General features: G+C 60.8%; 42 protein-coding genes and 2 pseudogenes. 20 read left to right on the top strand and 24 right to left on the bottom strand.

Annotated elements, in window-relative coordinates:
• Positions 1–64: 64 nt before the first annotated feature.
• A complete protein-coding gene (locus IVB36_RS14235; protein ID WP_247391927.1) occupies positions 65–586 on the bottom strand; it encodes a hypothetical protein in 522 nt (173 codons plus the stop codon).
• A 381-nt stretch (positions 587–967) separates the two neighbouring features.
• Positions 968–1,070, bottom strand: a pseudogene (locus tag IVB36_RS14230) (Ku protein); the annotation flags it as partial.
• Between the two features lie 34 nt (positions 1,071–1,104).
• Between IVB36_RS14230 and IVB36_RS14225 the strand changes: the two are divergent.
• A pseudogene (locus IVB36_RS14225) lies at positions 1,105–1,270 on the top strand (IS21 family transposase); the annotation flags it as partial.
• 132 nt (positions 1,271–1,402) lie between these two features.
• Here IVB36_RS14225 and IVB36_RS14220 read toward each other — a convergent pair.
• Positions 1,403–3,802: a membrane-bound PQQ-dependent dehydrogenase, glucose/quinate/shikimate family gene (locus IVB36_RS14220; RefSeq protein WP_247391925.1), complete on the bottom strand. Its 2,400-nt coding sequence runs from the start codon at positions 3,800–3,802 to the stop codon at positions 1,403–1,405.
• Between the two features lie 210 nt (positions 3,803–4,012).
• On the opposite strand from IVB36_RS14220, the gene IVB36_RS14215 reads away from it, so the two are divergent.
• Positions 4,013–4,930, top strand: a complete 918-nt coding sequence (locus tag IVB36_RS14215) for a YihY/virulence factor BrkB family protein (protein ID WP_247391923.1) — start codon at positions 4,013–4,015, stop codon at positions 4,928–4,930.
• Here IVB36_RS14215 and IVB36_RS14210 read toward each other — a convergent pair.
• From IVB36_RS14210 to IVB36_RS14195, 4 genes are all read right to left on the bottom strand, one after another.
• A complete protein-coding gene (locus IVB36_RS14210) occupies positions 4,893–6,275 on the bottom strand; it encodes a DUF2254 domain-containing protein (RefSeq protein ID WP_247391921.1) in 1,383 nt (460 codons plus the stop codon). The genes IVB36_RS14215 and IVB36_RS14210 overlap by 38 nt on opposite strands.
• An 84-nt stretch (positions 6,276–6,359) precedes the next feature.
• Positions 6,360–7,112, bottom strand: coding sequence for a PRC-barrel domain-containing protein (locus tag IVB36_RS14205; protein WP_247391919.1), 753 nt, complete (start codon positions 7,110–7,112; stop codon positions 6,360–6,362).
• Between the two features lie 74 nt (positions 7,113–7,186).
• Positions 7,187–7,489 (bottom strand): BA14K family protein, encoded by a 303-nt coding sequence (locus IVB36_RS14200; protein ID WP_247391929.1) that lies wholly within the window; start codon positions 7,487–7,489, stop codon positions 7,187–7,189.
• A gap of 759 nt (positions 7,490–8,248) precedes the next feature.
• Complete coding sequence (locus IVB36_RS14195) at positions 8,249–8,623, bottom strand: hypothetical protein (RefSeq protein WP_247391917.1); 375 nt, start codon at positions 8,621–8,623, stop codon at positions 8,249–8,251.
• A gap of 305 nt (positions 8,624–8,928) precedes the next feature.
• On the opposite strand from IVB36_RS14195, the gene IVB36_RS14190 reads away from it, so the two are divergent.
• Entirely contained in the window at positions 8,929–9,102 is a 174-nt protein-coding gene (locus tag IVB36_RS14190) for a DUF1328 domain-containing protein (protein ID WP_247391914.1), read from the top strand.
• Positions 9,103–9,278: 176 nt separating this feature from the next.
• Here the strand turns inward: IVB36_RS14190 and IVB36_RS14185 are convergent, their stop codons facing one another.
• From IVB36_RS14185 to IVB36_RS14170, 4 genes are all read right to left on the bottom strand, one after another.
• The gene (locus IVB36_RS14185) at positions 9,279–9,437 is read right to left on the bottom strand and encodes a hypothetical protein (protein ID WP_247391912.1); all 159 of its coding nucleotides are present in this window, start codon (positions 9,435–9,437) and stop codon (positions 9,279–9,281) included.
• Between the two features lie 11 nt (positions 9,438–9,448).
• On the bottom strand, positions 9,449–9,721 hold the full coding sequence (locus tag IVB36_RS14180; RefSeq protein WP_247391910.1) for a hypothetical protein: 273 nt from the start codon (positions 9,719–9,721) through the stop codon (positions 9,449–9,451).
• Positions 9,715–10,392 carry a hypothetical protein gene (locus tag IVB36_RS14175; protein WP_247391908.1) on the bottom strand — a complete coding sequence of 226 codons (678 nt, stop codon included), beginning with the start codon at positions 10,390–10,392 and terminating at the stop codon, positions 9,715–9,717. Before IVB36_RS14175 ends, IVB36_RS14180 begins: the two co-directional genes overlap by 7 nt.
• 248 nt (positions 10,393–10,640) lie before the next feature.
• Positions 10,641–11,453, bottom strand: a complete 813-nt coding sequence (locus IVB36_RS14170; protein ID WP_247391906.1) for a Crp/Fnr family transcriptional regulator — start codon at positions 11,451–11,453, stop codon at positions 10,641–10,643.
• A 366-nt stretch (positions 11,454–11,819) separates the two neighbouring features.
• Between IVB36_RS14170 and IVB36_RS14165 the strand changes: the two genes are divergently transcribed.
• Positions 11,820–12,533, top strand: coding sequence for a PRC-barrel domain-containing protein (locus IVB36_RS14165; RefSeq protein ID WP_247391904.1), 714 nt, complete (start codon positions 11,820–11,822; stop codon positions 12,531–12,533).
• Positions 12,534–12,733: 200 nt separating this feature from the next.
• On the opposite strand, the gene IVB36_RS14160 is transcribed toward IVB36_RS14165, so the two are convergent.
• The 13 genes from IVB36_RS14160 to IVB36_RS14100 form a co-directional block, all read right to left on the bottom strand.
• Positions 12,734–12,976, bottom strand: a complete 243-nt coding sequence (locus tag IVB36_RS14160) for a cytochrome C oxidase subunit IV family protein (RefSeq protein WP_247327365.1) — start codon at positions 12,974–12,976, stop codon at positions 12,734–12,736.
• 53 nt (positions 12,977–13,029) lie between these two features.
• Positions 13,030–13,674 carry a cytochrome c oxidase subunit 3 family protein gene (locus IVB36_RS14155; RefSeq protein ID WP_247391902.1) on the bottom strand — a complete coding sequence of 215 codons (645 nt, stop codon included), beginning with the start codon at positions 13,672–13,674 and terminating at the stop codon, positions 13,030–13,032.
• Positions 13,671–15,344, bottom strand: a complete 1,674-nt coding sequence (locus IVB36_RS14150) for a cytochrome c oxidase subunit I (protein WP_247391900.1) — start codon at positions 15,342–15,344, stop codon at positions 13,671–13,673. Before IVB36_RS14150 ends, IVB36_RS14155 begins: the two co-directional genes overlap by 4 nt.
• Complete coding sequence (gene coxB, locus IVB36_RS14145) at positions 15,337–16,278, bottom strand: cytochrome c oxidase subunit II (protein ID WP_247391898.1); 942 nt, start codon at positions 16,276–16,278, stop codon at positions 15,337–15,339. The genes IVB36_RS14150 and coxB overlap by 8 nt, the downstream gene beginning before the upstream one ends.
• Positions 16,275–17,027, bottom strand: coding sequence for an SCO family protein (locus IVB36_RS14140; protein ID WP_247391896.1), 753 nt, complete (start codon positions 17,025–17,027; stop codon positions 16,275–16,277). The genes coxB and IVB36_RS14140 overlap by 4 nt, the downstream gene beginning before the upstream one ends.
• Positions 17,028–17,044: 17 nt before the next feature.
• Positions 17,045–17,455 carry a hypothetical protein gene (locus tag IVB36_RS14135; RefSeq protein WP_247391894.1) on the bottom strand — a complete coding sequence of 137 codons (411 nt, stop codon included), beginning with the start codon at positions 17,453–17,455 and terminating at the stop codon, positions 17,045–17,047.
• Positions 17,445–18,329, bottom strand: coding sequence for a hypothetical protein (locus IVB36_RS14130; protein WP_247391892.1), 885 nt, complete (start codon positions 18,327–18,329; stop codon positions 17,445–17,447). Before IVB36_RS14130 ends, IVB36_RS14135 begins: the two co-directional genes overlap by 11 nt.
• Positions 18,330–18,511: 182 nt before the next feature.
• A complete protein-coding gene (locus IVB36_RS14125) occupies positions 18,512–19,042 on the bottom strand; it encodes a cytochrome c (protein ID WP_247391890.1) in 531 nt (176 codons plus the stop codon).
• Positions 19,039–19,557, bottom strand: a complete 519-nt coding sequence (locus tag IVB36_RS14120; protein ID WP_247391888.1) for a DUF3341 domain-containing protein — start codon at positions 19,555–19,557, stop codon at positions 19,039–19,041. Before IVB36_RS14120 ends, IVB36_RS14125 begins: the two co-directional genes overlap by 4 nt.
• The gene (nrfD, locus tag IVB36_RS14115) at positions 19,554–20,921 is read right to left on the bottom strand and encodes an NrfD/PsrC family molybdoenzyme membrane anchor subunit (RefSeq protein ID WP_247391886.1); all 1,368 of its coding nucleotides are present in this window, start codon (positions 20,919–20,921) and stop codon (positions 19,554–19,556) included. Before nrfD ends, IVB36_RS14120 begins: the two co-directional genes overlap by 4 nt.
• Entirely contained in the window at positions 20,918–23,773 is a 2,856-nt protein-coding gene (locus IVB36_RS14110) for a 4Fe-4S dicluster domain-containing protein (RefSeq protein WP_247391885.1), read from the bottom strand. Before IVB36_RS14110 ends, nrfD begins: the two co-directional genes overlap by 4 nt.
• Positions 23,761–24,414 carry a cytochrome c3 family protein gene (locus tag IVB36_RS14105; protein ID WP_247391882.1) on the bottom strand — a complete coding sequence of 218 codons (654 nt, stop codon included), beginning with the start codon at positions 24,412–24,414 and terminating at the stop codon, positions 23,761–23,763. The genes IVB36_RS14110 and IVB36_RS14105 overlap by 13 nt, the downstream gene beginning before the upstream one ends.
• 26 nt (positions 24,415–24,440) lie before the next feature.
• On the bottom strand, positions 24,441–26,735 hold the full coding sequence (locus IVB36_RS14100; RefSeq protein ID WP_247391878.1) for an FdhF/YdeP family oxidoreductase: 2,295 nt from the start codon (positions 26,733–26,735) through the stop codon (positions 24,441–24,443).
• Between the two features lie 317 nt (positions 26,736–27,052).
• Between IVB36_RS14100 and fdhD the strand changes: the two genes are divergently transcribed.
• The 16 genes from fdhD to IVB36_RS14020 all read left to right on the top strand — a co-directional run.
• Positions 27,053–27,910: a formate dehydrogenase accessory sulfurtransferase FdhD gene (gene fdhD, locus IVB36_RS14095; protein WP_247391875.1), complete on the top strand. Its 858-nt coding sequence runs from the start codon at positions 27,053–27,055 to the stop codon at positions 27,908–27,910.
• Positions 27,911–28,054: 144 nt separating this feature from the next.
• Positions 28,055–28,420, top strand: a complete 366-nt coding sequence (locus IVB36_RS14090; RefSeq protein WP_247391873.1) for a hypothetical protein — start codon at positions 28,055–28,057, stop codon at positions 28,418–28,420.
• A gap of 198 nt (positions 28,421–28,618) precedes the next feature.
• Positions 28,619–30,394, top strand: coding sequence for a thiamine pyrophosphate-requiring protein (locus IVB36_RS14085; protein WP_247391870.1), 1,776 nt, complete (start codon positions 28,619–28,621; stop codon positions 30,392–30,394).
• Positions 30,391–31,488 (top strand): enolase C-terminal domain-like protein, encoded by a 1,098-nt coding sequence (locus IVB36_RS14080; protein WP_247391868.1) that lies wholly within the window; start codon positions 30,391–30,393, stop codon positions 31,486–31,488. Before IVB36_RS14085 ends, IVB36_RS14080 begins: the two co-directional genes overlap by 4 nt.
• Positions 31,489–31,615: 127 nt before the next feature.
• Entirely contained in the window at positions 31,616–32,425 is an 810-nt protein-coding gene (locus IVB36_RS14075) for a hypothetical protein (RefSeq protein WP_247391865.1), read from the top strand.
• Entirely contained in the window at positions 32,418–33,086 is a 669-nt protein-coding gene (locus tag IVB36_RS14070; RefSeq protein ID WP_247391862.1) for a gluconate 2-dehydrogenase subunit 3 family protein, read from the top strand. Before IVB36_RS14075 ends, IVB36_RS14070 begins: the two co-directional genes overlap by 8 nt.
• Positions 33,076–34,731, top strand: a complete 1,656-nt coding sequence (locus tag IVB36_RS14065) for a GMC family oxidoreductase (RefSeq protein WP_247391859.1) — start codon at positions 33,076–33,078, stop codon at positions 34,729–34,731. Before IVB36_RS14070 ends, IVB36_RS14065 begins: the two co-directional genes overlap by 11 nt.
• 10 nt (positions 34,732–34,741) lie before the next feature.
• The gene (locus IVB36_RS14060) at positions 34,742–35,182 is read left to right on the top strand and encodes a PPC domain-containing DNA-binding protein (RefSeq protein ID WP_247391856.1); all 441 of its coding nucleotides are present in this window, start codon (positions 34,742–34,744) and stop codon (positions 35,180–35,182) included.
• Positions 35,179–35,565 carry a sensory rhodopsin transducer gene (locus IVB36_RS14055; protein WP_247391854.1) on the top strand — a complete coding sequence of 129 codons (387 nt, stop codon included), beginning with the start codon at positions 35,179–35,181 and terminating at the stop codon, positions 35,563–35,565. Before IVB36_RS14060 ends, IVB36_RS14055 begins: the two co-directional genes overlap by 4 nt.
• 12 nt (positions 35,566–35,577) lie before the next feature.
• Entirely contained in the window at positions 35,578–36,633 is a 1,056-nt protein-coding gene (locus tag IVB36_RS14050) for an SDR family oxidoreductase (RefSeq protein ID WP_247391849.1), read from the top strand.
• Positions 36,634–36,642: 9 nt separating this feature from the next.
• Entirely contained in the window at positions 36,643–38,424 is a 1,782-nt protein-coding gene (locus IVB36_RS14045) for a glycoside hydrolase family 15 protein (RefSeq protein WP_247391846.1), read from the top strand.
• A 97-nt stretch (positions 38,425–38,521) separates the two neighbouring features.
• Complete coding sequence (locus IVB36_RS14040; RefSeq protein ID WP_247391842.1) at positions 38,522–39,298, top strand: Crp/Fnr family transcriptional regulator; 777 nt, start codon at positions 38,522–38,524, stop codon at positions 39,296–39,298.
• 125 nt (positions 39,299–39,423) lie between these two features.
• Positions 39,424–40,146 carry a DUF4396 domain-containing protein gene (locus tag IVB36_RS14035; protein WP_247391787.1) on the top strand — a complete coding sequence of 241 codons (723 nt, stop codon included), beginning with the start codon at positions 39,424–39,426 and terminating at the stop codon, positions 40,144–40,146.
• A 141-nt stretch (positions 40,147–40,287) separates the two neighbouring features.
• Positions 40,288–41,277, top strand: a complete 990-nt coding sequence (locus IVB36_RS14030; protein ID WP_247391784.1) for a mechanosensitive ion channel domain-containing protein — start codon at positions 40,288–40,290, stop codon at positions 41,275–41,277.
• A 142-nt stretch (positions 41,278–41,419) separates the two neighbouring features.
• Positions 41,420–42,178, top strand: a complete 759-nt coding sequence (locus tag IVB36_RS14025; protein ID WP_247391781.1) for a ZIP family zinc transporter — start codon at positions 41,420–41,422, stop codon at positions 42,176–42,178.
• Between the two features lie 227 nt (positions 42,179–42,405).
• On the top strand, positions 42,406–42,845 hold a 440-nt coding region (locus tag IVB36_RS14020; RefSeq protein ID WP_247391779.1), incomplete at its 3' end, for a transposase.

Raw genomic sequence — 42,845 nt, 5'->3', positions numbered from 1 at the left:
TCTGGCTCCGGAGACCACGAAGGTCTTCATCGTTATGGGAGTCTCCCCGATCGAGAAGCTGTGGCTAGAGGAGATGCGCAGACTTTTCCAGCCGCTGACGACAGGGCTGGAGATCACTTATTCCAATGAACTGTCGCTGGAGCAGCTGAATGTCCAAGCCCCAAACCGAGGGCGAGGATGCCGCCCGTCGACGTTTGGGATCGCTGGCGCGCCGGCGAAGGGCTGCCCCAGGGTTGGACACCTCCCTCATGATCTCCGCAACCTTGTCGGTGGGGGCAGACCTTTCGCCGAGCTTATAGCCCGCGCGTGCGGGCAGCCGCGCTACCAGAGCCGGCGGATAGGTTTTGGCCAGCTCGGCGAGCGACATGTAATTTTCGGCCGAGCGGAGCTTGATGCCCAACTCCGCGTCGCAAAACGCAGCGAATTGCCCGTGGGGCATCCTCTCCTTGATCTGCGTAAGATTTTCCCCAATTTCGATGAGCTGATGGGTGGTGCGGCGGATCAGCGCGCGCACACGCTTGGCCCTCGTCTGAAGAAAAGCGACCTCAGACGGTGAAAACGCGCCGTAGTTGAAAGTGTTGCTCATGGCACACACCCCTCGTTGCGCCTCCTGCATCGCGGCAAAGCCGCGACAACGCTGCAGATGTAGGCTGTTGAGATGAGGTACGACGCGCCAGAACAGGTCGGCAGCAACACCGCTTGGCAAAGCGGAGGCTCAAGGAAATCTTGCAGGCTGAATTCTCATTTTGCAAGTACTAAAGGAGAACGACGCTTTCAAATCCGAAACTGTTTCGCATTTCACGACCTTGTGGCCGATCTCATCTAACCTTTTGCCTAAAGAGCTGAATTCTACATCACGAGACGCCGGACTGCTTGGTGCAGAGTGACCCGAGGGAAGAAGCTTATTTGATAGCGCTTGGCCGGCCCTGCCATACTGCTGGCCCCAAGGCGACGGGTGGATCAGCTATTGCGGATCGATAACAGCCTTCTCGACGAACTCGTCGATCTCGATGGTCCGCGTGGACACAAGGGCGATCTTCCTCAAGTTCCTCTTTGCTCACCTCGATGAACGACAATGTCCCCGTTCGGGCCTTCGTCGCCAGTGTCCGGCGCAGGCTTGCCGGCGCCGACCATGGCAATCGGCAGATGGTCGACATCCCCAACGCGGTGCTGAGGGACGGTATGCCGGCAGCAGAAGCCGCCTGTGCCGAAGCGCTTGTTCACGGCGTCCCATTCCGCCGATGTCGTGCTCAACGTCCTGGCCCAGAAAGTGAACCCGCTCCACCGGCCAATATGCGAAGGAGTTAGATCGTCAGGCGCTATTTCATTGTGGTGCAGGCGAGTTGATGAGACCTTCTCGGATCGGCGAGTTGAAAGGGGCACCGTGGCGTCTCGATGACATTTATTTTGGCAAAGCGTATGCCACCAAGGAATCACCGATCGGCGTCTCCATGAAATGATGACCGCCTGCCGTGATGACGAGGTACTGGCGGCCGTCGGCCTCGTAGGTGATCGGGGTGGCTTGGCCGCCGGCCGGAAGCACGTCGTCCCACACGGTTTTTCCGGTCTTGATATCGATGGCACGTATCAGATTGTCGGTCGTCGCTGCGATGAAGATAAGCCCGCCGGCGGTCACGACCGCGCCGCCATTGTTAGGCGTACCGATCGTGATCGGCAGCATCGACGGGATGCCGAACGGGCCATTCGTCCGGGCTTCACCTAACGGGCGATCCCACAGCGTCCTGCCGGTCTTCAGATCGATGGCGCGAATTCCGCCGTACGGCGGCTGCTTGCACAACAATCCGGTGCCGGGCAGCCGCCAGCCGGCATTGACGTTGATCGCATATGGGGAACCGAGCTGCGGATCGCCGGCGCCTTCCTGCCCGCCGATTTCGCCGCGCGCCTGGTCCCGCGGCGCCCAACCAAGACGATTGGCCTCGTCGCGCGGCACCAGCCGATTATAGTTCGGCATGTCGTTGTAATTGGCAACGATGATGTCGCGTACGGGATCGATGGCGATGCCGCCCCAATCGGAGCCGCCATTATAGCCTGGATATTCAATCCAGTGCGGGCTGGCCGTGGGTGGCGTGAAGATACCCTTGTAGCTCGCCTGACGAAACTGGATACGGCAGATCATCTGGTCGATGGGCGACATGCCCCACATGTCCTGCTCGGTGAGATCGGCCTTTCGCAGGGTGTGGTAAAGCGAGAATGGCTGGGTTTTGGCGCGCTGCGCAGGCTCCACGCCGCCTTGCGGCACCGGCCGCTCTTCGACGCCGACGAGCGGCTTGCCCGTGCGGCGGTCGAGCACGAAAATGTCGCCACGCTTGCTCGGCAGCACCAGCGCCGGCACCGGCTCGCCTTTGTCCGTCGGGAAGTCGACCAGCGTCGCTTGAGAGCCGAGATCGTAGTCCCAGACGTCATTGTGCACGGTCTGGAAATGCCAGGCGGGCTTGCCGGTCGTAACATCTAGCGCGACCAGCGATGTCGCGAACTCTTTCTCGCGGTCCGAGCGGCTGCTGCTCCAGTAGTCCACGGCCGAAACCCCAAGCGGCAGATAGACGAGCCCCAGTTCCTCGTCGCCGGAGGCGGTCGTCCACATGTTGGGCGTGCCCCTGGTAAAGGTTTGTCCAACCGGCGGCGGCGCACTTGCATCCGGCTTGACCATGTCCCATGCCCAACGCAACGCGCCCGTTTGCGCGTCGTATCCCTGAATCACACCCGAGGGCGCGTCCCGCTTTTGTCCGTCGAGCACTTCGTGCCCGATGACGATGACGCCGCGAACGATCGTCGGCGCCGAAGTAATCGCGAACATGCCGGGATCGTGCCGGCCGATCCCCGTCGCGGTGTCGACCTGACCGTCATATCCGAATGCCTCGCAGCGCGTGCCGGTCTTCGCATCGATTGCGATCAGGCGAGCGTCAAGCGTGCCTTCGATGATGCGGCTGGCACAGGCCGCCCCCTGACCGGCATTGGACAGTTCGTAATATGCAAGGCCTCTGCAAGCCGCGGTGTACGGAATGAACTCGTCCGGGACGCGCGGGTCAAATCGCCAGATCTGCTTGCCGGTCTTCGCGTCGACCGCGATAACGATGTTCTTGGGCGTGCAAACGTAGAGCTTATCCCCCACCTTGAGCGGGGTGTTCTCTGCGCCGTATGTGCCCTTTGTGTTCTTGGTAGGCAAGTCGCCGGTATGAAAAGTCCAGACCTTGGTGAGCTTGGCGACGTTCGTCGAGTTGATCTCGTCGAGCGGCGAATAGCGGCGCGCACTGTAGCTGCCGCCATAGGCAGGCCAATCTGAGCCTGCCTTGAGAGACGAAGGCTCGGTCATTGCGACGGTCGGAGACGGCATTACGCGAGGAGCGGCGCTTGCCGGCCGAAAAGCTCCGGTCAGCAACACAGTTGTGGCCACCAGCAGTACAAGCCCGGCAGCGATTGTAGCCGCAGCTTCATACTGGTGGCGAATGGGGCGAAGCTTCGGCGTGAGCGCCAGGACGGCGATCAGCAAAATGGCCGGCCCGACAGTCCGAGGCACCAGCGCCCAACCGTTGGCGCCAACTTCCCAGAACGCCCAGGCGAGGGTGAGCAGGAAGAGCAGAAGGTAAAGCCATGCGCCTTCAACGCGCCGGCGGGCCAACAGGAGACCCGAGACGATCAGGACGATTCCGCTGGGCAGATAATAGAAGGAGCCTCCCAACCAAAGCAGCCAAGCACCGCCGGCCCCGAGCACGAGGCCGATCAGAACCATGACTCCGCCAAGGGTGAATGCCGCCCAATCTGCCGCGCGATACGTCTGAGCCATACCAGTTACTCGTCATAGATTGATGCTTTGCTCCAGATCCAAGAGTGCGTCCGCCGCTTTGGTTCCCACATTTGCAGGTACGCTTCCGGACCACCGAGCGCCCTTGGCTCGGCAAGCGGTGAGCTCAAGAGACCCTCGGCAGCCCGTAAAGATGGGCAATTCGTCTCTCGATCATTGGCATGGGAACGTCAGCTGCAATCGAGGGTTTTCGTGTCCTCTCATGAAGACTGGCTAGAGATCAACGTGGCTGGAAATGCAAACTGCAAAGTTGAGAGGGTAAGCACCGGCAGCTTCGGACCTCTTCGCAGGTTCATCTCCGTCGCAATCGCTGTTTGGGCCAAGCTGAGCGACCACAATATTTCGATCTTGTCTGCCGCCGTCGCGTTCTATTCCTTTCTCTCGATTTTCCCCGCTATTGCCGCGCTGGTGTCACTCTACGGACTAGTCGCCGACACAAATGACATCGTGAGACAGTTGAATGCGCTCCACGGCATCCTGCCGGGTGAGGCGACCGCGCTCGTTTCAGAACGCTTGAAAGTGCTGGAGCAGGGCACGCATCCGCCCTTCGGCGTCGGGCTGATGGTCAGTGTAGGGATATCGATGTGGAGTGCGCGGTACGCGACCGGGACGCTCATGACCGCCTTAAACGTCACTTACGCGGTCTCCGAGGAGCGTGGGCTCGTTCTCTTTAACGCTGTGGCTCTGTCGTTGACCGTGGCGTTGATCGTCCTCGCCGGCGGCGCCGTGATCCTGATTGCCGTGATTCCCCTCCTGCTCAGCTACCTGCCAATTCCGACCGGCTGGCAGGCTGCGGCAATCTTGATACGGTGGCCGCTGCTCGTGTGCATGATCATCGCGATTGTCGCTTTGCTCTATCGCTATGCACCCAACAGGTCCGAGCCGAGATGGGACCTTGCGTCGGCCGGCGGTCTCCTCGCAACAACCGGTTTGATTGCGGGTTCATACGCATTCTCAACATATGTGAATACGTTCGCCGCCTATCAAAAGACCTACGGATCGCTCGGCGCAGTTGCCGTGTTGATGACATGGCTCTGGGTCGCGGCCTATTCCATCCTGGCGGGCGCCGAACTCAACGCTGAGATCGGAAGGCGGCTGTCTCAGCGATAGCGTTTGGCGGATCATTGGCGCCCGGCAGAGGCAAAAGCTGTTCGGTGAATCGACCCATTGGACCTGCCCGGACCATCAGAGCAAATAGCTGATGCCGGCGTTCGACATCCTCTCTGTCGCTGCGAGCGGCAATCAGGCGACGAGCGTCCGCAAGGACGAGATCCGCGTGGTGGGCGAGCGCCGAGAGCCGGGTGGCATCGCGCTCGCAGCTTGCGACCTGAGTCATCACCTCAATCATCCGAATCGATATTGCAGGTTGGGCGCCTGCGCTTTGGCGGATCATATGGAACATTGTCCCGAGCAATTGATCGTATTGCACATGCGGCACCACCAAAACCGGCCGACTTCCTCTGATCGACACTCCTGATGGCAGATGCAGGGGCACAAGATCGCACAGCGCCGCGCCCAGTCGATCCAGGACGGAGAGGGCGGTGTGTGGATCGTTGATGCCGGGCGAAAGCGCCCTCACCGCGACTTCAACGAGTTGTCGAACGGCGAAGCGCAGATCGGAAGAAATGCTGCTTGTTGCGCCCAGCGCCGTCGCATTCCGGATAGCCGCTTCGGCACCGTCGACGGGAGGATTAACTAGAGCGACGGTCGCCCCCGGAAAAACATAGTCGCCGGGGCCGATCAACAGCCGAATGGTGGCTCTATGCTTGGCCGCCCAGGTGGCCAGGCCCTCTTCGTCCAGATGCTGCAGATAACCGCGCCGCGAGTCCTTCAGGGGCAGGGAGCCGATCCAGTACTCACCCGGCGGAGGCTTCGGCTGCGGATCCTGGACGGTTAGCTGGCGCATAGCGCTGCGGAGGTCTTCACTGACGAGTTCGACGACAGTTTCAACGTTGATCCGGCCGGCGACGTGCCCGACGAAGTAGACGAGCATCGCCACGCAAGCCAATGCGAGCAGAATTCCAAGGCTCAATGATAGATGAGGGACGAAGCCGCCTTCCGGCTCTGTCCGGATGCTTCTCAGCACGACGAGAGCGTAACAGAAAGTGCCGAGCAGCATCCCTAGCGTGAACTGATTGCCACGATCGCGCGTGAAATTACGCAGCAGCCGAGGCCCCATCTGACCCGCAGCGAGAGACAACGCGGCAATGGTAATAGAGAACACGGTTCCCGCGACGCCGATCGTCGCGCCGGCTACGGTGCCGAGCAGGGTGCGAGCTCCGGTCGCGCCGCCGTCGTACAACCAGCCCCGTAGATTTGATAGCGAGATCGCGTCGCTTTGGTCAACATGAACGAGAGTGAAGGCACCGATTAGACTGGAAAGCACGATGAGTATAGGGACGAGCCAGAATGTCTCGCCAAGGTCGGCCAGCAGTTTTTCAGCGCGGGCGAGCATATTTGAGCCGCATGACCGAATCGAACCTGGAGCCAACAACCGGGCGGCTGGAGCGGTTCCGCCGAACCGCTCCACCCCAGAAGATTATCCGTTGCTGGGGTACTTGAATTCAGGCGCCGACTTCAACTGGTCGGCCGTCGTGTCCATGGTCGCGGTCCACTTGTTGACCGCATGATCAAACTTCAGATTGATTGCCCAAGGCCGCACCGCAACGTAGTGGTCGCCAATGCCAAGGAACCCTCCGACCGAGAGGATATAGCCGTCGATGCCGTTCTCGTTTAGCGCAACGTCCTTGATCGTGCCAATGTCCTGTTTGGTGTTGTTGTACACCTGCAGACCCATCAACTGCGAGCTCAGGCCGTCCTTCGGCGGCACCGAAGTGAAGGCTCCGCCGGGGCGATCCGAAGTTGCGTTAGCGCTGTTGGTGGACGAGTTTGTATTCGAAGAAGATTTCTGCGCGTTAGCGCCGATCGTTTTCACCTCGGCGAAAGTATTTGGACCAACGAACATTGTCACCGGACTTCCTGACCGATCTCTGGCCTCCACCAGGAACGACTCCGGCCGTACCTTGACGTCGGTGAAACCTGCCTGCTGCAGGTCGCTGACCATCTGCTGCCGAACGCTCGCTTGACCAGCGTCGGACTGGACCGCGTCGCCCTTGTTGCCCCCCTTGTTTGCCATGCTGTTTTCCGTGCGTTGGTCGGCCGACTGATTGCGGCTCGAGCTCTGCACGGCGCTATGGTCCCCAGGACCGGTAGCTTGCGGAGAACTTTGTGCCATCGCAAGCGATGATGCGCCGACGAGAGCTGCCGCCGCCAAGAATGAGGTCGCTTTCATGTATGGATCTCCTTGCTCGAGTTCAAAAGTTGATGGCGTTCGTAATGGCCGGCCCCGGCAGAACGCCGTGTTGCTCAGGGACATGGATGCCGTATGCCGTCGTAACCCATGTAAGTCCCGGAGCTCGGGTCGTACGACTTGTATCGCTGGGAGCAGTAGGCGTTGTTCTCGGCAGCTTGCGCCCGGCTGTTGGCGACGGCGCTTCCAATCGCCGCACCTGCCACGAAGCCGCCTAACGCTGGACCCCAGCCGCCGCTATAGCGGTGCCTGTAGCCGTCGCGCCAGTTATGACGATGCCAAGCATGGTGACGGTCATGCCTCCATTGAACTTCCACCAGGCTCGGGTCGTTTTTGGCTATCCCGCTCGCAGCCAACATGGGTGCGGCTTGCGCAGTAGTTCCGACCGGGATCGCGAGCGCCAATACGGCCACGGCGACGTGCCATCCGCTTGTTTTCATAAACTCATCTCCTCGTTTTCATTTGCCTGAAGGAAATGCGCGAGCTGCTCTGCCGTTGCAGAGACAGTTGGTACATAAGTGTACCCCGGCCGGGAGCACCTGTTTACTGCAGCAGGAGTAACGCTGCGGTCAAAGTACTACTGGCCCCGTGCGGCAGCGGACCAAGTTATGCGTCTACGATTCGGGTCCAGGTTGATCACCGCGGCATCACTGATAGGATAAGCGAAAATCTCGCAGGGGCTTGCTGCTACGTCATTGGAGTCCCAATGCGAATAGCCATAATCGAAGACGAATACTTCATCGCCGACGATCTCGCGACCGAGATCCGGCGCAAGCGGTCATGAAACAATTGGCCCATTTGCCGAGCTAAGCCCTGCTTTCCATGCAGCGGGTAGCGCAGCTATCGACGCCGCGCTTCTCGACGTCGACCTGCACGGGCGGGCGTCCTTCGAATTCGCAGATCTCCTTTTGAAAAGAAGCATCCCGTTTCTGATTTACACGGGATACAGCTGCGAAGTCATACCCGGCCGATTTGCCCCGTACGTGGTTGAAAAGCCGATTCCAGCTCGCGATGTGGTTGATAGACTATGTCGCCATGTGCTTGTGCACGGCTCGCTAGGACCGGTACGTCGTCCGTGATTGCCCAGACATCAGCCGATAGGGTTGGGTGCAGCAACGCTACGGCGAGACTTGCTTCATGAGTTCAGCTGAAAAGGACTTGAGGCGCGCTCGCTTCTGATCCACGGACAAAGCTGCGTTTTGTCGCACCAGAGGGCAGTAGAGGGTTAATACAAAATTGGTGATCTGTGCTGCCGACGCATTCGGATGAGCCATGCGCACGCTGCTGACGATGCCGCGTGTTGCACGATCGCCGCGCGCTGCAAGCATAGCTTCGAAGGTCTCCGTTTGTGCTCTTGTTTCCTTGATCGCGGCGTCGGTATCGCTCGGATGGTAAACGGGGCATTCGAGTGCGGAAGCTGGGGTTGGGTGGCCGAGCAGGAGTGCGGTGGCGAGGGCCAGCCAGGGAAGAACGCAATCAGAACGAAACTGCATCTGGGACTGCCTCGCTCGTTGAAGTTAAGAAGATAATACGCATTCACTTGTCAAAAAAGACGTCGAGACCCCGATGACTGTCCAGTCGCGGACAAACATTTCAGTTCGCTTGGCTTCTGACGCAGCGCGTACGCAGGCGTGCCGACTTTCTGTCGGACATGAAACGTTCTGATCGGAACGCCGAATGCCTGGAACGATTGTCGGCAGAACGATTGTCGCTAGGCAAGTCCGAGAGCACCTTCGAACTGGGTGGGATTGCAGACTTGTGCGTACCTCACCTGTAGATAAGGCCGCAGGAGCTTGGCATGCTGAAGTGGGCATTGATCTTCTTTGTGATATCGATCGTAGCCGGATTGCTCGGATTCAGCGGAATCGCTGCCGGTGCGTCCACTATCGCCAAGTGGCTATTTTTCGCAGCTGTTGCGATTTTTCTGGTGCTCGTGCTCCTCGCCTTTTTCGCGGGGGAGGTGATTTTTTAGGCTGATCGACGGGCGCTCGGCGCGGCCGGTAACCGCGAGGGTCTGCTCCGAAAGGGGGCCCACTTCGGTCTTGGAGAGACGGCGGGGCGATGGCCGGCGGTGCCTCCGATCTGCCAAGACGCAACTACTTTGGAGCCTGAACGGTTGCCACTGTTGAAGCCGCCTGGCGTTTCATTTCAAGAAAAGAAGTATGCTAGGGCCAACACGACGTAAACTCCAATGAGCATTACGCCCTCGAACCAGGTCGTCTCGGCGTCTCTCGTGATGGCATTCACGATGAACGCGGTGCCGGCGATTGAAAAGAGGTCGACGGGATTCCGGAAGACAAGGGTCATCGGCTTCCCGATCACCCATGAGAAAATGACGAGAAGCGGGGCAACAACAGCGCAATCTGAATGGCGGATCCGATGCAGAGCGTCATCACAAGTCCCATCCTGTCGCGCCGAGCGAACCAAACGGCCGCAAAGATGTCCGAGCTGGTGCCCACAAGAGCGAGCACGACGACGCCAAGAAAGAGTGGTGTCACACCCGTTGATTTGGCCGCTTCGGTCAGAGCGCCCGAGACAAATTCGCTCTGAAGGGCCGCCGCGCCGGTGCATGCCAATAACACGATCAACATGTGGTTGTAGACCACGCCGATCTAGCTGAAGCCTCCTCATTGGTCGCGAAGACATTCCGGTGAGTGATGAGGGTGAAGACAAGATTCCCGGAGTAGAGAACTAGCAGCACCATGGACACAGCCAGGATAAGCAATTCGTCGGAGGCATTCACGTGATTGACATGACGGATGTTGCGACCCGCGTAGTCGAACACTGCGGGCAGAATGAGAGCGATCACCGACAGGACGAGCATGCTCGACAACAACCCAGCGCGCGCTTGGGTGAAGCTCTGGCGGTCGCGATTGAACCCGCCGGCAACGATGGCCAGACCCAGCCCCAACAAGCAGGTCGCCGCTATGGACCCGGTGATCTGGGCGTGAACCACCTCGACATGGCCGCGCGCGAGAACAAATAGCGCAAGAATGAGTTCGGCCAAGCTTCCAAGACTGACGGTCAGGAGACCGCCTATGGCAGGACCGGTGTGGGAGGATAGCTGGTCGGTTGCTACGCGAATCCATTCAGCGAGTACAGCTATTGCGAGAACGCCGGATCCGAATATCCAGATCGGAGAAAGGTGAAAAACGTACTCGCCCATCGGGGTGAGCAGAACCAAGACCAGCGGCGCAACGCGCGCGATGGTACCGTACTGCCCAAAGATAGTCGTTGCTCTGGAGACGTTGGACTTCGGCAAGCTGGCGACTCACTCCTGGCGATCCCGCAAGGCTCCTACCGTCGATTTTAGCGGACAGATCGGGCCATTCCGCCGCCGACGGAGCGTGGCTTCTGCACCCAAAGCGCCTCGCATTCGATTCCCGGGCAGCTTGCGACGATTAACGGGGTGGGACACTTAGGGTTCGCTGCGCCGGCCTGAACTCGGTACGCGACCGGGCAAGGGAAGCGCATTGCGATGCCCAAGCCCTCATTCTCTTGAGCCATCATTCACCAATTGCTTGTGTATCGGGCATTGGCTGCACCAAGGGAGTTCTCATGCGCAGATAAAATCACGCGATAGCAGCTGCAGGACGATTGCTCGAGCTGCGACTGATCCAGAATCTCGACTTGAGCGCGGCCTTGCTTGATGATGCCTCGCGCTTCCATTTCGCCCATTGTCGACGTGATACCTGCGCGGCGAACTCCAAGGGCCTGTGCAATGCATCGATGCGTGAGCGGGATTTCGCGGGAGAACAACTTATCCTCTGCAACGAGAAGCCACCGAGCCAATCGTTGCTGCAAGCTGTGACGCGAGTTACATGCAGCCAACTGCGAGCTTTGGATCAGGGTGGCCTGCACGTACCGTAGCAACAGCTTCTGGATCTCGACATCCCCCCTCAGCAGCTCGAGCAAAGCATCGACCCCGATGCGCAAGGCTCTCCCGGCAACCTGAACCATGCAACGGTGAGGGGAAACGCGCATGCCAAGGATCAGGGGGATGCCGATGAAGTCCTTCGCTCCAACAGTCTGTATCTCGACGGGGAGGCAGTCTCCAGCCCTAGCGGTCAGCGAGGCCGCGCCATGTTCCACAAAATAGGCATACTGCAGTGGTTGATTGCGCTCCTGCAGCATTTGCCTTGGTCTCAGTGTTACCTCCTCGCAGAGCTCGACTAGCCGGCGGCGTGATGATTGTGGGAGGTGGCGGATCAGATCGTTGTTTGCGGGGTGCGCGTGCGGCGTTTGATCGCGCTCTCGTGACCGTTGCAGAGATGGCGTCGCACTGTGCGTCCGCACGACGTGTTCGGGTTCGTTGCTGAGCATTTCGCGTCTCCTTGGAAACGGTTATTCACCAAGATGTGGGGCGCGCGCGGGCCTCCTCACAGTCGGGCTTAGGTGAAGACCCGTCAGGAGAAGCCTGACCAGCTCCTCAAGGCCTGGATCGTGAGCTGCCTCTGATGCGCGAGCAACGAACGAAGTGCATCGGCCGAGGCATGTAATAGCGTTTGCCAGGATGTGCACGCGTGGATCTGCGGTGCGTTTTCCAAGGGCCAGGTATCCGATTGATCGCTGCACCTTTTCGTTGGCACGGCAGCGGACCATTCGCTTGATGGCCGGCCAGAACTTCGAGCTTCGGAAATGATTATACGAGCAATGATATTGTTGGCACGTGGATCGCAGGAGCGTTGAATGGACGCAAAGAGCAGGATCACCCTTGCAATTGTCGTAGGTACAATCTCGACCTCCGTTCTGTTGGGTCCCTCATGGGCAGAGGCGGCGACGCAGACTGCCACCGAACAGTCGGCGCAGTCCGAGCAGTTCGTCAACACGGTCTATAATGGCTACCGTGCTTCGCGACTGCTTGGGAGCGCGGTGTTCTCGTTGAAAGGTGAGTATTTGGGAGCCGTCCGGAACGTGACCTTGGCAGACGACGGGCAGATTGATTCTTTGCTCGTCGAAGGCTTCAGAACGAAGGATGAGCCGGAGTTCATCTCCCGAATTCCTTTCAACCGGGTGCTGCGCCCGCTTCACGAAGGAGCTATCGTGGCCGACTTTTCCGATTTGAGGTCGCGAGAATACGGCCTCTTTGTTGACCCTGATCAGGCCCAAGCAGAGCCGCACGAATTCTCGGTCTCCAAGGTCATCGGAGATTATGCGCGGCTGCAGGCAGGCCAAGGCTATGGCTATGTCTCCGACCTCGTTTTCGACAGCGGCGGAAAGCTCGCGGCGGTTGTGATATCCCGCGAGGCGTCCGTTGGCGGGGGCACCTATGCCTTCCCTTACCCGGGCCAAACGGGGCGATGGAGCCCGAACCTAAGCTATTATGGTCTGCCTTACGTCACAGCAGAGCAAGCAAACAAAGCCGGTCTGCGGCTCGATATGAAGGAGTTTCAGAACTCGTGAGCCACCAACGTCCGCCTGATGGTCCCCGGCGGTGTGCCTCACGGAGAGGCGCATGGCTTCACGAGCGAACTGGTGCAGTCACCTTTTTGAGCGCAGCGAAAGTTCTCCTCTCCCAAGCTTGCGTTCGAAGGTGGCTGCATCAGAGCGCTTCAATGCGTGCGGGGTAGCAGAAGGTATCCAAAAGTGAGGGCTCCCGTGCGTTAGATGCGTACGAGAACATCAGCGAAGGTCAATGCGAACATCGCGATCACGAAAACAAGCCCCGAGATCGCCGCGATCCGGATCAGCGGCTTCGCTGAGGCGAGTTGCATGAAGAGCAAGACGACGAGGGTCGATTTCACCCCCGCAATGATGATGCCGCTGGCTGTTGTCATTCGGCCCATGGGAACATAGGCGACGACGAGGCTGAGCAAGAGGAGTGCGAGGAGCGCTGCCCAGATCAAGAGGTTCCTCGCCCATAGGCGGCGCACAATACCGCCTGATTCACCTTGCCTGTTCATGATGCACGCCCCGGCAAATAGATCAGCGGATAGAGGAAGATCCACACGATATCGACCAGATGCCAGTAGAGGGCTGTGACCTCGATCTCGGGATTGTCTTTCGCCGGGAGTTGGTGCCGGAGCAGCACCCAGAACAAGCGGCTCACGAGAGCAATCCCGATGGAAAGGTGGATCGCGTGGACGCCCGTGACCAGCCAATAAAATCCATAAAACAGCTGCGCTCCTGGCAGAGACAACGCAAACCCGGCTCCCGGTACGAGCTGCTTATCGATGTCCTCCTTGTACTCGAAGCCCTTGATGACGATGAACGCGAGCCCGAGCAACGCGGTCAGCATGAGGCACACGAGGACGAGCCGTCGCAGTCGCGCAGACGTTTCGGACGCTTGCGAAGCCATGGCCATGGTGAGGCTGCTCGTCAACAGCACGGCGGTATTGATCGTGCCGTACCAGATATTTGTCTCCCTCCCGGCTGCAGCGAACGCCTCTGGATGCTCGATTCGACAAACCGTGTAAGTCAGCATCAGCGCCCCGAAGAACAGCGTCTCGCTGGCGAGGAAAACCCATATGCCGAACTTGCCTGCCTCGCGCTGCCGGCCGAAATCCAACCAGGGTTCTCTCAGCAGTGCGCTTTCGTCGCTCATCGCGTTTCTCTTGCGTTTTGCATTTCGGGGGGATCGGTTCCAGCCGACATGCCTTCGGCGTGGTAGTCATACGGCGCGCGATCTACTCGGGGCTTCCTGTCAAAATTCTTCGGGGGAGGCGGAGAACCCGTGGTCCACTCCAGCCCTGTCGCGCCCCAAGGGTTCTTCGCGGCCTTTCCGCCGTAGAACAGGGACCAGGTGAGATATCCCAGAGGCAACAAGTAGGCGATGGCGAGGACCGCCGCTCCCGCAGACGACATGACATTGTAGATCTGAAACTCCGCCGGATAGGTATGGTAGCGGCGCGGCATGCCGAGGTACCCGGCGAAGAATTGCGGCAGGAATGTCATGTTGAAGCCGGCATACATGAGGATGGCCGCGAACTTCGCCCAGCTCTCCGGATAGAGCTTGCCTGTGACCTTGGGCCACCAGAAGTGGAGCCCGGCAAAGAAGGCGGACACCGATCCGCCCACCATGATGTAGTGGAAGTGCGCGACGACGAAGTAGGTGTCGGTGACATGGATGTCCACCGGGATCGAGGCGAGGAACAGCCCGGAGAGCCCGCCGGTCGTAAACAGACCGACGAAGCCAAGCGCATACAGCATCGGCGATTCGAAGCTGATCTGACCGCGATACAGCGAAGCGGTCCAGTTGAAAACCTTGATTGCCGACGGCACGGCGATGATGAAGGAGAGGAAGGAGAACACGAGGCTGGCCAGGGCTGACTGTCCGGAGACAAACATGTGGTGGCCCCAGACGAAGAATCCGACGCCCGCAATCGCAAGCATGGCATAGACCATGAAGTCGTATCCGAAAATTCGCCGCCTCGCGAAGCATGGGATTATTTCGGACACGACGCCCATCGCCGGCAGGACCATGATGTAAACCGCCGGATGCGAGTAGAACCAGAACAGGTGCTGGAACAGGATCGGATCGCCGCCGCGAGCCGGATCGAAGATCGGCAAGCCCAGCACGCGCTCCGCGATCACGAGCAGGAGCGAGATGGCGAGCACCGGGGTGGCAAGCACCATGATCAGCGACGTCGCGTAGATCGCCCAGACGAACAGCGGCAGCCGGAACCAGGTCATGCCGGGAGCACGAAGCATGTGGGTGGTCGCGATGAAGTTCACTCCCGTGGCGATGCTGGCAAAGCCGACAACGAACACGCCCGCGGCCGCAGCGAAGACGTGGCTGTTGGAGAACATCGACGAATAAGGCGTATAGAACGTCCAGCCGGTGTCGACGCCTCCGGCGACGAGGGCATAAACGGTGAAAGCCCCGGCCGCGACGGTCAAATACCAGCTGAAAAGATTGAGGCGCGGAAACGCGACATCGGGCGCGCCGATCATCAGCGGCAGCAGGAAATTGCCGAACGTATTCGGGATCGACGGCACCAGGAAGAACCAGACCATGATGATCCCGTGGAACGAGAACAGCTTGTTGTAAGTGTCCGACGTCAACAGCCATCCGTTCGGCTGGAACAGCTCGAGCCGAACGGCGGTGATTGCGGCTCCTCCCAGAAAAAAGAAGAACGTGATGGTGATCGCGTAAAGGATTGCAATGCGCTTGTGGTCGGTCGTGGCAAGCCAGGACGAGATCGTCGAGCCGTGGCGGAGATAATCGGGGCGTGGCGGAAGCGGCAGCTCCCCGGCGAGCAGGGCGTCAGTCATTTTGCTGCTCCTCCCTGAGCGAGCGGATGTAGGCGGTCAGGCTCTGGATCTCTCCGTCGTCGAGCAGCCCTTTGAAGCTCGGCATGATGGGCTCAAAGCCGGCCACGACGTCGCGGTTCGGCTGCAGGATCGAATCGCGGATGTAGGCATCGTCCGCGGAAACGGTGCGTCCATCCGCCAGCTGCACCGCGCGGCCGTAGAGACCCGTCAGGCGCGGCGCGTGGACGTTCGAGGAGACGGCGTGGCAGCCCGAACATCCCCGCGACACGAACAGCCTGGCGCCCTCATGGGCAAGATCGTCGCCCTCCGGCTGCTGGACCAGCCATTTGGCATAGTCATCCTGTCGCATGACCACGATCTTGCCGCGCATCATGGAATGGTTCGTGCCGCAATACTCAGCGCAGAGCAGTGGAAAGGTGCCGGTTTTGCTGGCTTGAAACCAGATGTCAGTGTCGCGGCCAGGCAGCACGTCCTTCTTGACCCGAAACGCGGGGACGAAGAAGGAATGGATCACGTCCTGCGAGCTCATCAGGAGATGGACGGGCTTATCCAGCGGCACGTGAAGGGCATTGATCTCACGCGCGCCGTTCGGATGTTGCGTCTTCCACATCCACTGCTTGGCGATGACGTGGATTTCAAGTGCGCCCGTGGGCGCGGCAAGGCTGCTGAGGTCAGCGGAAGATGCCCACCAGAATAGGAAGGCGAACATCAGCAACGTCGCGACCGTCCAACCGATTTCGAACTCACGGCTGAGAATCTCAGGCATCGGGCCGCGCTTGGCGGGAGATCCGCGCCGATATCGAACGGCAAACAGCAGGATGAGCCCGAAGACGAGGACCACGGTCGCCCCGGAAAGGAAGAGCAGAAGATAGAAGATGTGATCAACCGTGACGGCGTGTGTGCTCGCTTCCGGCAGCCTGAATAACGAATTCATGCCGAGGCTCCCCGACGCCTGCTGCGGACCAGCATCAGCCCGACGAGGGCGGCCATGACGGCAACCGTGGATGCTCCGAAAATCTGCAGGACCGTTGTGATCCTGCGGGTGTAGATTCCGTGTACCGCGTCAAATCCATAGCAGAGCAGCGCGATGCGTCCGGAGAGTCCACCGATCCGCCCGTCACTGGCATCCAACAGAGCGAGGCGAAGGTCACCGGGCTGCAGCGCGAGGCTGGACAGCGCGCGGACGACCCGTCCGTCGGGCGCGAGCGTGACGAAGGCTGCCGGATGCGCAATCGCGTTATGCTTGTCGTCGGTTTCGGTATGGTATCCGATTGCACCGAGCAGCGCGGCAACAGTCTCCTGCGATCCTGTCAGGACCGATGTTCCCGTGCCCCCGATCTGTCCCTGGGTAAAGCGGCGGGCGTCGTCAATGGTGTCGCGCGGATCGATGCCGAGAACGACGAGGCTGTAGTCGCGTCCTGCGATAAACCCGGTCTGCTGCAGCGCCGAGCTTGCGATCGTCAGCGCAGGCCCGCAAATCTGCTTGCAGGTGAAGTCCGCTGGAAGGAGCAGGGTCGGACGTCCGTCGATGGCATCGCCAAGGGTGACGGTGTAACCGCCGACGGCCCTAAACTGCAGGGATAACGGAACGCGGGCGCCCTGAGGAGGATCGAACCCGACGCGCCCGATCTGCTCCTCGGTCAAACCGGCATGCGCGAGCCCCGGCCAGAGCGCAAGGGCCATGATGAAGATGGACCGCCTCATGGATTGCCTCCACTCGCACCTGGCGGAGGTGCGGGTGCGGGTGCGGGTCGAAGGGCGTCGTAGGCGTGCCGGCCCCGTCCTGCGACCAGCTGCATCGCCTGATCGATCGGGATGTGGGCGATGTTGTGGTCGCGATCGACCCAGGCATAAGTGGTGAGCCTCGCTCGCTGGGCGGCCTCGAACCGGGTCAGGTCGTCCTCCGGCGAGGTCTGGAGCTCGGGCGAGGGAAACCGGCTTTCTGCGCGGGGCGTGAATGCGCCCGGCGCCTCGCTATTCAGGAACAGCAGAATTCCCGCAATCGCGGCGCCCACGAAGAGCAAGAAGCTGCCGACGATGGCGAGAACGGCGCGGTTGTCTATGCCGGCCGTTTCTGGCAGCGCGCGGCTGCCCATCTCCTCATTCGGCATGGCGCACCTCTGCGAATGGGGTGCCCTGCCCAAAGAGTACCGAAGCAACGGTCAAGGTGAGGAGGGCGCCGAGAGCGGTGAGTGCAACATGAACTTGCGCGGAAAATGCCGGCACCAGGAGCCAAGCGAAGTGCATGACAGTGCCGAGGAACAGCAACAAGCCGACGATGCGCAAGCCTGCAGGGCTGCGGCGCACGTCCTCCAACAGCAACATCGCAAACGGAAGCACGGCTCCGGTGACGAATGCCACGAGCAGAATGTTGGTCCATACGTCCGTGCTGCGCCTCAGGAACCACTCGGCCTTGTGAGGTAGATCGCCGTACCAGGCCACCACATATGTCATGTATTCGAGGTAGACGACGCCCAGCAGCGTTGCGATCAAAAGGCTGCCGATATCGCTCAGCGCTTTGCCATCGACGTTCGACGTTGCAAGCACGGCGACAACGGCCAGCGCGGCGAGCAGCTGCTGTATTGCAATCATGAAGGCGAAGGCGGTGGAAACGTAATGCGGTTCGACGGAGAGGAACCAATCGACCGCAACCATGCTGATGGTAAGCCCGAAGAACGCAAGTCCGAGCGCGGCCAGTAGCCGTCCACCTCGTTTAAGACCGAAAGTCACTCCGAGCACGGACCATCCGATCAATGCGATCACGGCACGCAGGACAAACCACGGCTGGCTGAGGTACCAGCGCGCAATGTCGGGCTTGATCTGGCTGGCATCCGCGGCCCAGGGGTAGATGTCAGTCAGTCCGGCGAGAACGGGGATGAAGGCGATGGCGACGAGGGGCACCATAAGTGCGAGGGGTCGCAGCACCGGTCCGGCCGCAAAGCCCCAGCGGCCGCCGGTCAAGCGATGAATCAGCAGCAGCGTCATGCTGCCGATGGGGGCGCAGCTCCAGATCGCAAATCCAAAGAGCCAGCCCTGGAGCAGGCTCGGATAGGGGCCGAGTCTCCCGGCCGCGAGCACGAGGCCAGAGGCGAGCAAGATCACCACGAGGCCCGCTGCAATTCGCGGCGTCCAAATTGCTCTGAGGGCAGGGCGGCGGAGCACGGCGGTCACGGCAGCTTGCTCCTCAGCTCCGGGACGTCGGCGACGTCGGCGTGTTGCGACTGCTGCAGCGCGCGGATATAGGCGATGATCGCCCAGCGGTCGCGCGGCTCGACGCGCGCAGCGTAGGAATACATCACGCCGTAGCCATGAGTGATCACGTCGAAGAAGTGTTGAGCATCGGCCGAGCGGAGGCGCGCGGAATGGTAGGACGGGGGTGCGGGAAAGCCACGCTGCACGATCATGCCGTCGCCGTGGCCGGAGAACCCGTGACACGGGGAGCAATAGATATCGTAGCGCTCGCGGCCGCGGGCCAGCAGCGCCATGTCGACCGCGGGCGGCTTGGTGATCTGCTGCAAACGGTCGAGATCGCCCTGTGCAACGACCCCTTCCGGTAAGGTCTGGGCTTCGGTGCCATCCTTGAACAGCGCAGCCTTCGAGAACGTGCCGTAGCGATTCTGCTGAGACATGGAATGATCGCCACAGCCGGTGAGCGCCGATGATAGCAACAGCAGCCATGGCAGCGCGCGGGCGGTCATGGCGTGCGCAGCTCCGTGATCGCGACGGCGCCGGCGTCGCGGAGGACCGTCCTCAGCTCGTTCGGGTCGCCGTCAGAAGCGGCCAGCAGGAAGTAGCGATCCTGCGTTGCGCGTTCGAAGCCCGGAATCTCGAACATTGCATCGTGGAGACGAGGCAGGCGGCACGACCAAAAAAAGGTGATGGCGCCGGCGAGCGCGGCCGCGAGGACACCGACCTCAAACGGCACCAGCAGGAACACCTGCCAGGAGTTCAGTGGCCGGCCGCCGCTGTTGATGGGATAGTCGATCACCGCGCTGTACCATTGCAGCACGAAGGCGAATGCCGCAGCTCCGAGGCCGCCGGCGAGCATCACAACGCGAATTGCGGATCGGCCCTCAACAAGCTGTTCGGCAAGCCCTTCGATCGGATACGGCGCGAATGCTTCGAGTGCGGCGTGTCCCGCCGTACGCACGCGCTGCAGGGCCGCCTTCAGCGCTTCACCGTCGAGGAATTCGCCCACAAGCTTTGCCGTCATGCCGCGGCCTCCTGATGAGCGAGCTTGCGCACGTCGAACATTGAAATGCTCGGAACCAGCCTCACGAAGATAAGGAACAGGAAGGCAAAAAAACCGAGCGGCGCGACAAGAAAGCTCCAGTCCCAGAACGTGAAGTGAAACGTGCGCCACAGGGACGGCATGTAACCGTGCGAAAGCGTGTTCCAGATGATGAGGATACGCTCCAGCCACATTCCGATGTTGATCGCAATCGCGATCGGAATCAGGATGAGCAGCGATCGCCGTGCGAATGGCCACCAGAGTAACTGCGGGATCAGGCAATTGCAGGCCAGCAACGCCCAGAACAGCGGCGCGTACGTTCCAGTGAACTCGAAGCGAACCACCTCACGGTCGGTATGCTCACCGCCGTACCAGCCCATGAACCATTCCGTCGCATAGGAATAGAACATGACGATCGAGGCCATCAGCAGGATGCGGGCTATGACGTCGAAATGGCGGCGGGTGATGATCGCCTGAAGGCTGAGGCCCCAGCGGATCGCGGCGGCCAGCACCACGACCATCGCGAATCCGGAATACATTGCCCCGACCACGAAATAGGGTGGGAAGATGCTCTCCTGCCAACCGGGCATCAGGCTCGCCGCGAAGTCGAGACCGACGATCGAGTGCACCGAGCAGACCAGAGGCACGCCGAGGGCGGCCATCGTGGTATGCAGTGTCTGCAGGCGCGACCACTCGCGCGACGAGCCGCGCCATCCCAGCGCGAAGGCGCCGTAGAGCAGCTGGCCGGCACGGTAGGGCATGCGGTCGCGCATGGTCGCTAGATCAGGGATCAGGCTGACATACCAGAACAGAATAGAGAACAGCAGATAGCTGACGATGGCCCAGAAGTCCCACACCAGGGGGCTGCGCCATTGCGGCCAAAGCGCCATGGTGTTCGGATATGGCGCGAGCCAATAGGCGTAGATCGGCCGACCGAGGTGAACGATCGGCATCAGCCCGGCGATGGCAACCGCAAACAGCGTCATGGCTTCCGCGAAGCGGTTGATCGAGGCGCGCCATCTTTGCCGGGTCAATAGCAGCATCGCCGAAATCAATGTGCCGGCATTGCCGATTCCGATCCACCAGACGTAGTTGGCGATCGCGACTCCCCAGACAATGGTGGAGTTGATGCCCCAGATGCCGATGCCCTCATAGAACAGCCACGCGATTGCAACGAACAGCCAGAGCACGAACGGCAGGGTGATAAGCAGGGCCAGCCACCATGTTTTGCCGAACCCGGTGAAGAGCGGATCTGCCACGGCCTGGGTAACTGCGGCGTCTCCTGCCCGCGCGGCCGAGATCCAGCGGTGCGCCGGGGGATGCTGGGGAAGGAGAACTTCGCTCATGTCCGCCCCTCCGGCTCCGAAGGTGCGGGATTGCGCACATCGGCAAGATAGGTGGTGCGCGGCCGCGTGCCGAGGTGGCCGAGCAAGGCATAGTGGCGCGGGTCGGCTTTCCTGTGGTTGATCTCTGCGTCAGCCTGGTTCAGGTCTCCGAAGCTGATGGCGCGGGTCGGGCACGCGTTCTGACACGCCGTCTGCACCTCGTGTGGACCGAGCGGCCGGTTCTCGCGTTCCGAGGCGCGACGTGCGCCGCTGATGCGCTGGACACAGTAGGTGCATTTTTCCATGACGCCGCGGGCGCGTACGGTCACCTCCGGGTTCTTCTGGCCGCGATAGGATTCCGCGCCGAGATTGCCGTATTCCTCGCCGTCGGCATAACCGAAGAAGTTGAAGCGACGAACCTTGTAAGGGCAGTTCGCCTCGCAGAAGCGGGTGCCGATGCAGCGATTATAGACCTGCGCGTTGAGGCCCTCACTGTCGTGAACGGATGCGGCGACAGGACAGACAGGCTCGCACGGGGCGTGCTCGCAATGCATGCAGGGTACGGGTTGAAAGCCGATCTGCGGACTGTTCGCCGAGCTATGATCGTAGCCATCGACGCGCATCCAGTGCATATCGCGCCCCATCGCAACCTGCTCGGGACCCACCACAGGGACGTTGTTCTCGGCTTGGCAGGAGACCACGCAGGCATTGCAGCCGATGCAGACCGAGGTATCGATTACCATCGCCCAGGCGTGCCCGTCGCCGGGCTTCGCGCTGGGCGGCATCAGGCTGGATGGATCCGGGTGGACTGGCCCTGGCAGCGGCTGGCCGAGCCGATACAGCGGATAGAGTTCGCGCACGTCTTCCGGCGACCGGACGATGTTCTGAGTCGTAAGGACCGGCTCGCGGCGCCCCGTCGGCTGGATCGAGACCTGCGGAAGGTGCCATCGGTTCCCGGATGTCCGGAGTGTATAGGCGTTGGCACCGACGCCATTGCCGATCGCGCCGGCCTTCTGCCGCCCCCCGCCGAGCGTGAGCGCGCCGACGCCCATGGCCATCCCGGGTTCAGTCAGAACGGGTACCTCGATCGATCGGCCGTTCGCGGCGATCGTGACGACGTCGCCGGACGTGAGACCGAGGCGGGTTGCCTCATCCGGATGCAGCGCGAGCGCATTGCCCCAGACCTGCTTGCTGAGCGGTTTCGGACACTCCTGGAGCCAGGCGTTATTGGCGTATGAGCCATCCCAGAGGCAAGGATCAGGACGCAGAACCAGGCTGATCTCGTCATCACGCAGATCGTGAGGTTCGGCGTCCGCGAGCGCCAGTAGAAGCGGAGCAGCCGTCGAAGCAGCAGTGGCGCCGCTTCCCGCAATGATCCCTTCGTGCAGCACGCGCTGCCACCATCCCTCGAAATCCGCAGCGGCCGCGCTCCGCCAGGTCTGCCGCACCAATTCGTAAGCGCGCGCGTCATCTGCGCCGTTCAGCCAGGCGAGAAGCTCGTGCTCGCTGAAGCTCTCGTAGAGGGGATTGATCAGGGGCTGGGAGATGCTTGCCGTCCCGTCGCCGGCCCGCAGATCCGACCACGTTTCGAGCCGATGACTTTGCGGGACATGCCAGTTGGCGATAGCCGCGGTTTCGTCCGCGTACTCGCCCATATGAAGGCGAAAGGCCGCTTTCTGTGCGCGGGCCCCGAAGTGCAAATCGGATGGTGCGTCATAACCGGGATTGACGCCGATCATGACGAGCTGACGCACGCGGCCGGAGTCCAGATCACCAGCGAGCTGTTCAAGCGTTCCCGCCTGCTTGCCGGACGGCGTACGATCAATGGGATCGATGAGCCGAACGGACGCATTGAGCTGGGCATTGATCCAATGCACCAATGCGTGAACTTCCCGGGACATTGCCGGGCCCGCGATAACGAGCGCCTCACCCTTGTGCGAGTTCAAGTCGGCGGTGATCTTCCGAAGGAGCAGACGCTCGCGCTCGGCAAGTTCGGTGACGCTTGCACTCGCGCCGAGCTCCCGCGCGAGGCTCGCTGCAAACCGCTCGATCGCCTCGGGACGAAGCGCCAGACGCTCGTCCGCCTTTGCTCCCGTGAGAGTGAGTGCGCTCTCAAGACAATAGAGACGCGAAAAGGCATTCGCGTCGCCGCGGCCGGTTGCGTAACCACGGCCAATGCGTATTTGATCGGGGCCATGCCCGAGCGGATCGGCATCGAGCGCGACGATCACCCGGGCCTTTGCGAAATCGGCAATGCTGCGCACAGGCTGGCCATAAGCGAGCTGCGCACCTTGGTGCGCGTTGTCGTCGTCCGTTGGATCGTACGCGTGCCACGATGCGGCCGGGAACGCCTGAAGCAGAGCATCGATCTGGCGCAGCAAAGTCGGGGAGGTGGTGCGCCCGGTCAACAAGCGCAGGCCTTTACCCTGGCTGCTGCGGGCCTCGGAGAGTTCGGTCACCAGCGCTCGGTTCAACGCTTCGCGCGGCGCTATCGCGGCATTGTGCAGGATCGTGCGCGAGCGGTCGGGATCGTAAAGCGAAAGAACGGCTGCTTCAGCGAAAACGTCGGTGGCACCCAGGCTGCCCGGATGACGCGGGTTGCCTTCCACTTTGATCGGCCTGCCGTCAATTGAAGTCACGACCACGCCGCGACCGATCCCCGCCAATGCGAGCGTCGTCGCAAATTTCAGCGGTTCGCCGGGGACGATCCGCTCGGGCATCCTGACATAGGGCAGGATCTGCTCGTCCGGCTTGCTGCAGGCCGCTAGTCCACCCGCCATGCCGGTTGCCAGCAAGCTGAGGGCCTGACGGCGATTGAGCTTGCTACGTCCGGCAGGACTTGGCCGCGTCGGCAATTCCTTCAGCGGTGGCATATCGTGCAGTCCGTCAAATGACCCGTGTTGATGCGATAGCCTGCGGCAAGCTTGGGCCCGATCTCGGCCTGATTCTTGGGCGCCTGCCAGTTCGGATCGAAAACCGCTTCGCGTGGACGCAGGAAACGTTCAGGAGAGCGGTGGCAATCGAGGCACCATTGCATCGTCAGCGGCGCGGCCTGGCGCATCAGCCGCATCCGTCCGACGTCGCCATGACAGGTCGTGCATCCGACGCCTTTCGCGACGTGGACGGAATGATCGAAATAGACGTAGTCGGGAAGCCGGTGGACGCGTTCCCAGGCAATCGGCTGGTTCTTGGCAAGACTCTCGCGCACCGGCGCCAGCATTTGCGCGTTGGTCCATATCTGCGAATGGCAGGTCATGCAGGTCTCGGTCGGCGGGATGCCGGCAAAGCGCGCCGTCTCCACCGAGGTGTGGCAATAGCGGCAGTCCAGGCCGAGACCGGAAACGTGATGCTCGTGACTGAACGGCACCGGCTGATTTCGCGTGATGTTCTGGTTGGTCACGTAAGGGGATCGCATCACCTCATAGGACAACCCAACTGCAAGCACCGGCGCTGCTCCAATTGCCGCGATCATCACCGTCGCAATCGTGTTCGCGCCGGGGCGGAAAACCTGCATTCATCGGCCCCCTTCCGCGCCATCGCTCACGCGCGGATTCGGACCGGCACCGATTTAGCGGCCGGCGTCTTCGAATGGATGTCGTGGTGCGAGAGCGGGATCAGGGGGTTCATTTCCGGGTAGTAGGCCCCGACGCAGCCATCCGGCAGTTTGAACGGGGTCACCTTAAGAGGACCCACCTCGCGCAGGATGCCATCCTCCGCGTCGCTGACGAGGGAAACCATTTGGCCCTCCTGAAGTCCGGCGCGTGCGATTTCATCGGGATTCATCAGCAATACGTCCCGTGTGCCCTCAATGCCTCGCATCCGATCGCTGTAGCCGTAGATCGTCGTATTGAACTGGTCGTTGCTGCGCATGGTCAGCAGCCGGAAGCGGCCGGGCGCATCGGAAAAGCCGGTCGAGGTGAGGGTTTCGGGCGCTGTAAACTCTGCCTTGCCGCTCTCGGTCTTCCAAATCCGTTCGCGGGCTGAATTGCCACGATAGAACCCGCCCGGCGTGAACATCCGCGCATTGAAGTCGTGGAATTCGTCCGGATAGGTCTCGGCGATCTCGTTACGGATGAGATCGTAGTTGCCGACCCATTCATCCCATTTCAGTTTGGGATTGGGGGGCAGGGTTGCTTTGGCCAGACCTGCGACGATCGCCACCTCGGATCTCAAGTGCTCGCTGGCGGGCTTGCGCAACCCGATCGAGCCCTGGATGCAGCTGAACGTATCCTCCATGGTAACCGCCTGCTGGCCGCTTGCCTGTACATCTTCTTCGGTTCGACCAAGGCACGGCAGCAGATAGGCGGCCTTGCCGTGCACCAGGTGGCTGCGGTTGAGCTTGGTGGCAATCTGGACCGTCAGCTCCAGCCCTCGCCAGGCCGCTTCCATCTTCGATCGCTCCGGAATGGCGCGGACAAAATTTCCGCCGAGGCCGACGAACGCTTTGACCTTGGCGGCGAGAACGCCCTCGCATGTCTCAACGGTGTTCATGCCCTTCTCGCGCGGCGGTTCGAACCCGAACTGCTTGGCGTATTTATCGAGCGGAACCAGTTCGGGCTTTTCCGAGATGCCCACGGTGCGCTGACCCTGGACATTCGAGTGTCCACGCACGGGCGAGATGCCGGTGCCGTCTCTCCCGATGTTTCCCTTTAGAAGCAGCATGTTGACGAGCATCGCCACGTTTTGGAAGCCGTGTACGTGCTGGGTCAGGCCCATGCCGTAGATCCCGATCACGCGATCAGCCTCGACGTAGACCTGCGCGGCGCCCTCGATAACCGAACGGCTCAGACCGGATGCGATCTCGATCTCGTCCCAGGACGTCGCCCGGACCCTGGCTTCGAACTCTTCGAAGCCATGTGTGTGCTGCTCGACGAAGGGAGCGTCGATCACACGTTTGCCCTGCTGCTTGGCCGCGTCGTCGGCCGCGAAGACGTGCTTGCAGATTCCCACAATGACCGCGATGTCGCCCCCCACCTTCACTTGATGGTACTGGCTGCTGATTTGTGTGGCCTTGCCCGTCAGCATCTCTGTCGGATTCTGCGGATTGATGAAGACTTCGAGACCCTTTTCGCGGACGGGGTTGAACGTAATGATCTGGACGCCGCGCTTGGCAGCGTCCTGTAGGGGATGAAGGAAGCGTGGACTGTTCGACCCGGTATTTTGCCCGAAGAAGAACATCGCATCGCAGTTGCTGAGGTCGTCGAAGACCACGGTCCCAACGCCCGCCCCGATCAGCTTCTTGAGAGCGACTGAGGTCGTTTCGTGGCACATGTTGGAGCTGTCTGGCAGGTTGTTGTTGCCATAAACCCGCGCGAACAGGGCATAGAGGTAGGAGGTCTCGAGGCTTGCGCGGCCCGATGAATAGAATACGACCGATTTCGGATCGAGCGCCCTCAATTGCGATCCGATGGCATGAAATGCCTCGTCCCAGGAGCAGGGAACGTACTTATCAGTGGTACTGTCGTAACGCAGTGGATGTGTCAGGCGCCCCTGCTGCTCGAGGTCATAATCGCTCCATGACAGCAACTCGGTCACGGTATGCTCGGCAAAGAAGTCCGGCGTACAGCGGCGCGACGTCAGCTCCCAAAGGGTCGCCTTGGCGCCGTTCTCGCAGAATTCGAAGGCATGATAATCCGCAGGTTTGGCCCATGAGCAGGAAACGCACATGAAGCCTTTCGGCTTGTTCTGCCGACGGAGGGTGTTCAAGGCCGCGGGCGAATCCCACTCCTTGCCGAAGATCCGCGCTATTCCTTTCAGGGACCCCCATCCGCCAGCTGGGCCGTCGTATTCAACCGTGTCTGGAGTGTGGTCACCAGCTTCGTTGGGTCGCGCCATGATCTTGCTTCTCTTCGGGAACCGGCCAGCCTGTGCATCGGCAACGTATGTTCCCCGCGCGGGTTCCTGAGCAGCGGCTTCTCGGCGGGACGGCGGCTTGAGCGGCAAGCGCGTGAAAAAACTCAGCACCTGCAAGACCATCGACGGACGGGCGACACACGCATTCTCCGCTCAGGAAATCTGTGCGCGGTGCCGTACCAAGGGAATGGTTTTGATCGCGCGATGTTGAACAGCGGGAGCGGGGCCCGACAATGGATGATGGCCAGGGAACGCGGCCCGATGGCTGAGGTTGCCAGAAGCCAACCTCGGAGCGGGATATGCAGGATCGTTGTACGCGCGACAAACCAGAGCTGGTGTGGCGCGGGCGTAGCCCGATTCCATCCTCTCGCAAGGTCGCAGAGGAACGGCCGATAGCGCTCACGTACAACGGCTCGACTTACGCGGTGATGATGGCCTCTCCCGTTGACCTCGTGGATTTCGGCGTAGGCTTCAGCTTGAGCGAGGGCATTGTGGAGCATGGTGGGGACATCATCAGCATCGAAGTCGTCGAGCTCGAGCTCGGTTGCGAAGTGCGGATCTGGCTAGACGATTCCTATGGTGACCTCCTCGCCAACAGGCGGAGGGCGATGGTCGGGCCGGTCGGCTGCGGCCTGTGCGGAATTGAAAGCCTAGAACAGGCTTGCCCGCGGCCGACGCGCGTGGTCAGCGAGGGCGGGTTTCGCCCCTTCGACCTTCTGGAGGCGATGCGCTCCTTGCGACCGCTCCAACATCATAACCAGGCGACGGGCGCGATGCACGCTGCGGCCTTCTGGGACGGCCATGACATCCGATTGGTAAGGGAGGATGTCGGACGCCACAATGCACTGGACAAACTCGCTGGTGCGGCGGCCAGAGCCGGCCTCGAAACGTCCCGGGGGGCTGTCCTCATAACCAGTCGGGTCTCCGTCGAACTGGTCCAGAAGACGGCCCGAATGGGCGTGCCGTTGCTCATCGCCGTGTCCGCGCCGACTTCGCTGGCGATCGAGACCGCTGAGCGTGCCGGCGTAACGCTCGTCGGGGTCGCGCGCGATGATGGCTACGAAATATTTAGCCACGCAGGCCGACTTAGCTTTGGAGAGGAAGAGTTGGAGTCCGCCGCGCTGGCCGGCTCTGAATTGCTTTCCGCGAGACCTTAAGAACCAGCTCCGTCCCAAAGAACGTCGTATGCCTTCGTCCGGTCTCGTACCGACATCGCATCGCTCCAACTCCTTGGGTCGGAACGTCTGAAGCCCTCCGGCGCTGTGGTGGTATTCCGTCCAACAAAACCGAAGGAGACAGCGATGAAGACCACGCTCTTGGCGGCCCTGTTGCTCGCCGCAACGGTTTCCGGTCCGGCGCTCGCGCAAAGTGGCACTAACTCCACGAGTACCTCGCAGTCTGCCGCAACCTCGGCCCAGACTACGGCAGCACAGAAAATTCAGGATGATCTTAAGAAGGCAGGCTTCACCGACATCAAAGTCGTGGCCGAATCCTTCGTTGTTCAGGCCAAGACGAAGGATGGCAACCCCATGGTGATGACCATCGGTCCTCATGGCATGTCGGTGTTTGAAGCGATGAACACGACCACGACTGGATCTGGCTCGGCAAACAAATCTCAGGGCACCACCGGCTCCAGTCCGTCGAACGATGGCGCTAACTCAAAATAGGTTCCCGCACCCGCGCCGAACATTGCGGTTCACCAGAACGAGCCCGCGATGTTCGTCAGGTGGTGCGAGCATCGATGAGCAAAGCTGATGCGTACGCGAGCGTACGAACATCCAGGGCACGATCAGGCAAGCTCCGAAACGTTCTGATTGTCTGATCGTTGCTCCAGCGCAGCGCGCGAAAGGCCATGAGAAAATCCAATGAACGTCAGCGAATTTGTTTGGCATCGGCTCTCGGAATGGGGTTTGAGCCGGGTGTATGGGTACCCGGGTGACGGCGTCGGAGGACTAGATGTCGCCCTCGAACGCGCGAAAGACAAGATCGAGTACGTGCAGGTCCGGCACGAAGAGATGGCGGCCTTCATGGCTTCCGCTCACGCGAAGTTCACGGGGCAGGTGGGCTTTTGCTATGCGACCTCTGGGCCTGGCGCAATTCACCTTCTCAACGGACTGTACGACGCCAAGATGGACCACGTTCCGGTGGTTGCGCTCGTCGGCCAGCAGGCAAGGAGTGCAATCGGGGCGAGCTATCAGCAGGAAGTCGATCTGCAAGTCCTGTTTCAGGACGTCGCCGAATACGTCGCGCAGGCAAGCGTCCCCGAGCAAGTACGTCACCTGATCGATCGGGCCGTACGCATTGCAGACAACAAGCGCGCCGTCACCTGCGTGATCCTGCCCAAGGACGTGCAAGAGTTGGACTACCAGGACCCGCCTCTCGCACATGGTGCGACCCACACCGGCATCGGCTATGCCGAGCCGGCGAAGCAGCCGCGAGACGATCTGGTACGCGCGGCCGCCGAGATCCTGAACAACGGTAGTAAGGTTGCCATGCTGGTTGGCGCGGGGGCACTGGATGCCACCGATGAAGTCATTGCGGTGGCCGAGCGCCTCCAGGCCGGGGTGGCCAAAGCCCTGCTTGGAAAGGCAGTCCTGCCGGACGATCTCCCCTTTGTGACGGGTTCCATCGGATTGCTCGGCACAAAGCCCAGCTGGGACCTCATGAAGAACTGCGACACCTTCCTGATGGTCGGCTCGGCGTTTCCTTACAGCGAGTTCCTGCCGAAGCCCGGATCGGCGCGCGGCGTTCAGATCGATATCGACGGCGCCCGGTTGGGCCTGCGCTATCCGATGGAGATCAACATCGTTGGAGATAGCTCTAAAGCCTTACAGGCACTGCTGCCACACCTTCAGCAGAAGCAAAACTCGTCGTGGCGACGGGCCATAGAGGAAGGCGTGCAAGAATGGTGGCGCACGCTCGAGAAGCGCGCCATGGATTCAGCGGAGCCCCTCAATCCGCAACGTGTATTCTGGGAACTCTCGCCCCGTCTGCCTGAGAACGCGATCATAACCGCGGATTCGGGGTCGGTCGCAAATTGGTATGCCCGCGATCTGAAAATGCGCCGGGGAATGAAGGCGTCGCTTTCCGGAGGTCTGGCTTCTCTCGGTGCGGGGACACCTTACGCCATGGCCGGCAAGATGGCTTATCCAGACCGGACAGTGATCGCGTGCATGGGCGACGGCGCCATGCAAATGAACGGACTTAACGTCCTGATCACGATCTCGAAATACTGGCAGACATGGTCAAATCCACACCTGATCGTCCTTGTTCTCAACAACCGCGATCTCAATCAAGTCACGTGGGAGGAGCGGATTCAGCTCGGGGCAGGAAAGACGCTATCGACCCAGAGTATTCCGGACTTTCCGTATCACCGCTACGCCGAGCTGATCGGCCTCAAAGGCATCTTTGTCGACGATCCGGAACGCGTCGGTGCCGCCTGGGATGAAGCGCTGTCGGCGGATCGTCCCGTCGTGCTCGAGGCGTACACGGATCCAAACGTGCCGCCCCTGCCGCCCCACATCACCCTGAAGGATGCCAAGAACTTCATAAGAATGATTCCTTCCGAACCGGAGCTTGGCAGCGTTCTGAAGAACAGCGCCAAGGAGCTGCTGACGACCGTCCTACCCGGGAAGGAATGATGGCCGATCTCTCCATCGATGCTGTAAAAGCGCGCACCTTCCAAGTTCCAACCGATAGGCCCGAGGCGGACGGGACCATGAGTTGGAATTCCACGACTCTCGTCGTGGTCGAAATCGCCGCCGGCGCCAAGTCAGGGATCGGCTACACGTATTCCGATCGCAGCATTGCCGCGCTGATCGCAGGCAAGCTCGCGTCGATCGTCCGTGGCAAGGATGCCTTGGCACCTCAGGCCGTCTGGAGGGCGATGCAGCGCGCGGTCCGCAACCTGGGTCGCGACGGTCTGGCTGCAAATGCGATCTCTGCCGTCGATTTAGCTCTCTACGATCTGAAGGCGCGGCTCCTGGATGTGCCGTTGGTTCAATTGCTCGGAAGCTACCGTACGACTGTCCCGATCTATGGAAGCGGAGGCTTCACGACTTACTCTGACGGCGAGCTGGCCCGGCAGCTCGGCAGCTGGGTTGCCGACGAAGGGTGCAAGGACGTCAAGATGAAAGTGGGCTCCGAGCCGGACCTCGATCCGCACCGCGTGCAGGTCGCATGCCGCGCGATTGGCGAGCGCGCCAATCTCTTCGTCGATGCAAACGGCGCCTACTCGGTGCAGCAGGCGCTTCAGCTTGCGGATGCATTCGGGCAGCACGGCGTCAAATGGATCGAGGAGCCGGTGTCATCCGACGATCTCAAAGGTCTGCGCGCGGTTCGCGCCCGTGCCCCGGCAGGCATGGAAGTCGCTGCAGGCGAGTATGCCTATACGACCGACTATGTGCGCGAGATGCTCGAATCCGGCGCCGTGGACGTGCAGCAAGCGGATATTACACGGTGTGGCGGCGTGACGGGTTTCCTGCAGATAGCCTCGCTTTGCGAGGCGCACCACATCGACCTGTCAGGTCATTGCGCACCCGCTCTGCATCTTCACGCCGCTTGCGCGGCGCCGCGGCTGCGGCACCTGGAATGGTTTCACGACCACGTTCGCATCGAGCACATGCTCTTCGAGGGCGCGCCGACGCCACGTGATGGGGCGATCGAGCCCGACCTGGCGCGACCAGGGAATGGTTTGATATTCAAGGAAGCGGACGCTGCACGCTATGCGATCTAACCGAGCCGAAATTGAGAGAGCGCGCCGTGTCCCCCACGTCGCGGGAAGCAAAGCAGAGCGCGCACGGGTGCAATCGTCGTTAACTCGTCCGGCCTCGCGTCTGAGATGGGGCGAGACAGAGACCGTCATGGCGGCGCGGCGGTTGAATCGAGCGGCGGGTACGCTGGCTGCATCGGTGCTTGCAGACAGTGCCGTTGAGCATTACCGGGGGTCGTTCAAGAACAAGGCGATGTTCACCCCGCTCGTCGTTGCCGGGCTGACACTGGCCATGAGCCTGCACGGCACGGCTGACATGCGTCCGGCCGCGCATAGAGCACGCGATACATCGTATCTGTTGGCAGCTGCCACTGGCCTGCTTGGAACCGGCTTTCACATCTACAACGTGAGGAAGAAGGTGGGCGGGTTTAGCTGGCAAAATGTCTTCTACGGGGCCCCCCTCGGAGCTCCCATGGCTATTCTGCTTTCCGGGCTGTTGGGCTTCTGCTCGGAACGGGTGCGCGCCAATGGACGTCAACGACCTCACCGGGTGTTCAACCTTCCTGCGGGCGAGACGGTCGCTACCGTAACTGCGCTGGGCCTGCTCGGCACCACGGGAGAAGCAGGTCTGCTCCATTTTCGCGGTGCCTTTCACAACCCCTTCATGGCCGTTCCCGTCACTATCCCGCCCATCGGGGCCGGTTTGCTCGCCGGTGCCGTGTTAAACGGCGGAGGGCGGACGCGCGGCCTCGCGCGATGGTGGATGCGATTGCTTGCCGCAATGGGTTTTATCGGCGTTGGCTTCCACGCGTATGGAATCTCACGAAACATGGGAGGCTGGCGCAACTGGAGCCAGAACATTCTCAATGGACCGCCCTTGCCGGCGCCCCCCAGTTTTTTAGGCCTTGCACTGGCGGGGCTCGCGGCGCTCGAACTGATGAGAGAGGCGCGGGATGCTTGACAGGAAGGCGGAGCGCCGCGCTGGGGACCCTTACCCTGGCTACGACGTCCTTGCGAAATGGCGGAGCCCGTCCTGGAATGACAAGACCCGGCAGGTGGTGGCAGCTCGCCTGAGGGTAGCTGACGAGCCGCGCTTTTTCACCAGGGAAGAATTCGAAACCCTCGCCGCTGTCGCCGACCGCGTCGTACCGCAACCTTCATCAAGATCGCCGATTCCCGTTGCTGCGCTGCTTGACCGAAAGCTCGACGATGGTGTCATGGACGGTTATCGGACCGCCGGTCTGCCACGCGACGACGAAGCTTGGCGAACCGGGCTGAAAGCTCTCGATGCGGAGGCGCGGGCCCGCTATGTGAATCGCTTCACGGAAATCGATGACCCCGAGCAAGACTCTTTGCTGCGCTTCTGCGAAGCTGGGGAGTTGAAATCACCCGAATGGGCGGGCATGCCGTCGAGAACCTTTTTCAAGCACCGACTTCTGCGCGACATCGTTCTGGCGTATTACGCACACCCGATCTCCTGGAGCGAGATTGGCTGGGGCGGACCGGCCAGTCCGCGCGGCTACGTGCGCCTCGATTTCAACGATCGGGATCCGTGGGAGGCGGCCGAAGCAAAGCCGGGTCGCGAGGCTGACGCTCTGAGGGTCAATCGCAATGTCCGATGATCCCCGGCACACTCCCCGCGCACGCCACGGTCGCGCGCCCGACGTCTTCCGGCCCGGCGGCTGGGTGAGCATGAAAGGATATGCCGACCACGAAACGGTCGACTTCGTGATCGTCGGGACGGGCGCCGGCGGTGCGACACTCGCCTGCAAACTGGCCGAATACGGCTTCTCGGTGGTTGCCCTGGATGCCGGACCCTACTTTCGCCCTTTGGAGGATTTCGCCTCCGACGAGTCCGAGCAAACCAAGCTTTATTGGACCGATGATCGTATCGTCGATGGCGACAATCCCCTGCAGCTCGGAAGCAATAACAGCGGCAAGGCCGTTGGGGGCTCGACGGTGCATTTCGCAATGGTGTCGCTTCGGTTCCGGCCGGAATGGTTCAAAGCAAGGACCAAACTCGGATACGGTGCGGACTGGCCCATCGATTGGCGCGAGATGTGGGCTTACTATACGGAGGTCGAGCAGGCCCTCAAAATATCCGGACCTGTCAGCTATCCTTGGGGGCCGCCGCGTCCGCGCTATCCCTATCGCGCCCATCCGCTCAACGCTGCAGCCCGCGCGCTCGCGCGCGGCTGTGAAGCCCTCGGTATTGCCTGGACGGAAACACCGCTTGCAACCCTCTCTGCGCCGCGTGGTCTCGCGCATCCCTGCGTCTATCGCGGCTTCTGCGTGACCGGTTGCTCGACCAATGCTAAGCAAAGTGCCCTTGTGACCTGGATTCCGCGCGCTCTGTCTGCCGGCGCCGAGATTCGCGATCTCGCCATGGTCGGCCGGATCGAGACCGACGCGGATGGCCTCGCCGCCGGTGTCCATTATCACCGTCAAAACAAGTGGCACTTCCAAAAGGCACGCAACGTGGTGGTGGCTGGCTATGCGATCGAAACGCCGAGGCTCTTGCTGAATTCGGCAAACAACAAGTTTCCTAACGGCCTGGCAAACAGTACCGGACTTGTTGGCAAGAACCTCATGGCACAGGCAAACCAGGCCGTGTGGGGCGAGATGGACGAAGAAGTTCGCTCGTACAAGGGACCTCCGTCCCTGGCAATCACCGAGCACTGGAATTACGAGGACGAAGGGAAGGACTTCTTTGGCGGTTACGCCTACATGAGCCAAGGCCCTTTGCCGCAGCTCTGGGCCAACACACAGGCAACGGCGCACGGTCTGTGGGGAGCACGGCTGGTCGAGGAGATGAAGCGCTACAATCACGTTGTCGGCTTGAAAATCGTGGGCGAGATGCTGCCCCAAGAAAACAACCGCGTCACTCTGGCGGACGAACTAGATCAGTACGGGCTCAGAATTCCGCGCGTGACCTATTCCTGGTGCGACAATGACAAGCGCCTGATCAATCATTCGATCGCCTTCATGAGCCGAGCTCTGGGCGCAATTGGCACCAGAAACATTTGGGTCCAGGAAGACGACACCTGTCACCTCAATGGAACGGCCCGGATGGGCGATCGACCGGACAGCAGCGTTGTCAACGCAGATTGCCGCAGCTGGGACATCCCCAATCTGTGGATCTGCGATGGCTCCGTTTTTCCCACCGTGGGCGGCGCGAATCCTTCCCTCACGATCCAGGCAATTGCATGCCGCACGGCAGACCGAATCCGTACCCTGTCCCGACTGGGAGAGATCAGATTGAACTAGGAGGATGAGGATGAGGCACAAGCTTCTCAATGACGGCCCGCAGCGAACTTTTGCGGTCGTCCTCGACAGCGGCGATGAGGCGATGGAAAGCCTCAAGTCGTTTGCGGCAGAGCAGCGGCTTTCTGCAGCGCAAGTGACCGGCATCGGAGCATTCAGCGGTCTGATGCTGAAATACTTCGATTGGGAAAGTAAATCTTACCTCGAGAACCGTGTGGACGAACAGGTAGAAGTTGCCTCGCTTGTCGGTGATGTCGCGGTTTCGCCTTCGGGCGAACCGTCCGTGCACATTCATCTTGTCGTCGGCCGGCGCGACGGTACGGCTCTCGCCGGCCATCTGGGATCGGGCTGGGTGCGTCCCACCCTCGAGGTGATCGTAACCGAAAGCCCCACGCATCTTCAGAAGGAGCGCGACCCTGTGACCGGGCTGGCGTTGATCAAGCTGGAGCGATGACAATGCAGAGTATCGGACGCACGCTGTGGGCCATCCCAGAAGGCTATATCCCAAGCGACAGCGTAAGCGATGCGCATGATCTCGTGTCTCACGAAGCTGCTTGCTTTCTGAACGTTGGCGAGAAAGATGCCGACGTTCAGATCACTCTGTTTTTTGAGAACAGAGATCCGGTCGGCCCCTACCGGGTGAAGGTGCCAGCTCGGCGGACGTTGCATCTGCGCTTCAACGACTTGACGGATCCGGCGCCCGTCCCACGCGACACGAGCTACGCCTCCCTGATTGAAGCGAGTGCGCCGCTCATCGTCCAGCATACCAGACTGGAGTCGCGCCAACCCGGGATGGCGCTACTCTCGACCATTGCCTACCCGGCCGTGCCGCAATGAAGAGGTGTACCAATGCGAAGCGAAGAGAGCGGGCGTGAGGTACCAGGCCGATCACGCCCAGTCGTCGTGATTACCGGGGCATCGGCCGGGGTTGGACGGGCCATCGCCCATCGTTTCGGCCGCGCCGGTTACGCCATCGGTCTGATCGCCCGAGATGCGGAGGCTCTCGAAGAGGTGCGGCGCGAGATCGAGGGCGTGGGTGGACGGGCTGTCGTGATGCCTCTCGACGTTGCGGATGCCAGCGCTGTCTTCGCGGCCGCAGATCGTATTGCGTCGACGCTCGGTCCGATCGATATATGGATCAATGATGCTATGGTGACGGTGTTTTCGCCGGTCTGGCGCATGACGCCGGATGAATTTCGCCGCGTCACCGATGTCACCTATCTCGGGTTCGTGCACGGCACGATGGCGGCTCTGGGCCACATGCGGCCCGCCAATAGGGGCACGATCATCCAGATCGGATCGGCGCTGGCCTATCGTGGGATCCCGCTGCAGTCGGCCTATTGCGGTGCCAAGCACGCCATTCGCGGCTTCACCGATTCGCTCCGGAGCGAGCTAAGGCACGAGCAGAGCAGGATCAACCTCGTGATGCTTCAGCTGCCGGCGGTGAATACACCGCAGTTCGATTGGGCAAGGGCGCATATGTCTCATTCCCCCCGGCCGGTGGCGCCCGTGGTTGAGCCCGAGGTGATCGCGAATGTCGTATATGATGCGGCTCAAACGCCCGCCAGGGAGTATTGGATCGGTTTCAGCACTCTCAAGGTGATTTTCGGCAACATGATCCTGCCAGGGCTGCTGGACCGCTATCTCGCCCAAACCTGTATCAGCGGTCAACAGACGGATCGCCCAATAGACGGAAGCCGGCCGGACAATCTCGACCGGCCGCTGCATGGTCTCCATCGTATGAGGGGCAGCTTCGATTCGGAAGCGACCAACAGAGCGTTCGTCGGGTCTGCGAGCATGCTGCGACTTGCTCCATTGGCGGCGCTGCTGGGGACGGTTGCACTGGCTCTGACTGCACAGAGGCGCGCCTCTCGCAGGCGTGAACGCAATGTGCGGTTTGGATGAGTGCTTCCCGTGGCGGTGAAGCTCATCGAGGACTACGGCCTGATCGGAGACGGCCAGACGGCGGCCCTTGTTCACCGTGACGGCTCGATCGATTGGCTGTGTTGGCCGCGCTTCGATTCGGATGCGTGCTTTGCGGCGCTACTCGGTACGAGCTCACACGGATGGTGGAAGCTCGCACCGGTCGATGCCATCACTTCATCCAGCCGTCGGTATCGAGACGATACCCTCGTCCTGGAGACGGATTTCGTGCTGACAACGGGCCATGTCCGGCTGATTGATTTCATGCCGGTTGAGAACGACGCCTCTGCCGTAATCCGGATTGTTCGGGGCCTTGCCGGGATGGTCAGCTTGCGCAGCGAGCTGGATCTTCGCTTCGACTACGGGTCGTTGAGACCTGCCCTGGAAATCGGTCATGATCGAGCCGTGGCGTTCGTGGGTCCCGATCTTGTCGTTCTACACGCGCCGACGCGGGTTTCGCAGCGGGGCACGTGCATCGTTTCGGAAGTGGAGGTGAGTGAAGGCGAAGAGATCGCGTTCTGTCTGCGATATGGCAGCGCAACTGCGGCACCACCTCCGCCGATTGCGGCGGACGCAGCGCTGCGATCGACAGAAGAATATTGGCGCAGCTGGATCGCGAAGTTCACGATCAAAACGCGATGGCCCGAGGCCGTCAGGCGCTCGCTCCTGACCCTTAAGGCGATGATCTATCGCTCTACAGGCGGCATCATTGCCGCTCCGACTACCTCGCTTCCAGAGGCGCCCGCCGAGGACCTGAACTGGGATTACCGCTATTGCTGGTTGCGTGATGCGGCGTTTACGATAACCGCTCTGCTCGACGCGGGGTATCACGAGGAAGCCAAGGCATTCCGCGACTGGCTTCTCCGGGCCGCTGGTGGCGAACCCGAGAAGATCAGGATCATGTACCGGGTGGACGGCTCGCGGCGGTTGGAGGAGTGGACCGCATCCTGGCTACCCGGTTATAGAGGAGCGAGGCCGGTCCGAATTGGCAACGCCGCCGCCGCCCAACGGCAGCTCGACGTCTACGGCGAACTGCTGGATGCGGTGGCTGCGGCGGCGAAGGCAGGCATTGCCCCGACCGACCGTGAAGGCAATCTGGTTGCGGCCGTGATCGCTCACGTCGAGCGGGTCTGGAACGAGCCCGACCACGGTCTGTGGGAATCGAGAGGGAATCCGCAGCACTACACCTATTCCAAAGTCTCTGCATGGGCCGCGGTGGATCGGTTCGTCCGCCGTGGGGATCTCTACCAATCGGCAGACGGCGGCTTTGTTAGGCGAATGAATGGACTTCGGGACCGGATGCATCGCGAAATATGCGAGAAGGCGTTCGACTCTGAACGACAGGCGTTCGTGGAGTATTACGGATCTGACGGAGTGGATCCGAGTTTGCTCAATCTTCCGCTTGTGGGTTTTTTACCAATCACGGACCGTCGCATCGACAAGACCATCGCGACGATCGAGCGCGAGCTCGTACATGAGGGCTACGTCCACCGCAGGACGTCGGATGGGATTCGTGAGGGAGCATTCCTCACATGCAGCGGATGGCTTGCGGAATGTCAGCTTATGCAAGGCAGGCGGGTGGAAGCGGAGCGCACCCTTGAGCACCTCTTGCGGGCGCGAAACGAACTGGGACTTCTGGCCGAGGAGTTCAGCGTTCGTAATCGACGCCTTGCCGGCAACTTCCCGCAGGGATTAAGCCATTTGGCATTGGTCCGAGCAGCCCTTCGGTTCGAGCAGAAGGCCTCAAACCGGGGTGATGGACACGGACAATAGTTGTAATCCTGAAAAAGGAACCGCCGATGACCCGATGCGTATTCTTCGCAGACCTGTGGACGGTTCCGATCGATCCCGGGGTGCGGGGAGCACAGCAATGCAGGACGGTCAGGCGACAGGCCTAGTTCCGACATCGACTGCACCTGAAGGCCGCGTTCGCCCCTTGGCAGCACGTAACAAGCTGCTGCGCTGCATCCCAGAAATGGAGCTGACAGTGCTCCGGTCGATCGGGATGGACGTCGAACTCAAGCCGCGTCAGGTCCTTCACCATTGGCGCTTGCCGATGGAATATGTCTACTTTCTTGGCAGCGGTCTGGTATCGGTCTCGGCGAAGGTCGATGACGGGCGCTTCGTCGAGGCTTGGCTGGTTGGCTCCGAGGGAATGATCGGCGCCCCCTGCGTTTTGGCGCCGGAGGATCCGATGCCGCCGCACCGTCGGGTCGTTCAGGTGGGCGGAACGGCACTGCGAATTCCGACGCCGGCCTTTCTCGCCGCGCTTGACGATCTTGGGGCCCTTCGTGGAGTGATCCTCTCCTACATCAATCTTGTCTTGTTTCAAACGTCACAGGTGGGAGCCTGCAACTCGCTCCATTCCGTCAAGCAGCGACTTGCCCGCTGGCTTCTGGTCGCGGCAAACGCAATGGACTCTGGAGAACTGTCGATCACGCATGCTGTTTTAGCTCAATTACTCGGGATTCGTCGGGCCAGTGTCAGCGAATGTCTCGAGACGTTCGAACAGGCCGGCATCATCCGCAACACCCGAGCAGCGATAGCTCTGGTCGACCGGGCTCGACTGGAGCATTTTGCCTGTTCGTGCTCTGGATTGATACAGCGCGAGTATGATAGGCAGATCGGCCGCCGTCTGCGGAGTTGAACATCGAATACGACTTCTGCAGAGAGCTCGCTCGCGATAAAGCTCTTGATCCTGCCCAACTCCAAGGCTCGACTTGAACGAAAGCGATCTTCAGAACGTTTGCTTCTCCGAGCAACGGAGGAGCCATGATTCCAATTTGGCTTAGAGATATGGCGCTGGCTAGTCTGGCCGTCGGACTTGTTTGCGCGATCGTAATCGTGATCGACCTGATCCGGCATCCACAGCGCATGTGGATCATGAATGTCGTCTGGCCAGTCAACGGTCTGTTCGGCACCGTACTGACCTTGTGGATGTACTACCAATTTGGGCGGCTTGCAGCGCGTGATGCGGCTGAGATAAATGAGCACTCCGATAGCAAGAAGGGCACTCCTTTCCCTGTCATGGTTGCAAAAGGTGCCATGCACTGCGGAGCCGGATGTACTCTCGGGGACATCATCGCTGAAACCCTTGCGCTTGCGTTTCCGGTGATTGCAATCTGGGCCGGATGGAAAAGCCTCTTTTCAGAGAAGATGTTCGCCATCTGGGTGGTGGATTACCTGTTCGCCTTCGTGCTCGGCGTCGCATTTCAGTACTTCACGATCAAACCGATGCGCGGCTTGTCACCGGGCGCAGGAATCGTTCAGGCCGTGAAGGCAGACACTCTCTCACTGACTGCCTGGCAGATCGGTATGTACGGCTTTATGGCAATCGCGCAGTTCGCGATCTTCAGGAATCTCTTCGGGGTGAGGCTCGAGCCGTCGATGCCAGAGTTTTGGTTCATGATGCAGATTGCGATGATCGCGGGATTTTTCACGAGCTACCCGGTAAACTGGTGGCTTGTAGAGGCAGGCGTCAAGGAACGCATGTAGGGCGCTAAAGGATGAACTCCGCTCGTTCGTCCCTAGCTTTCCTGAAGTTTCCAGTTGCGGATTGTGGCCGACAAGCTCCCGAGGAACCCAGCGGCTTCCGGGGCGTCGTCACAGCGTCTTCAATTCGCCATGAGAGCAGAGGTGGAGTCCTCAAACGCACCTGGGTTCAGGCTTTTCGGTGTCCCTCTGATCGGCGCGACGCCCGAAAACGCACATAAGCTGCTCTTGACGATAGGTCTGGTAGGGTGCGTGCTTGCGCTCGGGTGGGGACTGCGTAAGGTCATCGCGCTCGGGCAAGGACTGGTCAATTGGCACGGAGTCCTGTTTTGGGTACGGCAGGGGATCAATCTCGTGCTTGCTGTGACCCTCGTTTTCGGTGTGCTCTCGATCTGGTTTGATGATCCCGCGCGACTCGCTACGGCCGCTGGCCTTCTATCGGCTGGGCTCGCTTTCGCTTTGCAGAAGGTCATCACAGCAACGGCAGGATACTTCGTGATCCTAAGGGGGAGAACATTCAACCTTGGTGATCGCATCGTAATGGGAGGCGTCCGCGGAGACGTGATCGCGCTGAGTTTCATGCAGACTACCATTCTTGAAATGGGGCAACCCCCACCCGTCCAGTCGGATTCGCCTGCAATGTGGATTAGAAGCCGGCAATATACGGGGCGCATCGTGACTGTGTCGAACAGCAAGGTGTTCGACGAGCCGGTCTACAACTACACCCGCGAATTCCCGTTCATTTGGGATGAGATTAAACTGCCGGTGCGGTACCAGGATGACCGAGCAAAGGTCGAGCGGTTGCTGGTCGATGCCGCGCAGGCACATACCGCAGGTTTCAAGTCGAGGGCGGAAGAGTTCTCCGACGAGATGAAGCGCGTCTATGGGCACACGATGTCGGATTTTGAGCCCTGCGTTTACTGGCGCTTGACCGACAATTGGCTTGAGCTGACGCTTCGCTTTCTCGCTCCCGTGCACGGTGTTCGCGAGCTGAAAGACGCAATCAGCCGGGACATCTTATCGGGCCTGGATGAAGAGGGAATCTCCGTGGCGTCCGCAACTTATGACGTTGTGGGAATGCCAGCTTTGCGGATCTCGGCCGATGCTCGTCTCGGCGCCCCGCCTGCTTCTTAGGTGCGCTTCAGCCAGATCTGCTTAGGAACGCGGCTGTTCAGGTGGCGTTGCGTTCGGAGTGGCGTCGAACAGGCCGGCGAGCGGTCGACGGTCGCGGGACGTCCAGTGGTGGCTCCGCCAACGCGAGAGGCTTGATTCCTCGATGTCCCTAGCGCTCACCGCCGGCTTGTGGGGACTGTTGGGAGCCTCGTCGCTGATCGCAGGTGCTGCAGTAGCCTTTCTGCTGAAGATGCCCCGAACTGTTGCCGCCGGAATCATGTCGTTTGGTTGCGGAGTTCTCATATCGGCCGTGACTTACGATCTGCTGGAGGATGGCTTCGGTGAGGGCGGTATTTGGCCAATCGTGGGGGGCGCACTCGCTGGATCGGTCTCTTACGCTGTCGCCGACTGGATCGTCTCCCAGCAAGGCGGCCATTGCCGTAAACATTCCGGCAACGAGCAGAGAAAGGCGGGCGAAGGAGGTGGCCTCGCCATAGCCATCGGCTCACTACTGGATGGAATTCCCGAAAGTGTTGTCCTCGGCCTCGGGCTACTCAGCGGCCGAGGCGTCAGCATCGCCATGCTCGCCGCAATTTTCCTCTCGAATTTTCCCGAAGGGCTGTCCAGCGCGCTTGGAATGCGATCTGCCGGAAGGTCGGCCGGCTACATTTTCGGATTGTGGAGCGCTATTGCGGTGCTTTCCGGGTTGGCATCAATGGCTGGTGCTGCGTTTCTGGGCGGCGCGCCGCCGGCAGTTGTGGCGACGGTCGACGCGGTTGCAGCGGGCGCACTGCTGACGATGGTCGTCAATACGATGATCCCCGAGGCGGTCGAGGGCGATCGCAAACTCACGGGAGTACTGGTCGTTTTCGGACTCCTGGTGGCCTTTGCGCTTTCAAACGGTTTTGGTCCGCCCGACTGAACTGCCAAAGTGGTGGTGCGGATTAACCATCATGAGGGCCGTTCATCGTCCCTGACGTCGTCGTCCGTGAACAAGGCACTAAGCGATTGAGCAGGAGTCAGTTTTCCGGTTGCGGCGGCATTTGAGATTGCAGGGATTGGGGGCTTGAGGCCCCCAAACCTTGCAATTTTCGTTTGTGGATTCCCTTTCGCTGCGGACCATGATTCTGTGGTGCATCGGAGGGGCCGATGCGACCGAAGAAGCACAGGACGACGGGATCGAACGATCTGTTCCGGGCGCGGCTGGACCAGATCATCAATCTGAAGCACGAGTTGGTTCTGCTTGCCGGCAAGATCGATTGGGACTGGATCGACGGCGAGATCGCGCCGCTCTACAGCGAGAACGGCCGGCCCGGGATCGAGACCCGCTTCATGATCGGGCTGTTGTTGCTCAAGCATATCTACGGGCTGTCCGATGAGGGGGTGTGCGAGCGCTGGGTCCACGACCCTTATTTCCAGTTCTTCACCGGCGAAGAGTTTTTCCAGCACGCTTTCCCGCACGAACGCTCGGACCTGAGCCATTGGCGCAAGCGGCTCGGCGACAAGCTGGAGCTGCTGCTGGCCGAGAGCCTGCGGGTGGCGCACGAAGCCGGCGCCTTACGCAGCCAGGACCTCAAGCGCGTCACGGT

The organism is Bradyrhizobium sp. 35 (assembly GCF_023073215.1).
GTDB classification, from domain to species: Bacteria; Pseudomonadota; Alphaproteobacteria; order Rhizobiales; family Xanthobacteraceae; genus Bradyrhizobium; species Bradyrhizobium canariense_D.
Note: the sequence above shows the minus strand (reverse complement) of the source record. Positions and strands in the feature narration are given on the sequence as shown.

Excerpts from the sequence above, each read along its gene's own strand:
- IVB36_RS14235 (WP_247391927.1), bottom strand. The coding sequence starts at position 586 with ATGAGCAACACTTTCAACTACGGCGCGTTTTCACCGTCTGAGGTCGCT.
- IVB36_RS14220 (WP_247391925.1), bottom strand. The coding sequence starts at position 3,802 with ATGGCTCAGACGTATCGCGCGGCAGATTGGGCGGCATTCACCCTTGGC.
- IVB36_RS14210 (WP_247391921.1), bottom strand. The coding sequence starts at position 6,275 with ATGCTCGCCCGCGCTGAAAAACTGCTGGCCGACCTTGGCGAGACATTC.
- IVB36_RS14205 (WP_247391919.1), bottom strand. The coding sequence starts at position 7,112 with ATGAAAGCGACCTCATTCTTGGCGGCGGCAGCTCTCGTCGGCGCATCA.
- IVB36_RS14200 (WP_247391929.1), bottom strand. The coding sequence starts at position 7,489 with ATGTTGGCTGCGAGCGGGATAGCCAAAAACGACCCGAGCCTGGTGGAA.
- IVB36_RS14195 (WP_247391917.1), bottom strand. The coding sequence starts at position 8,623 with ATGCAGTTTCGTTCTGATTGCGTTCTTCCCTGGCTGGCCCTCGCCACC.
- IVB36_RS14190 (WP_247391914.1), top strand. The coding sequence starts at position 8,929 with ATGCTGAAGTGGGCATTGATCTTCTTTGTGATATCGATCGTAGCCGGA.
- IVB36_RS14185 (WP_247391912.1), bottom strand. The coding sequence starts at position 9,437 with ATGACCCTTGTCTTCCGGAATCCCGTCGACCTCTTTTCAATCGCCGGC.
- IVB36_RS14180 (WP_247391910.1), bottom strand. The coding sequence starts at position 9,721 with ATGTTGATCGTGTTATTGGCATGCACCGGCGCGGCGGCCCTTCAGAGC.
- IVB36_RS14170 (WP_247391906.1), bottom strand. The coding sequence starts at position 11,453 with ATGCTCAGCAACGAACCCGAACACGTCGTGCGGACGCACAGTGCGACG.
- IVB36_RS14165 (WP_247391904.1), top strand. The coding sequence starts at position 11,820 with ATGGACGCAAAGAGCAGGATCACCCTTGCAATTGTCGTAGGTACAATC.
- IVB36_RS14155 (WP_247391902.1), bottom strand. The coding sequence starts at position 13,674 with ATGAGCGACGAAAGCGCACTGCTGAGAGAACCCTGGTTGGATTTCGGC.
- IVB36_RS14150 (WP_247391900.1), bottom strand. The coding sequence starts at position 15,344 with ATGACTGACGCCCTGCTCGCCGGGGAGCTGCCGCTTCCGCCACGCCCC.
- coxB (WP_247391898.1), bottom strand. The coding sequence starts at position 16,278 with ATGAATTCGTTATTCAGGCTGCCGGAAGCGAGCACACACGCCGTCACG.
- IVB36_RS14140 (WP_247391896.1), bottom strand. The coding sequence starts at position 17,027 with ATGGCCCTTGCGCTCTGGCCGGGGCTCGCGCATGCCGGTTTGACCGAG.
- IVB36_RS14135 (WP_247391894.1), bottom strand. The coding sequence starts at position 17,455 with ATGCCGAATGAGGAGATGGGCAGCCGCGCGCTGCCAGAAACGGCCGGC.
- IVB36_RS14130 (WP_247391892.1), bottom strand. The coding sequence starts at position 18,329 with ATGACGCTGCTGCTGATTCATCGCTTGACCGGCGGCCGCTGGGGCTTT.
- IVB36_RS14125 (WP_247391890.1), bottom strand. The coding sequence starts at position 19,042 with ATGACCGCCCGCGCGCTGCCATGGCTGCTGTTGCTATCATCGGCGCTC.
- IVB36_RS14120 (WP_247391888.1), bottom strand. The coding sequence starts at position 19,557 with ATGACGGCAAAGCTTGTGGGCGAATTCCTCGACGGTGAAGCGCTGAAG.
- nrfD (WP_247391886.1), bottom strand. The coding sequence starts at position 20,921 with ATGAGCGAAGTTCTCCTTCCCCAGCATCCCCCGGCGCACCGCTGGATC.
- IVB36_RS14110 (WP_247391885.1), bottom strand. The coding sequence starts at position 23,773 with ATGCCACCGCTGAAGGAATTGCCGACGCGGCCAAGTCCTGCCGGACGT.
- IVB36_RS14105 (WP_247391882.1), bottom strand. The coding sequence starts at position 24,414 with ATGCAGGTTTTCCGCCCCGGCGCGAACACGATTGCGACGGTGATGATC.
- IVB36_RS14100 (WP_247391878.1), bottom strand. The coding sequence starts at position 26,735 with ATGGCGCGACCCAACGAAGCTGGTGACCACACTCCAGACACGGTTGAA.
- fdhD (WP_247391875.1), top strand. The coding sequence starts at position 27,053 with ATGCAGGATCGTTGTACGCGCGACAAACCAGAGCTGGTGTGGCGCGGG.
- IVB36_RS14090 (WP_247391873.1), top strand. The coding sequence starts at position 28,055 with ATGAAGACCACGCTCTTGGCGGCCCTGTTGCTCGCCGCAACGGTTTCC.
- IVB36_RS14085 (WP_247391870.1), top strand. The coding sequence starts at position 28,619 with ATGAACGTCAGCGAATTTGTTTGGCATCGGCTCTCGGAATGGGGTTTG.
- IVB36_RS14080 (WP_247391868.1), top strand. The coding sequence starts at position 30,391 with ATGATGGCCGATCTCTCCATCGATGCTGTAAAAGCGCGCACCTTCCAA.
- IVB36_RS14075 (WP_247391865.1), top strand. The coding sequence starts at position 31,616 with ATGGCGGCGCGGCGGTTGAATCGAGCGGCGGGTACGCTGGCTGCATCG.
- IVB36_RS14070 (WP_247391862.1), top strand. The coding sequence starts at position 32,418 with ATGCTTGACAGGAAGGCGGAGCGCCGCGCTGGGGACCCTTACCCTGGC.
- IVB36_RS14065 (WP_247391859.1), top strand. The coding sequence starts at position 33,076 with ATGTCCGATGATCCCCGGCACACTCCCCGCGCACGCCACGGTCGCGCG.
- IVB36_RS14060 (WP_247391856.1), top strand. The coding sequence starts at position 34,742 with ATGAGGCACAAGCTTCTCAATGACGGCCCGCAGCGAACTTTTGCGGTC.
- IVB36_RS14055 (WP_247391854.1), top strand. The coding sequence starts at position 35,179 with ATGACAATGCAGAGTATCGGACGCACGCTGTGGGCCATCCCAGAAGGC.
- IVB36_RS14050 (WP_247391849.1), top strand. The coding sequence starts at position 35,578 with ATGCGAAGCGAAGAGAGCGGGCGTGAGGTACCAGGCCGATCACGCCCA.
- IVB36_RS14040 (WP_247391842.1), top strand. The coding sequence starts at position 38,522 with ATGCAGGACGGTCAGGCGACAGGCCTAGTTCCGACATCGACTGCACCT.
- IVB36_RS14035 (WP_247391787.1), top strand. The coding sequence starts at position 39,424 with ATGATTCCAATTTGGCTTAGAGATATGGCGCTGGCTAGTCTGGCCGTC.
- IVB36_RS14025 (WP_247391781.1), top strand. The coding sequence starts at position 41,420 with ATGTCCCTAGCGCTCACCGCCGGCTTGTGGGGACTGTTGGGAGCCTCG.